Genomic DNA, 40,837 nt, shown 5'->3' with positions numbered 1-40,837 from the left:
CTCCACCCCCCGCCCCCCCCCGCCCGGGGGGGCCCCAACCCCCCACTTCTCCCACACGGCTTTCCCGCCGGGGGCCCCGCGCCCGGGCGCGGCGCCCCCCGACAGCCCTGTAAGGACATACGAGATGCGGACTTCAGCAATGCCCTCTCATGACTTCGACCCGATGACCGACCCGGCGTTCCAGGGATGGGCGCTCAGGGTCGCCGACGAACTGTGGCTCGAACTCGGTGAGCCCGGCCCCACCAACACGGTGCTCAACTGGCTGTGGACCATGTTCACCAACAACGGAGAGATGCCCCCTCACCGGCTGGCGGAAGACGTCCAGCGCAGACGGGCCACCCTCACGAAGCACAGGATGCGCAGCCTCCTCGACCAGGCACGCCAGGAAACCGGCTTGGACATCGCAGAGTCCTTCCTCGTCACAGCACCCGACGCACACGAGCCCACCGGGCAGGTGTATGTCGGCAACACCGTGATCCGCAGCTTCCGCGAATCATGGATCGCGAAAGAGACAGCCGACGCGGTCCAGGACCATCTGATGTCCCGCTACCGAACCGTGTGGCCTGTATGCCCTCGACACCATCTCGGCGTACACGTCATCCGGACCTCAACCGGCCCGGCCTGGGAGTGCTCAACAGGCCCCCACCGCTTCCCCATCTACGACAACCCTCCACAGGCCAAAGACTGAATCCCAACACGCCGACATCCACCACAGCTGACGCCGTAAGTATGGGTACTCATGCGCGAGTTGTGGGCGCCACCTATCTTCGCGAGATGCCCACAAATCCCGCACAGCCGTCATCCGCTTCCAGCAGGAATGGCTGGGGTTGCTGTCTGCTGTTCGCTGGCCTGCCCCTCGTCTGGGCCATCGCCACGCCCTTCCTTCCGGAGCAGGTGTTCTGGTTCCCCTTCTGGGTGGGGGCCGTGATCTGGAACGGAGCGGACGGTCAAGGCGGCATCAGCCACTTGTTCGACTGACAGCAGGTAGGGATCAGAGCGATCCGACGCAACTCACGCCGCCTTGGCGGTATGACCGGCTGGCGTCGCACCATGGGCAGTGATCAGGCGGGACCCCGGGTGAGACGGGGGTCGAGCGCGTACACCGGTGCCGGGCCGGGGCGTGGAGGCAGGTGTTCGTTGACCCAGGTGCCGCGGACCCAGGTGCGGCGCCGGGTGAAGGTCACGCCCTCGATCGCCTCAGGACCGTAGACGGGGCCGGATGGCAAGCCGTGGTCGTCGAGCAGGTGCACACGGGTGTTGCGGGTGAAGTGCGCTCGGCGCCATTCCCGATACTGGGCGGTCGGCGTGCCCGGTTCACTGGCGGGTGCGGGTGCCGACTGGGCGGGCAGTGCGGGCTGGTGGGGAGGGGCGCTGAGGGACCTGACGCGCAGGAGCGCGCCGGCGAGGGCCTGGGGAGTGCGGGCGCGTCGGCGGCGCTCTGCGGGAGACATGCCGCGGCCCTTCTTGCCCTTGCCTTTGCCACTGGAGCGGGCCCGGCCCGGCAGCGGCGGGGGTACGTCCCAGCCCTGCAGGCTGAGCAGGGCCGCGTAGTTGCTCAGGACGCGGGCGGCCGGACTGGAACGTTCGAGATGGGTGACCGGCAGTAGCGTGAACTCGTTCTGTCCGTCGTCCGCACGTACCGTGATGATCAGCCAGCCCTGATCTTGGTCGAGAAGGTACGTGTCGTCGGTGTCGTCGTCGGGGTGCCCCAGCAGGAGACCGCCGACGATCAGAGGATTCCGGTCGAAGAAGGTGACCCTCTCAGCATCGGAGGCCATGGCGGCGATGTGGGCGTGGAGGGTCGCGTCGTCTGCGGTCACGGCCGGCAAGGGGATACCGTCATGGAAGACAAGGGCGGCCTCGGCGGGAAGCCGCAGCTCCGCGTCCGGCCCGGGCGGCAGGCCGGTGGCGGCGTCGAACGCGGCGGCCGCCGGGATGAAGTGCGGCCATGCGGTGTAGGCGGCCATCAGCGCTAGCATCTGGTGGACCCTGGTCACCGCCTCGTCCTTGGAGTCACCACGCAGGGGCCGGCCGCTCATGGCCTCGGGGCTCACGCTCCAGGACCGAAGGAGTGCCGCGTCACCCGGTGCAAGGTTCCGCGCGCGGCCGACCAAGTTGCCGCGGCCGGTGTCGGCCTCGTACGCACGGTCGTCGGCAAAGTCGTGGCGAAGGAGCCACGGGATCAGTTCCAGCACGTCACAGTCCCGACCATCGGCCAGGCGGACGATCCCCTCCAACTGGCCGTCTGCCATCAGGACCTGGCCAGGGGCGAGCAGTCGTGTCACGCCCACCCTGTCCAGTAGCTGCTGCCACACGACCTCGATGCTCCCGGAGTTCACCTCGCCGGACTCCTCAAGGCGGTTCACCTCGGTCGCGTCGGCACCGTAGAGGAGCCGGGCGACAGCCTCGGCCATCGGATCACCAGGCGGCAGGAAGCCAGGCTCCAAGGACATGATCGGGAACTTCCCATCTCGTTGAGACATGCGCGGCGACGCCGACCCTCGTGCGCGCACCCTACGGGCCGACACCGGCTGCTGACGGCCAACCCGGCCGGTCGACGGCTGCTAGATCCGGGCCAGGGACCAGGCGAGCACCACCGAAACCGTCGTGTTCAGGAGACCAGCCCGCCCGAGCAACGCGCGGGGGTGAGCCGTGTGCTTCGGCGGTGCGAGTGTTGTGGCCGTCGCCTGCCTAGTCCCAGAGCCTGAGTTCTTGGGCTGCCAGGTGTAGATGGCGGGTCTCCGGCGGATAGTCGGTCGGGGCCCGGAGTCCGAGCGCCCAGACGGTGACGGCGTACTCGTACCCATGCCGGTGGCGGTGGTAGTCGCCCGCAGCACCAGTGAGGAAACGGCGGACAGCGGGACTGTAAGGCGATCGGCTGTCCTCGGTCGACGTTACGCGGGTGCTGGTCTCGGGGTCGTCGTAGTTCACGTTCCTTAGCCGCGGGTCGGCCAGGAGCTTGGTGAGGGCCTGGTACCAGCAGTTCAGTTCCTCGGCCCGGTTACGGAAGACACCGGTGATGTCGTCGGTGTCTTCTAGCAGGGTCTCCACATCGAAGTGCCCGAGGAGGGGAACCTGGAAGTCGTACTCCTCAATGGCGTCGATCTCGGGCTGGGTGAAGGCCCTCACGTTGTACTGGCACAGACCCATGACGTTCTGCATGGACTCGCGGAAGTAGCGCATCAGCGGCTCCTGTCAGCTCTGGTCAGGGGAGGGGGAGTACGTGCTCTGCGCGGGAACCGCGTAGGAGGTGCCGTTGGCCTTCGTCACGGTGACGTCGGAGGCCGGCGGCACATCGTACGAACGCGTGGTGGGCGTGGCGGTTGGCGGTGTGGTCTGGCCCTTGCGGCCGCCCCGGCCGATACGTCGCGTCATGACCTGGGCGTAGATCGTGGCAGTTCCTTCGGCGAACGCCGGATGTCCTTCGCGAACCCCTCGACCGGCGAACCTGCCTTCCGCACACGCTCACCCGCGCGGACCGAACACAGGACCGACCGCGCACCTGCCCGCGAGCGCGCGCCTGAACACCGGGGCCCTCAGCGACCCACGGAATGATCAGTCCAGCCAGCCGGTGGCCACGTAGTCCCAGTCGCTTCTCCCGAGCAGCCAGGCCTCCAGTACGCTGCGCGCTTCGGCCGGCACGAACACCCTGCTGTGGGCCGTGAAGGGGCCGGTGCGCGAGGCTCTGATCGGCGAACCCACCAACGCACTCGCCGCGAACTCGTCGCACGTGAACGTGATCGGATCACCCGGCAGCTCCAGCGCGTCCTTGGCCGCCCGAATGGCGCTTCTGAGATACCCCATGGGGTCCTGAACGCGCTTCGGGAGCAGCAGGGGATCCGAACTTGGCCGGGGACGGGAAAGTCGGTGTTCCTCGTTGCCCGTCCGGTACTCGTCCGTGGCATCCGCGTGCGCTTGCTCCCATGCCGTGCGGGGTAGCGTCACGTCGATCGTGTTGCCGTACGGGTTTGGCCGTTTGGCCTCCTCCACACTGCGGGGCAAAGCGAAGTCCATGCATCCTCCACGAGTGTCCGACGGGAACCCGGAGGGCTGATGATGAGGGGCACCGCGCCACATGCGAGGTACCCAACTCTAGCGTCGCACCGAGCCCTTGTGTGAGCTGCATCTGCGGCACCGGCACCGAGGTAGGCCGCTGTCCGCGTTCCGCCGTCTGCCCGGTCGCACGCGCGTTCGTGTGGTGGTGACCACGGGCTGGGACGCGGGCAGGTCACGGCAGCGGCATCCGCCATCGCGCCCTGACAGGGCGGGGCCTACCGGGTCCCCGGGAACCCGATAGGCGTCAGCTCCGGTTCTTGCTTGTGCGGGTCCGGTGGCGGATGACGATGGTGGACCAGGTCCTGCGGGCCGCCTCGCGCAGGGACCAGCGGTAGCGGGCGGGTTCGTGGGCCAGTGAAGTCAGGCTGTTGTCGGGGCGGGGGATCTCGCCGAAGTCGCCGTCGTCGCTCTCCACACTCAGGGCGTGGACGATGGCCTCCACCGCGGGGGGCAGTACCGGCCTGTCGCCCTGGTGGCAGCGGGCGACGAGGTCGTGCCGGATGTCGTCGGGAAGGATCCTCGGGGCCCTGCCGCGAAGCAGGGCACGGACGGCGCGGCGGCGCGGCCCGCGGTCGCGCCGCTCGCCGCGGCCGAGGGCGAGATTCTCGCGGCGCCAGTGCCGGGCGGTGCGGAACTCGGCCCGAGCCTCGTGGAAGAGGCTGAGGCAGAACGCCGCGGTCGCGTCCCCCCCTCCGGCGGCGAACTCCCACCAAAACCGTGCGCCGTCCGTGTAGCCGACGAGGTAGAGCAGGGCGGCGAACGGGAGCGCGCTGGAGGGGTCGATGCGCTGCTGGTCCAGCAGGAGTCGCATGGAGGCGGCGGCGGACGGCGCGTTCACGACCATGGTCGCGGCCAGATTCAGGTCCCGCCCGGCCTGCTCGGTGCGCGACAGCCGGGGCGCCGGCCACGCGGCGGCCGTTGTGCGTGGTTCCGGGGCCAGCTCGCGTTCCACGCGCTCCAGAGCCGCGGCGGTGTCGTAGGAGGTGTAGGCGTCGGGCAGAGCACCGGCGTCCTGGAGCGCGGCGTCGACCGTGCGGGGGTGGGTGCGCACGTCAGTCGGTGTCCTTGCTGTCGAGGGGGATGTTGAGCTTGCGGGCGAGGCTGTTCTTCGCGTGACGGATGTTGGAGCGGACCGTCGCGCACTCGATACCGAGGAAGTCCGCGGTCTCCTCGTCGGTGCGTGTCAGCACGTACCGCAGCACGATCACGTCCTGCTGGCGCTCCGGCAGGACCGCTATCGCGCTGTACAGACCGATCTCCTCACTGAGGACGGCGAACTCGTCGCACAACTCGTCGAACAACATCCGCCGGACCGCGCGCTCGAAGCCGGCGCTCTCCGCCAGAAGAGGCTTCAGCCCCCGCACCTCAAGCCAGGCGTCCACCTCGTCCTTCAGCAACGTCCACCCGTACTGCGGCACCGACTCCTGCACCAGCGCGTGCTCCCAGTCACGGCGCAGACTACGAAACGCCCGATCCGCGACGCCCTCGGCGGCGTCGCGACCGACATGGACCCGCGCGTACCGCATCCACAAGGTGCGGTGAAACGCATGGAACGCCTCGAAGGTCACGGTCCGAGACCGGTGCCTACGGGCGGAAGAGCCGGGCTGCTCGGTCACCTGCCCGCTCCCATCACGGCAGCTCCGCCTCGCACCGGCCGCCGCACGGGCCAGGGAGGGCGGTCGACTGCGGCGCCGGGCCCGCAGGCGCGGCAGGGAACGTGGCACAGATTGTCCGTCGACACGAAGGGTCCTTACGAGGGTGAAGAGAAGGCGATACCGAACCGCTCCTGAGTGGACGCGGGCCCGGTCGGGAACTGCTCCCACCTGTAGCAAACCCAATCAACGACCGCTCCGTGCAACACGGTTGACGATTTCCGAACAGATCCGGAAAGTATGACTAATGCCGCCGCGCGGGGAACGCGATGCCGGATGTCCTCCAGGCGTAGCAGGCGCTCTTGCCGGCTCCCGCCCGCGCGGGGTGGACTAGAGGCTTGCGCGGTGCCGCACCGGGCCGCACCACACACACGAAGGGGGAATCGGCGTGAGCGACACCGACGACGGCAGGGTCGACCTGGCGATGGACCAGCCGCACTCGGCCCGCATGTACGACTACTACCTCGGCGGCATCACCAACTTCCCCGCCGACCGGGAGACCGCCGTCAAGACACTCAACGCGTTCCCCGCCGCCCCCATCGCCGCCCGCGTCAACCGCCGCTTCATGCACCGCGCCACCCGCCACGCAGCCGCCGCCCACGGCATCAGCCAGTTCCTCGACATCGGCACCGGCATCCCCACCTCACCCAACCTCCACGAGATAGCCCAGACCACCGCCCCGCACGCCCGCGTCGTCTACACCGACAACGACCCCATCGTCCTCACCCACGCCCAAGCCCTCCTGCGCAGCCATCCCGACGGCGTCACCGCCTACATGCAGGCCGACGCCCGCGACCCCGACGAGATCCTCGGCCACCGCACCCTGACCACCACCCTCGACTTCACCCGACCCATCGCCCTCAGCCTCGTGGCCCTCCTCCACTTCCTCACCAACGACGAAGCCCACACCCTCGTCGAACAGCTCAAGGCCGCCCTCCCGGCGGGCAGCACCCTGGCCATCAGCCACGGCACCCCGGACTTCGACCCCGACGGCGTCGCCCGCGTCGCCCGCATCTACGCCGACGCCGGCAGCCCGATCCACCTCCGCACCCGCGAGGAGATCACCACCTTCTTCACCGGCTGGGAACTCCTCCCCCCCGGCGTCGTCCCCACCCGCACCTGGCACCCCGACCCCGACGACCCCACCAACACCGTCACCGACGCCGACGCCTCCACCTACGCCGCCCTCGCCCACAAACCCGCCTGACACCCCCCACCACAGCACGGAGACGCCGCGTCCGCCGCGCGGAACACCACCGTCCAGGGGAGAGGTGGCCGACCCGCCCGAGCCCAGCACGGAACGGGCCACGCAACCCGTGGGGCAGCAGCAGGTCCCAGGGAACGAACTGGCGGGGAAGAGCCCGCGCGCGTGCCCGCTGGACCGCACGTCAGAGCGTGGCTGCAACAGCTGTGGCGGGCGTTCGTGAGAAGTCGCGGATCTCTGGCCTGGCGGCGGCTGTGTCGGTTCCGCGATCCCACGAGCACTCGCGCTCTCCTGGCCGGCGGCGTCCCCGATGTTGCCGAGGCCGGGGCTACGCAGCCGCCGCACAGCCATCCCCTTCCGGAGACACCCATCGGGTCGGCGCGCCTGTGACCTGGCGCAGCCGCTACTCGGCCGCGACCGCGTAGTGAATCGCGTCCGCCGCGCCGCGCCGGTCAGCCGCAGCTACCTCGCCGCCCACTCCCGCCAGGGGAAGGAGACCCAGCTCGGCCAGGTGTGGCACGACCCTGGCCGCAACGGCAGGCAGCGGGTGTTCCGGATCATCGAAGCCGATCAGCCAGGGTGCTGCACCGGCACCCCCGGCACCACGCCCTGCCCCCCATCCCGGCCGCAGCGCCGGTCCGTCGCTCCCGCAAGAGCAGCCGGCGAGGGCTGTCGCGTGCCGGGTGACCCCCGCCGTGCAGCTCGGAACCGCGTCACGGAGGAGTCGGCGCCCTTGGCCATCGGCGCGGCGCAGCCGCAGTGGAGTACCGCGGTCACGTATCCAAATCGACCCGTGATGTCGGCCTCTTCACAGGAGGGCGCCGTGGCGGGCGGCGAAGGCACGGATACCGGGCAGCGTCTGGGACTGCTGGGTGTAGAGGAGATCGGTGGTGACGGTGCGAAGGGAGGGGCGCCGGAGTTCTTCCGGTGCGACGTGCTCGATGGCGCGGAGGTGGGTGTAGACGCGGTCGGGTCGGCCGATTCGGTGCCACATGCGGGCTGAGTCGGTGTGGAATCGGGCTTTTCGTTCGGCGGTGGGGAGCCGGGCGGGGTCGACGCGCTGGGCGTAGGTGATGCCGTCGTCGGGGGTGCCGAGCTGGGTGTGGACGCCGATGCGGTAGAGGTCGACCTGGGCGGGGCTGGCGGTGATGGTGAACAGGCCGCCGGGCTGGTCGTGGGGGATGCGGTGGGCGCTCTCGTCGGCCTCTGTGACGAGGTCGAGGGCGTTGGCGCGGTGTCCGCCGCAGGCGGCGGTGTATCCGGCGGTGAGGAGCAGGCACGTCCTGGCGGCGAGCGCCGCTGGGGGCGGGTCGCCGCGGTAGCCGGCGAAGCCGAGTGCGGTGCGGGTGAGGAACCCGACGGCTTCGGTGCCCTGTCCGGCGCGGCGCATGGCGATGGCGACCATCCGGGCGGCTTCGCTGACGACCTGGGGGTCGCCGCCGGCCCGGGCGGCGGCCAGGGCGCGGTCGGCGGTCACCCAGACGGCGTCGGAGGCTTCCTTGACGGCGAGTTCGGCGGCGAGGACGTAGGCGCGGGCGACGTGGGCGTGGGCCCGGTCGCGGGCGTGCCCGGGGCGGGCGTGGTCGCGGGTGGCCTCGGCGGTGGCGATCAGCGCCGGGAGGGCGCGGCCGAGGGCCTGGTAGCGGGCGGAGCTGAACGCGGCCCGGGCCCGGGCGAGCCCCTCGCCGAGGTCGGTATGCGGGACGGCTTGGGCGGCGGGTGGTTCGAAGAGGGCCCGTTCCAGGGGCGCGATGGGTGGCCCTGTGGGTGCGGCGTGGGCGGGTGTGGGGGTGAGGAGCGCGGCGCTGATGCCGAGGGCTCCGTTGACGAGGTCGCGTCGCTTCACAGGGTCCTCCGCGTCGGCCGGGCCTGATGCCGGGCCCACCCTAGCCCCGTCCGGGGGGCCGGCGGGGGCGAAGCGCCCGGTTCCACCCGGCCGCGTCCCGGCGGCTGCGGTGACCGGGGCGGTGAGGCCATTCGGTATGTGGAGTCCGGCGGTGATGCGGTCCAGGACGTCGGCGCTGGTCACCGTCCGGGCGCCGCGTTCGATCGCGCTGACGTCGGACTGGGCGAGGCCAGTCACGGCGCCGAGGCGGCTCTGGCTGGCGCCGGTGTACTGGCGTACGAGCCGGAAGACGGTGGCCATGTCGCGGTCGGCGAGCGCGCGGCGCATGGCGGGGCGGTCCCACAGCTCGTGCGGGACGGTGAGGTCAGGATGCACGAGTCCTCTCCCAGAACGAGGGTGCCGGACAAGGGGAACCCGATCGAGCGTAGGCGTGCCAGAACGGGCTGTCAGGGGCGCGAAGGGAGCGCGCAGGGCGCGGTCCTATAGGGCCTTCCTCTGGGCTCACGCCGGGCCGGGGAGCACTGTCGGTGGTGTTCGGCCAACCCGCCGGGGACGTCCCCCCGGGCACGGGTCCGGCTGCTCTGGAAGGAGAAGCCCATGGCGCCTCAACCGCCTCCGCCCCCGGGGCCTCTGCCGACGCCGCCGCCGCCGGGCGGCTGACGCGAGGCGCATCAGGACGGGCTCGCCGTGGCGCCGTTCGGCGGCGGGCCCGGTGCCCGGGGGACCGCTGGGTTCCGGCCAGCTCCGATCGTTGATCGGGCAAGGCGGCGGCCGGGCCGGTAGGACAGACCGGGCCGCCGCCCAGACGGAAAAGACCCCGGGATACCAGGGCACCGTTCCGGGCGACGAGACGAAGTTGAGGAGGGGATGACCGTGTCCCGACCAGGCGCGGAACCGGGCCCGGAGGGCAGGGCGCTGGCCCTGGAGGGCTTCCGGCTGCTCGTACGATCTGGTGTGATCGGCGCGGTGGACGCGGTGGCGGCGATGCTCACACCGCCGTGCGCCGACGAGACCCGCGCGAAGGCCGGACCGGACTGGACTCTGGAGATCCAGCACGGCCCGGCCGCAGCCCCGTACGACGACACCGGGGACCTCGTCGTGTGCCTGCCGTACTCCGGGCGCCGCCTCGCCGTCCGGGACACCGAAGGCGGGGTACTGCGGCTTGCGGCCCGCTACCGGCCCGGCGCCCCCTCCGCCGGGATCGAAGTCGACGCCCGCGCCCGCACCACCCGGCTGCTGGTGGCCGAGGAGGACAAACTGGGGGTGCGGTGGGCGGACTGGCTGGCCCGGATCTTCTTCGCCTCCCGGCTGCTCGCCGCAGGGTGGCGGATGCTACACGCCTCCGCCGTCGAACTCGACAACCGCGCCCTTGTGTTCCTTGCCGCAAGCGGCGGGGGGAAGTCGACGCTGGCACATAGGGCGGTGCACGAACTGGGGGCCCGCTTCCTCGCCGACGACCTCCTGCTCGTCCGGCCCGGGCGGCCGGTGATCGGCTGGCCCACCCGCATCGCACTCCCCGCCGATCTGAACGGCGCCGCCCCGGAGGCCGGACGGCGCGAGCACCGCACCATGAACGGCTGGACCAGGGACCGGGTGCTGTTCACCCCGGCCGAGCACCGCCAAGTTCTCGGCATCCACAGCGCGGGACCAACTCCCCGCGGAGCCCTGATCGTGGTGGAGAACCCCGGCGACGACGCACCCGTGACCGCCGCCCCGGCAGCGCCGGAGACGGTGACAGAAGCGCTGCGCTCCGCTGCGGCGGTGACCCGCCAGCAGGCGTACGTGAGCGACCCGCTCGGACTGATGGGCGGTCCACGCCTCACCGACCCCACCCCCACCACGTCGTCGGAGGAGCACCTGGCCGAAGCTCAACTGGCCATCCGGCTGGTCGTGCCCGCCCGCGGCCTGCCGACCGCCGGCGTCTGGGACGCGCTGGCCCCGTTCCTCCCGGCGATCGGAGGCCGGCGGTGATCCGGCACCGACCGGCCGCCGGGCCGCCTGGGATCACGGCCGAGCGGTGGGAGCTGGTGAGCGCCGGCCGCCGACTGATCGTGCGCACCGGACCGATGCCCGCCGGGGTGTGGGACCGGGTGGTTCCGCACCTTCCCGGCGTCACCGAACCCCCGCAGCCCCACTCGGAGCCAGACGGTTCGGACATGGTGGTACGTGTGCCCGGGGGTGCGGGGGCGGGTGATGCGCGGCGGCTGGTGAACGCCCGTCTCCATCTTCTTCACCTGGCCGCCGGGTGTCTGGCCCTGCACGCGGTTGCCGTTGAACGGGACGGGACTGCGGTGCTGCTGCTGGGCGGGCATGGGGCGGGCAAGTCGCTGACCGCGCTCGCCCTCGCCGAGCGCGGCTGGCGAGTCCTCGCCGGCGACGTCGCCCTTCTCGACACCCCGTCCTCCGGCAGTACCACCGGGTACCGGGTGGTGGGCGGGACGAGCGCGTTCATCGTCCGCCCCGGCGCCGTACGCCGCTGGCTCCCCACCGTTCCGCTCCCCGTCCACCACGGCGGGCGGGCCGACCTGGCCGGCCACCCCGGCCTCCGTACCCGGCCGCCGACCGGGCCGGTGCCGCTCGGCGGCGCCGTGATCGTGGACGTCGACGGGGACCCCCGCACGGGCGACGGCCCGGAGCTGGTGGACGCGCACACCGCGGTGTCGGTGTGGTGGCGGGCCGGCTCCCACCTCCTCGACCGGGTCCTGGACCATGGCGACCTCGTCCTGCGGACCCTGGAAACCGAACCCCTCGCCCACCACCGGCTCCTCCTGGTCCGCGCGCTCGCCGACCAAGTGCCGCTCCACACCATCCGCGGCACACCTCAGCACTTGGCCGACCGGATCGAACACCTCACCCGAACCCACGCCGGAGGAACACCATGACGACCGAGCCGTCCGACTCCGGGCCCCGGCACACCGGCGCCCGCGTCCACCTGGCGCACGGCCGCGCCCACCTCCGGCCACCGTCCCCGGAGCGGCTCCCGGAGGGCTGGGTGCGGGGGGAGTTCAGCGTGCTGAGCCCGGGGACCGAGCGCCGTCACCTCGCCGGGCCCGGCCGGGACGCCGGCTACATGAACGTAGGCCGCGCCCCGGGGGACGGCGGCGGGCCGGATGGGTGGGTGCTGGCGCCGGTCCCGCACGGCGCCGTCTTCGATCCGGCCGCCCCCGGCGTGCTCACCGTGCCCGACACGGTGCCGGTCACCGTGCTCGCCGCCGCGCGGTTCCAGCACATCGCCCGTCTCGGCCTCGACCGCCTCCCCCCGGCCACGGACCTCGACCAGCCGGTCGTGGTGGGGTCCGGGCCGGTCGCGCTCGGCTGCGTCCTGGAGCTCCACCGCCGCGGCGCCGACCGGATCACCGTCGTCACCGGCCGCCGCTACCCGCCGCTCGGCCGCGCCCCGTACGTCACCCTCACCGCACCGGATCCGGCACGGCCTGCCGGACTGGTGGTCGACACCACCGGGGAACCTGGCCGGGCCCTCGCCCTGACCAGGCCCGGCGGGGTCCTCGGCCTGCTCGGCACCCCCGGCCCCGAAGCGGCCCTGCCCGCGCGGGACGTGCACCGGCGCGGGGTGACGGTGGTGGGGATGCACGAACTCGCCCCGGCCCAGCCGGGGGCGTACGGGGAGGCGTTCACCGGCTGCGCGGACTGGATCACCCGCGCGGTGGCCCCGCAACTGCTGGCCGCCTGGTGCCGGATCGTGCCCGGGGAGAAGGCCCCCGACGTCTACGCCCTGCTGAACGCGCCCGGCCGGCCCGCCGATCCGGTGATCCTCTTCGACTGGAAGACCCGATGATCACGGTGCCGCCGGTCGGGCTCTACAGCATCGGCGTCCGCGGCCTGCCCGTACCCGCCCTCCTCGACTTCGCGCGGGAGTCCGGGGCCGGGTTCGTGCATCTGCGCGGCGGCCCGCGCGGGTACGACCTCGCCCGCCGGCCGGGTTCGGTGCTGGATGCCTGGGCGCGGGCCGCTGCCGAGATGTCAGTGCCGGTGACCGGGGTGACCGCGGATCTCGACCTCGCCGACCTCCTCCACCCCGACCCCTCCGTACGGAACCCCGCTCGCGGAGAGCTGGAGCGGCTCGCCGACGCGACAGTCCGCCTCGGCGCCCGGTGGGTACGGCTCCTCGCCGCCCGCCCGCCGACCACCCCCGAGGCGTGGGCGGGCCGGACGCTGCCCAGGATCACGGTGCCGCTGCTCGCGGAGCTCCATCACCCGGCCTGGCTCACCCCCACTTCGTTGACCGCCCTCGGGCCGCTGCTCAACGGCGGGCTCGGTCTGCTGGCCGACACCGCCCAGCTCGCCCCCGCCCTCCCGCGCCCAGCAGAGGATGCCGTGCTGGCGCGGGTGTTCGGCGCGGTGCGGGTGCTGCACCTGTCCAACCCCGGCACCGGTCTCGACGGGCCCGGGCAGCGGGCCGTCGCGGCCCGCGCCCTCGCGCGGATCCGGTCCGGGCGGGCGGTCGAGACCGCTTTCGAGTGGACCGGGCATCCTCGTACCCCGGCCGAATGCCTGGCCCGGTACCGGCAGGCCGTCGCCTGGTGGACCCGCCTCGCCACGACCACCCCGTCTGCGGGCCTAGGGTGTTCGCCCTCCAGTCCCCAACCGTGAAGGAGCCATTCCGTGCCCACCCCGACTCCGACCCCGCCCGCCCAGACTGCCGTCCCGGATCCGGCCCAGGGACTCGGCGCGCTGCTGGAGCACGCCTACGGCCTCGGCGGTGTCCGCCTGACCCGCCTTCCGGCCGGGCAGAACACCATCAACTACCGCGCCACCCGAGGCGGCGAGACCCTGTTCGTGAAGCACTACCTGCCCGCTACGGACCTGGCGGCGGAGCGGGCGGCGATCGGCCAGAGCCGACTCGCGGGGGAGCACGGCGTCCCCGTCGCCGTCCCGCGACCCACTCGGACGGGCGACATGATCGCCACCAGCGGGGACCTGGCCGCATCGGTCTGGGAGTGGGTGCCCGGCCGCAGCGTCGACGGGGGGCTCGCCCCCGGGCAGCAGGATGCCGCTGGCCGCGCCCTGGGTCTTGTCCACTCCGCCTTCGCCGAGCACCCGGCCGCAGCGGCCGGGGAGTCACGGCGGCTGGCGAAGTGGCGGACGACCGACCCGGCGGCGAAGCTCACCGCGACCGTCGACCAACTCCTCGACCTCATCGCCGACCGCCCCGCCCATGACGCGTTTGACGAAGAGGCGGTCCGGACCCTGACCGAGCGCCGCGCCGCCCTCACTCACTTGCCCGGACTGATCGCGGACCTTCCCGACGGGCTGACCACCCAGGTCCTCCACGGCGACTACTCCGCCGTCAACCTCCTGTTCGAGGACGACGTCCTCACGGGAGTTCTCGACTTCCTTCCTCCCGCGCCGGAGCTGGTCAGCTACGAGCTGGGGAGGATCGCGTTCGACCCGCGGACGGTCGTCCACGACCCCGACTGGTCCCGCGCCGGCGTCCGCCTCGTCCACGCTTACCAGACCACCAACCCTCACCACACAGCCGCGGACGTCACCGGCTGCGCGCGGGTCGCGCTGATCCAGCTCGTCACCAGCCTGTACGGGGTGAAGGACCACTACCTCAAGCCCGGCCTCCTCCAGGACGACCTGGACCGGTTCTGGCTGCTGCGGCACGCGGCGGCCACCCGGCTCCTGGACGCTCTGCCCGCTGTCGAGCGCGCCCTCGCCGAAGCCGCCGGGACCCGGTAGCCGCACGGCGCCCGCCCCGGGGGGCGGGCGCCCCTTTCCTTCCCTTCTGCGTCTGGAGTGATCCCGATGGGTTTGACCAGCAAGGCGGCCGTGAGCGAGCAGCCCGACGACCGGTGGAGCACCGTACGCGTCCCCCTGTCCTGGGAGGAGACGCGCGCTGCGGTGGCCGCGTTCGCCCGCGCGCACGGGTTCACCACCGCCCCGGCCGGAACGCGCGCTCTGCTGTTGCGGACGGCGGCGGGGGAGGCCGTGGTGAGCGTCCGCTGGAAACCCGCCGTCTCCGCTTGGCGGTCCACCACCAGGCAGTCCCCGCAGTCCGATGCCGGGGCGGAGGTCTTGATCGAGCCTCGCCCGGGCGGCCGGTTACCGGCCGAGGCCCTGCACCAGTACCTCACCGACCACCACGCCCTGCCCTACACCCCGGCCGAACTCGACGCGATCCGGGCCGGGATGCCGCTCCTCGACCACTACAGCACCCCGACCCAGCCGTTCGACGGCTGGGCGATGATCTTCCGCGACCACTACCTGGAGCACTCCGTCGGCTTCGTGACGGCGATGGAACGCGCCGGCACCCCGGCCCGCTGGATCCTCGCCCTCGACAAGGGCGACCGCACCCTCGGCCGTACCCGCGTGCACGCCACCTTCCGAGCGCGCGGCTACACCTCCGCCCTCCTCGACAACGCCCACGTCAACGACCCGGCCGCCCACACCCGGGAACTCGCCTCAGCGGGAGAGGCGGTCGACAGGTTCATCGAAGCCGCGCACCAGGCGGGACGCCGGGTCCTCGTCGTCGACGACGGCGGGCTGCTGGCCCGCGGCTACGGCACCCGCACCGCACGCCACCGAGTGGACGCCGCGCTGGAGCTCACGGTCAGCGGCCTCAAACGCATCACCGCCGCGCCGCCGCTCGCCGTCCCCGTCCTCAACCTCGCCCGCTCCCAGGTGAAGACCAGGCTCGGGTACCGGGAGATCGCCGACTCCTGCCTGCGCCGTCTACGGACGATCCTCCCGGACCGCAAGCTCATCGGCCGCCCCATCGTCCTCCTCGGATACGGCACGCTCGGCTCCCGCCTCGCCGCCCAACTACGCTCCCTGGGGTGCCGGGTCACGGTCGTCGACACCGACCTGCCCACCCTGATCGGCGCCGCCGAGGACGGCTTCTCCACCTGCCGCACCCTCACCGACGCGCTCCTGGCCACCACCCCCACCATGGTCATCGGAACCACTGGCGAACAGGCCCTCACTCCGGACGACGTTCCCCTCCTGCCCGGTGGTGTCCTCCTCGCGCCGTTCGCCACCGCCGACTTCTCCCACCTCACCCAACACCCGGAGTACGACCGCACGGTCGTCCCCGGGACCGGGGTCCGCTTCACCCTTCCCGGCGCCCGCACTGTCACGCTCCTCGGTGACGGGCGCTCCCTGAACCTCTTCGAGGCCGACTCCATCCCCAATGGCGGCTACGACGCCTACCGCGCCGCCACCCTCATCGCCGCCCATGCCCTGTGCACCACGAAGACGCCCCCGCCGCCGGGCGTCCACACCGCCTGGACCGACACCGCCATCACCAACGCCGGTCTGTGGGAGGCGTACTACCGCCTCCACTGCACCAGCCACCCCACGCCCTTCTCCGTACCGGCGACCCGTTCCGGTCCCCGGGCCATGCCCGGTCCGCGGCCCGGGCGGGCGGCGGTCGTCGGCTACGGCACCGCCGGACGCCTCCACACCCGCGTCCTCGCCCAGCTCGGCGCCACCCTCGCCGTCGTCGACCCCAAGCACCAGGACCTCCCCGCCGCAGGGCGCGCCTTCCCCACCGAGGTCGCCGCCCTCCCGCCCGGCCTCGCGGCCGGGATCGACCTGTGGACAGTGTGCTGCCCCACCGCCGACCACCTCCCCGTCCTGCGCGCGATCCTCGCCCACCAGCCAGCCGCTCGCGTGCTGCTGGAGAAACCGGCCTGCCAGGGCCACGAGATCGACGACTTCGTCCAGCTCCTCGCCGAACACCCCGACGCCCGGGTCGTGGTCAACGACCAGTACCGCCACACCACCACCCTCCCCGCCCTCCGCCACGCCCTCGACCCGACCGCACCGATCACGAGCATCGAGATCGTCTTCACCAAAAACCGCCAACCCGACCACGCCCGCGGACGCTTCACCGACCCCCACTACGGCGTCCTCGGCTACGAGTGGCTGCACATGCTCGCCGTCCTGCGCGAAACCCTCCCCGAACCCCTCTGGAACACCTACCTCGCCACCGACCCGATCACCGACAGCCGACTTGAACCCGTCTACCACCCCGGCCTGTTCGTCGCCGCCCTCACCGAACACACCACCCTCACCCCACCCGGTGCACCCTCGCTCCAGCTCACCCTCACCTCCTCCATCCTCGGCCCCACCCCCCAGCTCACCGGCCCCGAACCCGATCCAGCCCCCGGCGGGCCGTGGACCCGGGGGCTGCGCCCGGGCGACGACCGGCACCGCCACCTCACCGTCCACACCACCACCGGCCGCGCCGCGCTCCACCTCGACCCCGTCACCACCCCCGGCGGACGGCAGCTGGAACGCAACCACCACCGCCTCACCGCCTTCGCCCCCGACAACCGCCTCCTCGACGACCAGGTCCTCTACGACTCCCCGATGGAGACCTCCCTCCACCACGGCGTCACCACCCTGCTCGACACCGGCCCGCTCACGCCACCCGACCTCGCACCCCTCAAGCGCATCGCCCGGATCGCCGACCACCTCCGCACCCGCACCCCCCACCGGCCCCCCGACCAGCCAGAGGGAGACCGCCCGTGAACACCCTCACCCTCACCCTCACCACCGGCGGACACCACACGACCATCCGCACCGACACCCCCCACATCACCGACTGGGCCCGCGCCTACTTCACCCCCCACTGGCCCGAAGCACCCGCCACCGCGGCCAGGTCGCGGGTCACCGCCCTCCACGACGGCCCGCCCCTCGACCACAACAAACCCCACACCCACCGCACCATCTACGCCCGCGACCGCATCGGCTACACCCCACACCCCGACGGAAGCATCACCGCCCGCAACCTCACCCACCCCACGCTCACCTACCGCTACACCCCCACCCACCAGCACCTGGAGATCACCGACTCCGGCCACTCCCCTCATCAGCAGCAGCCCTGCACCCTCGCGGTCGCCAATCAGTACCAGCACCCCGACCTGGGCTACTACACGTGGGACGTCGTCGAAGAGGTCCGGCTCCGCCGATCACGCCGGTGAAGCCGATACGTTCCCTTCGGCCAGTTGCCGTCTGCGACCGGTGCTCCGGCCCAGCGGCTATGCTCGCCACCGCCGGACAGGGCCCACCGGCCCGGCCCGGCCAGTGAGATGGTCCCGACAGGGGGGAGAGGCGTGTGCTCAGCTGGAGAGCTGCGAAGGGCTCGCGGGCGGTTCGGGACTGCGCGTGGCGGGCTCATCTGGTGATGGAGACCCGGGCGCCGTTCGCTGCCTCCGCGGGTCTGCGGCAGGACCCTGATTCCGTGATCGGCGAGGCGGTCGCGGACAGCGAGGCCGTTCACGCCGCGCTCACAACCGTGGTGGAGGTCCTGGACCCGGGCATGGCGGTTGCCGAGCGCGCCCACGAGGCACTGCTCGCCGTGACGGGGCTGGTGGAGCTGCGGCCGGAGTGGATCGCGTACTGCGACGAGACGTTCGCCCTCGATTCCGTGGCTGCGGATCCGGCGAGCGAGATGAGCCGCCTGTGGGTCTCGGGCGACCTGGTGCGCGCGTGGCCGCGGTTCACCGTGGGAAAGGCCGCCCTCGTCGCGGCGACCGGCCCGCTCCATCATGTCCGCAGGGAACTGGCCGCGTTCTGCGGCACCGAACCCGTGCGGCGCCGGGCCGCCGCTTAGGGCAGGCGGGACGAAGGCACGGTTGGCCGGGTCATGGGGGCGTGACGGGGGCGGCCAGCAGCAGCGCGGTCACGCTGCCCGCCTCGGTGATCCGGCCAGCCCGAACAGCCCCGACAGCGTCCGTGAACTCCCACCACTGCACAGTCATGCCGATCTCGGTGTCGTCACGATGCACGGGACCGCTCCGGAGCCCCGTGGCGAGGAACAGGTGGGTGCGCGCGGCCGTCGTCGACGGCAGCGGGTCGATCACGCCGAGGGGCCGCAGTTCACCGACGTAGCCCGTCTCCTCCCGAAGCTCCCGGGCAGCCGCGTCCCGCGGGTCCTGACCGCCGGCGCCGCCTCCGGGCAGATGCAGAACACGACGCTGCTGGAGGTAGAAGTCGTCCTCGACGAGCAGCACCCGCCCTTGATCGTCGAGCGCCACCACGCGCACGCCGTCGTCCACGGTGACATGGTCGTAGGTTCCCCCGCTGCCGTCCGGCCGGAGCACCGAGTCCCGGCGCAGAGAGAGGAACGGCCCCTCGTGGAGCACCTCGGTCGCCGTCCGTGTCCATCCCACCGCCGCACGCCCCCTGTTCAGCCTGTGACCCGGCCCGCCATGGTGACGGACACCGTACCGGGCACACGCCCCGAAGGGGGTGCCCTCACCGGCCAGATGACGAGACGATGGGGCGGTGGGGTCGATGGCGTGGACGAGAGCGTCGGCCTGGGAAAGGGACGCGGGCGTCACACCGGTGGTCTCCGCTTCCCGGACCACCAACGCCCCGAACGCCCCTGCGGAGGCGGGGAGGATGCGATGACCCAGTACGGAGCGGGAGCCGAGCATCCACCGTGCGAACTCATCCGCGCACCGCAGCAGCGCTTCCGGGGCCCTGAGGGCGGAGTCGACGAGTGCTGTGGCGTGCCGGATGATGCCCCGCCGTACGGCGCGCACCCGCTTCACGGCCGGGTACCAAGACGCTCAAGAGGTTTTGGGGAGTGGCAGGGGCGATGCGGTTCTCGCCTGGTCTGCGAGGATCTGCTTCACCCGGCTGCGCGGAACTCCGGTTGCTCTCGCGATGTCGCCCAGCGTCGCCCGCCGCAGATCCAGGGTGACCATGGCCTCGATCTCCGCGGCGCGGCGGGTGTTCTCGGCTTCCCGTAGCGCCGCTAGTTCCGGTGTCGTGGGGACGATGGTGACTTCTGCGGTCACGCCGACGAGCGCGAGACCCTTCGCCGTGTTCTCGCCCACCGCCTTCAGCGTCCGCCCCTGCCCGTATACGTGGTGCCCGGGAACGCGGGCCACCCAGTACCGGCCCCGTCGGGTGGCCGGGCATTCGATCGTCGTGGTCATATCGCTTCCATGTCGTCGATGACCTGCTGGGCGACCAGGTCGGGTATGGGGGTGGGTAGCACGATCCGCTGGGCGCCGATCTGGTAGAGCGTGTGGCTGTCGTTCGCTTCGAGCAGGCTGATGGTGAGCCCGAGTCGGCGGGCGGCTGCGGCGATCCGCCGCAGCGGCCCGCCGCCGTCCTCCGCGCGCTTCCGCATGCCCGCGGTGACTACCTGGGCTTCCTTCCACTCCTCGACGGTGACGACCGCCTCGTGCGCGGGCGCGGGCGACCAGACCCACATCGAGACCGGGTTGATCCGGGAGAAGCCCGGCCGTCCGGTCCGTGTGGCCTTCCTGTTGTACACCTGGTGCCCGGTGAGCTTCGGATTGGCGATAAGTCCTTCGACCAGACCGTGGGTCCACTTTCCCGGGTACCGGTCGGGCTCAGTGGACAGGATGGCGATGATGTCGGCACCGGGGAGGTGTTCCTCGCGCCGGAGGCGGCACAGTTCCCGGGCCGCGTCGAACCGCCGCGGGTCGGGATGCGGCACGAGTTTCCGCTTGGGGCGCGCGTTGCCGAACCGCCCCGGCTGGACGGTGGCCTTCTCGTCGACCTGCGTGGTGTACGGATACGGCGGCACACCGTGGTTCCAGCCGTTGAGCGCGTGCTGGATCTGACCGCCCCGGGACATCTCCATCAGGGTCGCTTTGTAGATTTCTGCCTCCACCTGACCGTACCGGCGGGTGCGCAACTGTCCGCTCTCGGTTCCGCCGTGCGGCTCATTGGCATAGATGACCGTGACTCCGGCGCGTTCGAGCCGGTGCTCCACGGTCAGGGCGGTCAGCATCGCGCGCGCCACACGGTCCGACCGCTCGGCCAGGCAGTGGGTGAAGCCCAGGTACTCGGCCCGCTCCATGAGGTCCTGGAGTCCGCCGTCCCGGCGCACCGGCACACCCAGCGCTTCGTACATGGCCAGCGTTCCGTGGCCCCGCTCGTCCGGGGGAAGCATGCCGGACTCCACGTCCCAGTAGAACGCGGTGAACTCCTCACCCGGTTCGAGGCGTTCGCCCGCGAGGGCCACCTGCCGGGGTATGGACGAGGCGGGGTTCTGCCGGTCTTTGGTGGAGACACGGCCGAGGAACACGGGGCGCCGGGGCCGCTCGCTGCGCGGGCCGAACCCGGGCAGGTCGGTGAGGTCGCTGAGGTCGATGGGGGGTCCTAAAGCCATGGCTGTTCCTGGAATTGAAGATAGAGACGGGTGTGCATCTACGGTCGAGGGGCCGCTGCCCGGCCGGAACAGCGAGCGAAAGACAAGGCCGCGAAGACGTTGGATGGATGCGGCCGCTGGTCAGTGGTAGCCAGGCAGCCATCCGAGAGCGGAGGCGAGTGGGTTGCCGAAGGCCCCGCGGCGTTTCGGCCCGCGGGTGCCGGGCGATGCCGTTCCGTCCAGTGTGTCGCAGCCTCGGAGGCGACTGCTCCTGCCGATTCCCGCCCGCCAGCGTGGCATGGTGGGACACCCCCTCCCCTGAGTGGTGCATATAAGTACCACACTCGGGTGTTGCGAGAGCGCCTTCGCCGTCGGGTTCACGGCCGGACTCGGGCTCGGGGTGAACACCGGCTGCGGCCCTCACGGGCCTGGGCATAGAAGCGCACGTCCAGCCCCGTGTGCGCTCGGAAGATCACCGCACTGCGACGGCCCGTCCTGGCGGCCTGGGCCGCGACCCGGCTGTCCCGCGCCGACCGGCCCGGGACGGAGCGATTCCTCCGGCCCGGAGAGGAGCTCTGGACCGCGCAACGGACACTGGACGGAACGCGGCTGCGCGAGCTCGGGCACCAGCGGCACCAGGTGGTGCCGCGCTGGCCCGCCGCGCGGCCGACCTCGCACGCCAGGCAGGCCATCCGGTCACCGAATCCGTCCGGCACCAGGTGGAGCAGATTCTGTACGCGTTCCTCGCCGACCCGGAGGTCGGCGCTCTCGGGGGCGGCTCGCCGCAGTCCCGCCTGTCCGGATTCAGCGGCATCGCATCGGTCAGCTTGCCGGACGGACCGGAGTAGAGGCGCATCGAAGAGGCGTGCTGCCGGGCAGTTGAGGCCAAGACGCAGGCGGCCCTCCGGGAGACCGCACGTGCTTAGGCCGGACAGGAACGGGAGCGCGCGGCGGTGGCCGAGACTGCGGCCGAGGAGCACGTGCGCGATCTGGAAAGGCGGCTGCACCGGGTTGACGCGGACCGGGCCCTTCGCGCGGTGGCTGAGGAGGGGAACGGTCTGGAGTGTCTGGCCCGGCAGCGGGACAGCTCCTCTTGACGGTCGGCCCCGGTTTCCGGGGGTCGGATCGCCGACCGTCGTCACCGGACGGGTCCGTGCGGGACTCGACCGGTGGGGTGAATGAATGAGGGGCCGGGGATCACCTTCGGGTGATCCCCGGCCCCGGGCACGGGCCGGTTCTCCCCGCACGGGGCCTGCCTGTTCACGGCGCACGGGGGGCGTGCATCGTGCTGGGGTCACCCCCGCGTTGGCGGGGAGTAGTGAGATGCGGTTGTGCAGTGCCGCGTTCTCGTTCGGGCCATCCCCGCCTTTGCGGGGACCGCCCCACTGTTGGTGGGGCGACAACCGGTACCTGTGCCGGTGCAGGACGGGCGGTGCCCTGGCTGCGGACCGTGGCAGCCACCCGCCCTGCGGTACTCAAAAGTACCACCACAAGGGATCTGCTTCTACGTGATCGCCACCACACCGCCTCCGCGGGCGGCCACCCTGGAACCGCCGGGAGCGTCACGACTGGTCTCACCATCCGCATCAGATGCGCCGCACGGCCCGACATCCGGCAGCGTGCCGACGGCCGCCGGCACGCGGGGCCGACTCCGTTTCGCAGATTCCCAGAAGTGCCACCGAGGGGGCGATGTCCCCCTTCGGGTCCGTCATGGCGACAATGAACGGGCTCTTGTCAACTGCGGACCTTGACGGGATGAACAACCGTGCCCAAAAAGAGAGATTCTGCCCCCGCCGACTTTCTGGCGAGCGGGCACCAGTGGCCATCGGGGCAACTTGTCGCCGACGCTCCCCCTACGGCCAGGCTCGGCAAAGAACTCGCCGTCCGTCTCAAGCAGGCCCTGCAGGAGCAGGGCCTCAGCGCCCGGCAGGTCGCCGACGCCGCGCAACTGCGCCACCCGACCGTTCTCAGGGTCCTCAACGGCACCGTGGTCCCCGACGGCAGAACGATCATTCATCTGGAGACCGCCCTCAAGACCCCGCTCTGGCCAGCCGGTCTCCACGAGCACCTCACCCTCCCACCCGCGGAATCCGGAGCAGCCCCTTCCTGACCCGTGACGCAGCCGAGTGCGCGACGGGAAGCCGGCTTCTCCTGGCGGCGGCTTGCCGCCGCCAGGAGGTCCGATGACCGCCTGAAGGTTCCGTGGCCCCTGGTTGCCTCATCAGCGTCAGGGGGCTGGCCGGTCCGCGTCGGCCGCCGTCTTCGGTGAGGACTGCTGCCACGCCCGGACGAGCACGAGAGATCCGAAGAGCAACTGCCGTTGTTGGCGCCACATCGGCCGCAGCAGTTCGCGGCGCACGTCCTTGGGCAGGGCCCGGAACTCGGGAGTATCCACGCTCATGTCGCCGGTGAGCCGAACGCCCCTGCCCGGGGTCGATAGAATCGACAGGACCGACAACCGGGCTCAACCGGCGACGCTCGGTGAGTTCCACGCCCAATAGCCGCCGTTGAGGCGATCTGCCGAGGTCTTTCCCTGGGGAACCGCACCGACCGTGTCGGAGATCGCCTCCGTTCGCAGGTACTCGGCAGGCTCGGCGGCAGGTTACCCGACAGGCCACAACCTCGGAGCAGTAGATGACCGGTCAGCCTCCACCACCTGCCTCAGGCACCGCCGCGGACCAGAGCACCATTTCCCCCGCCGGTATCGCGCGTCTCGCGGGTGTGGGCCGGGCCGCTGTCAGCAACTGGCGACGCAGGTTCCCCGACTTCCCCGCACGCGTGGACGGAACCGACGCCCATCCCCTCTTCCCGCTGGACGCGGTCGAGATCTGGCTGAAGAGCCATGAGAAGGGGGACGGGCAGAGTGCGGCCGGGGAGCTGGAACGGCTGTGGATCGAGTACGCCGCGAGCGGCGACCGGGAGGCCACGGCGCTCCTGGTTGCCGAGGCCGGCAGACGGATGGCCGGGACAGGAAGGGTTCCCCCGGCACGGACCCACTCCGCCGCTTTCTCGGACACGGACCTCGGCGGAGTGCTGGAGCGGACGCTCCACGCCGCTGAGCAGACCGGAACGCAGGAGGTCTTCGACTTCCTGCTCGGCAGGTGGATCAGTGCCCACCTGCGCACCGTCATCACGACACCCAGAGCTGTGGCCGATCTGATGGTCGCCGTCGCCGCCGCTGCCCACCCCGGGCCGGTGACCACGGTGGCGGACCCGGCCTGCGGCACCGGAACCCTGCTGCTGGCAGCGGCCGGACGGTGGAGCCCGGCCCGGCTGGTAGGGCAGGACAACGATCCCGGGCTCACCGCCCTCACGACCGCCCGCCTCGCCCTGTCCCGTCCTGCGGAAGCCGCCCGCGTCGCGACGGCCGACACCCTGCGCACCGGAACCGGCACGGAGAAGGCCGACCTGGTGCTGTGCAACCCGCCGGCGAACCAGCGGGACTGGGGATACGCAGAACTGGCCACCGACCCCCGATGGATCCACGGCCAGCCCCCCGGCACCGAACCCGAACTCGCCTGGATCCAGCACATCACCTCCCAACTCGCCCCCGGCGGAACCGCCGTCGTGCTGGTACCACCCGCCGTCGCCAAGCGCCGGGCGGGACGGCGCATCCGGTCAGGACTGATCCGCTCCGGCACCCTGCGCGCGGTCATCGCGCTCCCGCCCGGAATCGCCATCCCCTACCACACGGGCCTCCACCTCTGGGTCCTGCGCGGCGCGGTCCAGCCAGCGGAGCACGTCACGATGGTGGACACCTTGATCGCCGCGACCACCACAGCGTCTGCAGACGGCGGACCGCGGTGGGAGGCGGTGACCGGCCAGATCCTCGCGGCGATGAGCGGCCGCGAGACCGGGGGAAGCCGGCAGGTCCCGGTGCTGGACCTGCTGACCGCGGACAGCGATCTGACACCCGCCCGGCACGTACCGCAGCACACTCCCGCGACCGCGGACCTCCCCGCGGCCTGGAGCGCCTTCGAAACCGCCCGCGACCGTCTGGCACACGCTGCCGCCCCACTGGGGGCCCTGACCACGGCAGCGACGCCCGGACCACCCCCACCCGCGGCGACGCTCGACGAACTCACGCGCGCCGGCGCCGTCCAGATCCTCACCGGTCAGCCTGTGCCCGAACCCGAGCACGGACTCCCGCCCCACGACGGCACCCCGCTGCTGACCGACCCCCCGGCACCCGGCCTCGCTCCCTGGCTCACGACACAGACCGTCCACCAGGGACTGAACACCGGAACACTGACCCTCGCCCAGCCGGGGGAAGTCATCGTCGCCACCCGCGACTTCATGGTCCGCGTCGCCGATACCCCCGTGGCCCTCGGCCCCGGCCTCCACGCCCTCCGACCGGACCCGGACCTCCTCGACCCCTGGTTCACAACAGCCTGCCTTGCCGCCCCGGACGGAGCCCGCCGCGCGGCCAGCCACACCACCACAACCCCCCGGGTCGACGTCCGCCGGCTCCGGGTGCCCCGGATGCCACTGGCCCACCAACAGCGGATCGGGGCGGCCTACCGCGACCTGCTGGCAGCACGGCGGGAACTCGCCGCCCTGAACACGGCCGGGGAGACGGCACTGACCGCGATCAGCCACCTCCTTGCCGACGGCCGCTTCACTCCGAACTGACGATCCGCCGCGCCCGGCACTCGCAGCCGGGCCCGGACTCCTCTTCAAACACGGTGGACTCGGCGTTGCCCAGGCGGGGGTGAACGCGACAGGCTCGGCGTCCTGAGCTCGTTTGTGTGTGATCAGATCCAGGGTGTGGGGGCTGTTTCGGATATGCCGCCAGAAGCCGCCTCGGGCCCTGCCGGGGCGGATCGGAGTCCACGGACCGCAGAGGCCAGAGGCGCAGGAGCACCTACACCTTCGGCCCGTTGTCCGGACGATCCCCCTGATGGCCGGGTCGGCAGCCGCAGACCCTGGCCACCCACCCGCGCCGTCCCCGACACGAACCCGACCCAGACCCACCCTTATGCTCCCAAAACGACAGCCTTGGAAGTCGTCAGCACCGCCCTGGACCGTGTCTCGCCGCCAGCTGCGCACCGACCGTCTCCTTCTCCGGCCAGGCATCCGACAAGACGGGCTGGGCGCTCCCCGGGGAGGTGAGCCCGCGCGTGCCGCGTCCTGTTCCGTTCAGCTGGAAACTTGGTCAGTGTCGGGTTGGGGCAGGGGCCAGTAGAAGCGGGCGCGCCCGCCGCCGAGGCAGGCCAGCAAGGTGTCCTCGGGCATCTGCAGGACGGGCGCGCATCGCACGAGCTGGCCTGGGGAGATCGCGGTGGTGCCGTCGAGCCATCCCTTCATGAGTGCTTCGGGCAGGATCGCACCGGCGGCCAGATCAGCGGCCGTCATACCGTGCGCGGTGAGCTGGTGGAGCAAGGTGCCGCAGGCGGTGTCCGGGCGGCTGAGAACGGTAAGGCGTGCGGCGAGTCGGTCCTTGATCCCCGGGGCCGGGCGGGCCGGCTCCGGTCGGTGTGCCTCGTAGGGGGAGCGGGGGCCGGCGAAGTGGTCAAGGGCCAGGGCGGCGCAGTCGTCGAGGAGTTTCAGGGTCCAGGTGCGGGCGTGCTGTTCGCCCTGGTCGGCGCGAAGCCGCCAGTCGTGGTGGCGGCCGCGGATGCTGAAGTCCCGGTCGACGAGCAGGCTTCCCGCGTGGGCGGCGGTGGCCCGGTCGTGCTGGGGCCAGACGGTGCGCAGGGAGTCGGCGGGGATCTCCAGCAGGGTTCCGAGAAGACGTTCGATGCCGACCGCCATGGCCACGGCGGTGGACTCGTCCAGGAACCGGCGCTGGGTGTAGCCGACGAGGGTCTCGAACTCGTCCCGCAGCGCGGGGTCGCCGGCCGGCTCGCCGGGCAGGCTTGTGAGGGCGGGCGTGCTGGCGAAGAACGCGTCCGCGTCCGCTGAGGTGAGGAGGGTGATGATGTGCGGCGGATAGCCGCGGGCCGGGTCCCGGGGGCGGAGGTTGCCGAAGCAGACGAACCAGGCGTTCGGACGGAGGTCTCCGGTGCCGAGCTGCCGGCTGGCCGGATGTCCGGGATCGGCCGCCACGTGGGCGAGGTCCTGATCGAAATGGAAAAGGATGTCCTCGTCCTGGAGGAAGGCCTCCCGCCACAGGTCGACCGGGCAGTGCCGGGCGGTGAACGCGTCCGCGGGCGGCAGGCCGTAGTCGTCGGCAAGGTCGGGATCGTCCCCGAGCAGTTCGAGCAGCAGCTCGGCCTCGCACCGGACGAAGTAGAACGCCATCTCCTCCGCAGGACACCTGGGCAGCGGGGCACGGCCCGCCCGCAGGTCGCCGGCGAGGTCGTCGACGGCGCGGACCATCGCGAGGCGCCATGCCGCGCTCGCTCCGTCGCAGATCGCCGGCAACTGCATAAGAAAGGAGTCGTGGTAGCGCCACGCGTCCTTGTCGGACGGGCGGTCGAAGACCCGGTCGCCGTAGTGGAGGAGTTCGTGGTAGCCGCGCTCGGCGACCCTGTCCGCCGCCGCAGCCAGAAGCCGGGCACCGAGCGGGGTGAGTACCTCCGCCAGGTCCTCGTACTCGGCCCGCCCCTCGTACGCCTCGAACCCGGTGGCCGAGGTGCCCAGCCGCATGATGGCGGCGATCCGTTCGACGGAGGGCAGCTCGTCGGGAGCCATGGAGGCCCCGTCCAGATGCGCCAGGGCCCATTGCGGATGCCCGCGCTCAGGGTCCCGCGCGGCGATGAACCCGTACGGGGAGAACCAGAACTCCGCACTGTCCCAGCCCTGCTCGGGCTCGGGAATCTCTTCGGGCTCTTCCCCATCGTCGTTGTCGGCGGTGTGATCGCCGCGGGCCTCCGGAATGGAGTGCTGCGCGCTCTCGACCCGCAGCTGCCACGCGTCCTCCCAGTACGCCGGCCGGTACTCCTCACCGTGCCCGGGCACCCCGACACCCAGCAGCTCCAGCTCCGCGTCCGTGGCCGCGCACACCCGCGACGCCAGCATCAGCATCTGCTCCAGCGCCCATGCCTCAGCACCACAACGCGGCACCGGCGCGCGGCCACGGGCCAGATCCTCCGCCAGATCCCCGAACGCCCGCGCCACACCCATACGGAACGCCCGGTCCCTGCCGTCGCACCCCTCCGGAAGAAGGAACAGCACCGTCTCCCGGACACCGGACGCCGCGCGGTCCACCGGCACGTCCCCATAGCGGGCGGCGTCCCGGTACGCCAGCACCGCCAGCATCCGCCCCGCCGCCCCCAGCAGCCCACCGGCGAACGGCGACAGGAACTCCTCCAGCTCCCCGTAGGGAACCTCGTAGAACTCGGCCTCCGCCGTGTACGCCCCGAACGCGTCAGCCACCTGAACCGCGCCCACCCTGCCGCTCATGACGTCCCTGTCCATCCGCCCGGTACATTCCCGGCAGTCTCCCACGGCCCACGAGCGGCCGAAGCCGCCCCGGTACGCCCGGCACGCCGCCACCCCCGACCACATTGATTCCTCAGGGCTCGCCAGAGTGGAAGCCCCGGTCCTGACAGCACACCGGCACTCGGTCGGGTAAATTTCTGCGTGGACGCAAGGCGATCTTGGCTGGGGCGCTCAGGTGCGGTGGGCGGCGGTCCAGGGGTGGTCGCCGCCGTTGTCCTCCTCCGTTCCGATCGGGGTGCCGTCCGTGGTCTCGACCCACGAGCGGAACGCGGACGGGCAACGTGCGGGCACGTGGACGAGACGGCAGTACCGGTCGGCGAGGGCGGTGGCGAATACGGTAGGCGCCGCCCGGTCCTTGCAGTCCAGTTACCCCCGACCTCGCTGCAGTCGGCAGGCGGCCACAGCTCCGTGCAGTGCCCGCATCCGCGCCGGTCAGCGGCGTGAGCGTGGTCGGGAACGAGAGCCCGCACGGAGTCATGGCGGGATGGTCCGGTCACGGCGTGACCAGGGCAGGCGTGGCGGGCCGGTCGCCTTCCTGAAGGGAGAGGAGCTCGTGGAAGAGAGACCCCTCCAGGTCGGCGAGTTCGGAGAATGTGCCCTGTTCGGCCACTTTTCCGTGGTGGAGGACGATGATGCGGTCGGCGTGGCGGGTGCTGATGACCCGGTGGGTGACCAGGACCGTGGCCCGGTCGGCGGCCATCTGACGCATGGTGGCGAACAGGGCGGACTCGGCGCGGGAGTCGAGAGCAGAGGTCGGCTCGTCCAAGACCAGGAGGGCCACGTCGCGGTGGAATCCTCGGGCCAGCGCGATGCGCTGCCACTGACCGCCGGACAGGTCGTGCCCGTCGGCCCAGGAGGGGGCAAGGGATGTGTCGACGCCGTGCGGGAGGGCCGCGATGACGCTGTCGGCGCGGGCGGTGGCCGCCGCGGTGTGGACGGCGTGGTCGCCGCCGGGTCGCGGAGTGCCGAGCTGGATGCTCTCCCGGACGCTCAGCGGCCACTCGGTGAACCTCTGCGGGACGAGCGCGACGTGGTCCCACAGCGTGCCGGGGTCCGCCTCGGCCAGGTCGAGCCCGTCCCACCGGACGGTGCCGCTGTCGGGAAGCGTGAGGCCGGTGAGGAGCTGGACCAGGGTGGACTTGCCCGCGCCGTTCTCCCCGACCAGGGCGACGACCTCGCCCCGCCGGAGCGTCACGCTGACGCCGTCCAGCGCTGGACGCGCGGCACCGGGGTAGGTGTAGGTGACCTCGTCGGCCTGAATCACCGCGGGTCCGGCGGCCGGGACGGCCCGGGTGCCGCGCCGTGCGGTGTGCTGTTCGGCCAGGGTGGTCCACCGACCCCAGTCGCCCACGTACAGGGCGCTGCGGAACAGCCGCCCGGCGGTGCTCGCGGCGTCCGCGAGCGTGGCGTTGACGGTGCGGACGGCCAGGACCGCGGCACCTGCGGCCGCGAGGTCGAGACGGCCGGTCGCGGCCAGCAGACCAAGCGTCGTCCAGGTGACCAGCTGCCCCGCCCCGGAACCGAGATCCCCTGCGATGCGCGCGCGTTCGGCCCGGTGGACCCCGGAGAGCACCGCCTTGTCCAGACGCCGGGACACCTCGCGAAACCGCCCCTGAAGGAAAGGGGCCATCTTCGCCGCGCGGATCTCGGCGGCCGGCCCGCGCTTGGTGGTGTCCCGGTACAGGTAGTGCCGCATCCGCCGGTCCGGATGGGTCTCGTGCCGGACCATGTGCTCGATCCGCGCCGCGCGCACGGTCGCGCCTGCCTTCGGCACTGCGGTGAGGATCACCAGGGGCAGCAGCACCGGGTGCAGTGTCACCAGACGGAGGTGGCGGCCGCCATCTGTGCCAGGGAGGCGATCACCCCCTGGGCCTCGGCCACCAAGTCGGCCATCGCCTGCGCACCGTCGTCGGCGGCCTCCATCGCGTCCACCACCCCCGGATGCTCATACGCCGCCAGTTCCAGCCGGTTGGCGCCAGCGACCACGGCGTAGCTCGCCTCGGTGACGCACCGCGGGCCGATTCTCGCCGCCGCCATCCGCGCGCCGCTCACGGCCGTGTAGCGCACGGCGACGGCGATCAGCAGAGTGAGAACGGCGGGCCAGGCCGCGTCCGCCGACGCTCGCCACGGGCGTTCGTCGAGCAGATGGGTGAGGACGGAGGTGGTGGCGAGCAGCGCGACGGCGGTGGCGACCGCCGCGACCGCTTGGCCGGCGGCCACCGCGAGCACCGCGCGCCGGTCGGTCCGCCATGCCAATCGGGTCGCTTGTGAGAGCAGGCCGGGCAGTCGGCGGCTGGCCTTGCAGTTAACGGAGGTGAGGACCAGGACCGATGACTGGCCGGGGCCCGGGGCCTATCGACGCGACCGGGACGGCATCCTGGTGGGAACCTGGCCCTCCGAATTGTCGGCCTCGTCGAGGAAGGCGACGTCCTCGCTGTAGAGCGGCTCCTGGAAGAGAGCCCTTGGTAGACGGGGCGTGGATGCGCGGGCCGCTCCGTAAGCCTGGAGGCAGGCCGCTGTGGCGGTCCCTGAAGGGGAATCGTGCTCATGGGTATTCTCCTCGCACTCTCGTGTCCTGCGGTCGCCCCGCCGCGACTGTCCTTGGACCCAGTAGAAGGATGGTTCGGGCACCGAGATCATATGTTCGGTGTGCGTCGGGTTGCCTCCCGGAATCCGGAGACTCAGGCAAAGACAGAAACATGCAGGTCAGGCGCAGCCCGTAGACACGGACAGTCGCGGCTATCGGGTTTGACGAGGATGCTGTGAGGGCCCACCTTGCTGATGTGCACGCTGGCTGTCGGCCGAGGCTGGCCGTGCCGGCGGCGCCGTAGGCACTGATGCGGGGTAGCGATCAGTGAGTTCCGCTCGTGCCTCTGGTTCAGCCATCCGAGCTGGCAATGCTGCTCTCTGCGCGGACGAAAGCGACCTGAGTCGGTCGAGCGCGGCTTCGGCGCCACCCGGTTCAGGGCGCGGTCGGGGAACACTGGCGAGGACTTGCTCGGCCATGGCCCGGATCGCCGTCCGGATCGGCTCGATATGCCCTTCGTCGACCTTCAAATTCTCGAACTGGAAATTGGGGACATGCCGGATATACAAGAGAGACCGGTGAAGCCGCATATACGGGTCAAGCGGGCTCAGGAGCGGCGACTGCTCTTGCACGGCCCGCCGCAGGGCCTGGTCGGTCAACTTGGCGAAGGCCCGCTGCCCCCAGTGCTGCTGCTGCGCCGTCAAGTCGATGAAGTCGCGGGGGTCCAGTCGCGACTGGACCGCCTGCAGAGTCTGAACGGACAGTGTCGTCATGGAGCTGATCCGTAGACCGTTCCGAACGACGGGAGCGTTGTACTGGGGCTGCACTGAGATGGTGAGACGAAGGGCGAGCGCATCGGCGGCGTCTGGAGTGCCCTCGGGGGGCAGGTAGGTCATGGCCCGGAAGGAGCCTTGCCGGCCGCGACCTTGCTCAGCCTGGACCCGGTACCCCAGATGCTCGAGGGCCCCTTGCACAACATCTCTGGACCGATCCGTGTTGTGAGTTACCGGGGTGGTCAGCGAGATCTCGCGGGCCTCGCGCTGGAGGGCCAGGTGCCGGGCCAGAGCTACGTCACCGCCGACCTGAAACGGGACACCGGTTTGTTCAAGTGCGGCAAGGGCGATGTCAGCATCGCGTGCCGCGCGCTCGAGATCCCAGATCACGCATTCTCACCACCGTATCGGGTCGAGTTCAGGGAAGCGCTGCTGCCACACGTGCGCGAGTGGTGCCGGTATGCCAGAGCGAACTGCCTCCCACTGGGCAATCAGCTGTCCAGCTGCGAGTACCGCTCGCTGGTCGTCCGTCGAGCCGTGCATCAGGACCTGCCGGTACACGTCGGCCAGATCCTCATGCGTCTTGTCATCGTCGCGGGCGGGCGTACGCCAGCGAAGGGGCAGGCTTTCACCGGAGCCCTCGTCCGGGCCTTGGAGCTCTTCCAGTCGCTCGATGACCTGAAACGGCTGGGCGAGCAGCCAGTCCGGCGTGCCCGGCTGCTGTAGGGCCAGGAGGACGTCATCATCAACCTGACCTCGCAGGGCCTGGAGGATCTCGGCGCGAGTAGCCGCGGCCCCGTCGAAGTCGATGTGGATCTCCGCGTCGTGCTGTGTCACGGCAGTTGGTCCCCTCTGAGTTAACGGCCGGCGCGCCGCTGTCCAAGCGTGTCTTGTGCCGACCCTACGAGGTCCGATCTCAACCACCGACGCCTGCTGACGATCCAGACCCGCACAGAGACTCATCGCTGCCGTCCAGTCGATCTGTGATCCTGCTGATGCGAAGCCGTTTGGTCAGGTCCGTGATGCTGCGGAAGCGCGCGTCGTGTCGAAGGCGCGGTCGGCTGAGCCTCACCGAGCATGATCTTCTCCGCTTCGGAGTACAGCTGCTGGTGGCTAAGGCGGAAGGTTGGGACAGTGGCCGGCGAGATCTCATCCAGCCGCTCGGACGCCTCAATCAGCGACCGCAACTCAAGTGCCATGTGACGCAACTGGCGTCCGGCGTGAAGCTGCGCGCTGAGGCCCTGGCTCGTCCCCCCGCCACCGTTCAGTGACCGCGAAGCCTGGGCGAGATTGTCCACGCTCTGGGTGATCTGCAGATGCAGCGTGGCAATCATGCCCTCCACATGGAGGTGGGCCGAGGACAAGGTAGGGAAGGCGGCGAGGACGGCAGCACGATCGAGCATCTGCTCCACCTCTGCGGAACGCGTCGCGGTACTCCGAGGCTCAGCCCAGGACCCGCGCGCTACAGGACCGGCCCGATGGGCCTGCAGCCGACCCAACATCGCGTGCAACGCTTCAAGGCGGCTGGTCCGCGCTCGCGCGTAGACCCCACTGGCGGGAGCCCGCCCAGCAGGAACGCTGATTGATGCACGTGCCGCGTCCATGGACCGACTCGTCAACGCTGTCGCACTGCGTGGGTGCTCGGACCGCCACCGCACACCATAGCGGTCCTGGCGGAGCCCGCGCGGCCCGGCGCCGTCCACCACGCGTCCCGAGCTGGCAGCGGCCAGCGCATTCAACACCTCATCAGGGGAGCGCAGCATGGTCTGCGCCATCAACACGGCCTCCGCCGCGATCGGCCGGTCGGAGGTGAGCGCATAATGCTCGGCGGCCAGCAGCCGAGCCAGCTTGTCCGCCTCGTCACGCATGTGCTGCCGGTCAGGGTCGAGCATGGCAGGCGCGATGTACGGGTTGTCGGCGAGCACCTCGACATCACTCTCTTCGGGCCCCAGCAGAATCCGCAACTGCTGAGCCAGTGGGAGCCGCCACGTCAGCTCGGACAGGACCTCGTCAGCAACCCGGCTGGCACCCTGGTCAGGGTGCGATCGCATCGGCTCCAGGACCGCGAAGGCGGCGGCTAGTTCAGACGTCTCCTCATCGAAGGGAGCCTCGCCCACGGCAAGTGCCTCCAACGTCCGCGCGGACCACTTTTCGGTGAGTGGGCACCAGTCCTCCGGCACTGGCTGCCTGATCGCCCTGGAGGCCGGCAACTCATCTGCGCGAACCGGATGATGTTCATTGACTACCTGGCCTGCCGGGCCGGTCTGAGGGCTGACCTCCTGTTCCAGGGCAGCCAGCACGACCTCTTCCGGCAAAGAGGCCCCGAACGTCAGCGCCCAGTCAACCGCCGCCGCGGCCCAGAGGTCGCGGACCGAACTTCCCTCGCCGTAATGAGGCGCAGCCGACCATCCGGCGAGTCGGTGCTGAAGCCAACTCAGTTGGTAGCTGTCGATGAGCTTTCGGGCGGCTGGCGTGGACGACCGAAGGACTCGATGCCACAGGTCGGCCGCGGGCAGGGGCTGGGCGGGTCTCCCGGGCGTGTGCAGTTGTACCTGCACACGGTGGCCAGGGCGATCCCGGCGCAGAAACTCCAGGACCGCAGTCGCGGAGTCGACATACACCTCAGCGCGTGCCGGCTCATCGGAGTCGCCACTACGACTCACTGAGATCAGTGCGCGCTCTTCGTCCGGCGGATCGGGCAGTGCCTGCCACTCGCTGATTTCGCTCCGGTAGCGGTCGATAACCGAGTCCAGAAAGGCAACCGGATCGGGAACGGCGCCGGGAGCGTTGATGCTCAGGAGCGCCAGTCCGCCCTGCAGGCGCTCCGTCAAGGAACGCCCACCAGTCGCCTCCCCCGGAACATGATCGGCCCAATGCCGCAGCCCCGCCATCAGCTCCTCCAAGAGGGGCACCAGGACATCCCCCTGCCCTCCCCAATCGGCAAGAGAGCGGCTCTCCCGCTCCTCCCAGAGCCCCGGCGGATACCCCTGCTCGGCGGCGAACCGGCGGACCAAAGCGTCCAGGTAGACCAGGTCGAAGCTGAACGTGTCGGGAAGGGCTACAGCGTCCATGGCGGCCTGGACACGTAGGACACGCTCCAGAGCGACTCGGTGATGCATCACGTCTCCCGCTCAGCCTCGCGCCCGGCCTTCGCACCGGGCGTGCTGCACGCAAGGGTGCTCATCGCCGACGCCGGCCGATGCTCAGCTCCCGCGCCACGGGCTACCACTCACAGCGATCCGGCCTGACGGGAGAACGACAGCCAGCAACAGCCCGCCCACCGGGCTCGCCCGTACCTCTCGGGCATTCTCGCCGCGCCTGTACACAACCACCGCAGTGCCGTCGGGGCCCGCGCTGCGGGAGCGGTGGCAGAGGAACTGACCGCCCCACGGGCTAGTTCGGCTCAGCCGTCCCGCCACAAGAGCCACCGTCCCCATCCAGGGCTGACGCTCCACAGACTGGCACTGCGCACAGAACCCCGATGCCAGCAGCACCAAGAATCCGAGGAAACCTTGTCCATGCATGTCCTCCCGGAGGAGTTCATCCGGGCAGACCACGCCGAACGCCTGCGCCGTGCTCAGCGCGAAGGGCTGGCAATTCGTGCATCCGCCGCTGCTCGCCACAGGCGCCGTGCCGACCGGACCCGGCGATCCGCAGGTCGAGCTTGGACGCGCCTGCTTCGCTCTCCGATGCGAGGTCCGCGATGACAACCCTCGCCCAAGCTCTTGACCTTCCTGATGCGCTCTTTCGTCGGTACGCCGCCATCCGCGAGGTCGGCCAGGCTCTCGCGGCTGTGGCCACGGGGCAGGCACGCGTCATCGAGTGTGCCCTTGAGCCGGGTACGGCTCCCGACGGGAGCCGCTTCGACGCCTTCACGGAGGTGCGCTGGCAAACGTCTCACGCCTATCTCGCCATGCTCCAGGCAGGGGCGATGGCACAGGAGCGGTGGCTTCGAGAGCAGGGACTGTGGACCCCACGACGCGAGCTCGTCACCCAGGTCGCGGCACGCCACAGCAGGGCCGCCGCCGAAGCAACCATCGCCAGCGCGGACCAGATCGAGCAGGCCGCGGTCTGGACCCGGGAACTCCTTGACCGGCATTGGGCACTGCTGCTGCGCTTCGCAGATCTCCTTGACCGGCGCGGCCACCTCTACGGCTCTCGTCTGCGCAGAGCGCTCCGTGAAGGGGCACAGAGGCCTGTCTCATCCACGTAGAGGCCCCGTGCCCCGGGCATGAGGACGCCCAGGCCCCTCGACCGACTCCGGGCCCCGGGCGCCGCTGAAACCGAGGCGAGCTACCGCATCGGGCGAAGGCAGACCTGTACCTGGTCTGCCTCGTTCCGGCGGACAATCAACCCGCTGTCTCCGGCGTAAGAGATCGGGACCTCGGTGCCTGCCTTGAGTACAGAGGAGGCACCGGTCTTCAGGGCAACTTCGGCGACGACGGGTGCAGATGAACCCGCGGCATCCGGAGCCTCGACGGCCCCATATGCGACGCCGGCGTCGCTGATCGAGGCGATGTTGATCGTTCTGCGGTTGCCGTCGCCTTGCAGGCACAGACCCTTCTTCCTCTCCAGGTCGAAGACGACGGGACCGGCCGCGAGATATCGCCCGTTGGGAGAGGACATCACCGCATAGCTTCCAGAGGAGCCCGACGGCTCCTTCGCGGCGCAGGACATCTGAGGCTTGATCCGTCCGCTTGCCGTGTCGTGTACGGCCCAAACCGGGGTCGCGTCCCCATACTCGCCGGTGCGCCACGAGGCGAGGATGCTCGTGCCAGTCGCACCGTAAGCCCGGCCGTCAAGAGGCGCCAGGAAACCCGACTTGGCGGAGACGCCATCCGGCTTCACACTGCTGCTCAGCCAACCGTCAGGCACCCTGAAGCCGCCGCTGCCCATCGCAACCACGGGCCCCTGCGAGGTCGCCGACATGACCACACTGCCGGAGCAGCCAACGGTGTCGGCGCACTGGGGGAGCAGCCCGTCCGCTTTCCCGAAAGCAGTGACCGTTCCCGTCGCGACATCCACTTTGGCGGCCGAAGTGCCGTAGAGGCCGTCGCCACCCCAAGAGACGAGCAGTGCCCCATCCGCCCCGGTCACATGTACCTGCCCGGGGCGGGCGCTGACGGGAACGGAGATCGTGCGCGTGGGGGCGAGGCCTTGGTCCTTGCCGTCCGCCGGATACACCAGCAGGTCGACCACCTCGCGGCCGCTGTGTAGTTGGTCCTTGCCCTGCATGCCGTGCGCCCACGCCACGACGTACTCCCGGCCGCTGACGGCTACCGCGGTCAGATCCGGGATCTCCGCAGCCGCACTGCCGTCCCCCTCAGCCCCGTCGACCTCGGCAGGCGGCGTCCAGGACCTGCCCGACCAGCGGATGGCGCCGCTGGGAGCCTCGTGCACACTGACCGAATATCCGCCGGAGGCCGCCTGAAGAAGCCCCACTCCTCCGGCGTCGCGGGCTGGCTCCTTCCCCCGGGAGGCCGCCGAACGGGATGCGACGGAGCGCGTGGCCCGTCACGTGGGCGCGCTGGTGTCGAGGACGCGAACGGACCGCGAACCTGACACGACGTGGGTCCTCGTTACCTGTTCACACCGTCTGGAGATTGCTTGTGCCCCACCTCCAGATCCTGCCATCTGGCTCCGACAACGCCGTGTGCGGCACCCGGGACAGGCAGGCAGCGTGAGGCAAGAGGCGTGCAGACGTAGAGCCTGCGCCAACACGGCTCACCAGGTGGATTACCGGTCAGGCGGCACGCCAGGTGGGTCGGCGCCTGCGACGTCTGGTCGGGGGTCTTCCCGGAGAGGCTCTCAGATAGGAGAGCCGAGGGAGGGGCGAAGACGTCGCATCGGCGCGGGAGAGCCAGAAGAGCTCCAACCCCACGCCAGGATGCAGGCGTTGATGATCTCGTGTGGGTTGGATTGGTGCAGTACGCAGTGCTCTGGTGAATGCGGTGAGTAGCATCCGGGATCAACACTACTCGCACGAACGGAGACAACAGGTGTCTGACCCCGCGCAGAGCGCCACCCTTTACACCCAGTACACGTCCAAGGTCGATGATGACCTTGCGGCTCTCGAGAATGAGCACGCGGGATTGGTCGCGCGCCTCGCGCAGGTGGAGAGGGATCTCGATCTGCTGAGGAAGATGAAGGCCTTGTTCGCCTCGGATGGGGACGCTGGGCAGGAGCCTGCCGCCACGGCCGGCGAGGACCGGGGCCTTGAAGCGCCCTCCCATGAGCCTTCGACGACGAAGACTGTGAAGAAGGCTGCCGCCAAGAAGGCTGTGGAGACCACGGCCAAGACGCCGCCGACCGATACCAGGAAGGCCACGACCAAGAAGGCCACGGCCAAGAAGACCGCAGCGAGTACGACCACGGCCAGGGCGACCAAGGAGGCCGAGTCGGCCGCGGCCGGGCTGAGCAACCGCCAACTGATCCTGGAGTATCTGACAGAGATTGGCGAGCCCCGATCAAGCTCCGAAGTGGCAAAGGAACTCAGCTCGCGTCACAAAGAGTTCAACTCGAGCATCGCGGCGACCCGTGAAGCGCTCGAGGCACTTGTTGCGCGGCACAAGGTTGAGCGGACGACGCAGGGGCGAAGCGTCTTCTACGGCCTTGCCAACCCGGCAACCGGGGAAGGTACTGAGGTGGTCGAGCAGACGCAAGAAGGAGCCTCGTGATCTCAGCGACTGACCCCGCAGGCGCAATGATCTACCTCCTGCGTGGGCCTTCGTCGCGTGAGGAAAGGCCCACGGACTCCCCGAAGAGTCAGTCGTGGAGTAGGCCTTGAGCCACTGAAGGTGCTGGTGCGACACGACGGGGGGCGTGTCGCACCAGCACCTTAACGGTACCGAGCCTGACGCAGGCATGAGGGGGAAAACGAAAACCAGCGGCAGCTTGATCCGTTACGGCTCCGCTACCCGGCCGGGACGGGTACTTTGCGGACTTCCGGCGCAGCGGCTGTGCACCGTCGGAGATCATGACCTAAGCGCCGACGAGGCCGACGAGGCCGACGAGGCCGACGTGGGAGACGAAGGTGTACGCCGCCCAGTCGGAGTCGATGTCCCGAATGAATGCCTCCTCCCAGCGCGCCTCAAGCTCCCTCTCCCTTCCGGCCTGGAAGGCATCGATGAAGGCCAGCCATTCTCGGCGGGCCTTCTTGTTGCGGACCTTGAGATCGCGGCGGTACATGCCGCGCACCATGGCCTGGTCGACTGGGTAGATCTCCAGGGTGATTCCTCGCCCATTGTTGTCCAGGTGCCTCTTCAGCCAGCCGAGGATTCGCAGCATGTTGTGGGCGCGCAGGGTCCAATAGGCGGTGTCGAGGAGCTCTCGGTTCGCTGCTCCGGGACGCTGCACGCGGCTGAACCAACGGCGAATGGTGCCGTCCGTGACGGTCACGCCAGCCTGACGCAACGCTGCCACGCCACCCTCGTGTGTTGACAAGTAGTTCAGACGGCCGTTGAGTCAGCGAACCTGGATGCAGCTACGAGCACCCGGGGCCTTGGCGAAAGAAAAATGCCTTCGCTATGAGCAGCACATACTGTCGGAGCATGGACGGGGGGACTGGATCTGAACTGGGTGCACGAGTGGCGCGCACCTTGCAGATGGACCCGAACTGGGCACGGTGTGCTGAATGTCGGGCGTTGCTACATATCGACGTGAATGAAGATGCTGCCTCGGGTCGTCCCCACCGGCTTCCCAGCCTCATTGTTCGGGTTTGGTGCCTTTGTTGCAGCGCTGGTGCCATTCCACCGGTGGCGGCGTTGTCCCCCAGTTCCCGGCCGAGCCATCCATGTCCGGTTCGGAACGCGGCAACGGCTGGGTAGATGCAGATCCGAACGTGGCGCGATCGTCGGTGAGTCCGGCTGCCTGCTGCCGACATACGGCCGAGAGGCGCCCTCGTGCTTCCCGGACAGACCGTCGCAGGTTGGCAACTGCCCTTTCCGGGTAGCCCTCTTCGACGCAAATCGACAGCAGTGCCGCGCTCTGGGCAAGGGCCTCGGCAGCCTGAAAGGCTCGGTCGGCTTCCTGCGGCGACCGCTTCTGGACTTCAATGGCCCGGCCCAGCATCCGGGAGGGCATCGCAGACAGTTCTGTCAGGTCAGTGGCGCCCTGCCCGGACCGGGCAGCGGCTCGGTAGGCGGCTCCCAAGGCCGGCGCGCCCGAGTGATATGCGATGAACCCGATGCGCCGTGCGGCGATCAAGAGGCTGTCAGGCTGGTCGGAGTCGTCAGCTCCCAGCGCGACCCCATCCTCCGGAAGGAGTCTGTCCAGGTAGTCTCGGGAGGGGTCCACCGCCTCTTCCCAGGTGGCCGCAGCCGCTGCCAGGAGAACCCAGCCGTTGCGGCTCTCAGCAGCTGAGGGATCATTCTGCAACTGCGCGACTGTAGTGACGATCGTCCGCGCTGCCTCCTGGACCTTTGCGCCCGGGAGCCCGCGATCGACGAGTTCAGCGACCACGGTCTCAGGCAGCGGTGTGCCGAACACGAGGCCCCACGCCCACCCAGCCCTCATCCAGGCGACCGAGTCGATCCCGTCGAGCAGCGCAGTCGACCTTGCCTGGCGCTGGACCCAGGACGCCAACGCCGCCGCCACCTGCGAGCCGGAGACACCGCCCACCTGCGGGTCCGGGCCGATGAGATCAGCGACCGGGACATCCGCAAGACGCAAGATACGGCGGCCAGGAACGGCAATCTCTCCCGTCACAATGACAAAGCGTTCGTCAGGGAGGTCACGCTCGGCCCAAGCACCAAGTGCATCAGCAACGTTGAGGTGCACTTCCCCCGGACCGGAGAGATCCGCGGACGAGCCGACTTCGTACCAACGGTTCAGGTCACCACGTCCACGCCCGTCGGGGTGCGGCAGCCGCAGATTCAACTGGATCAACTGGCTCCATGCCTGCTCGGCCGCCTCGGTGTACTGAGCCAGAGTGACCTGGCTATTCACGTACTCCTCCTCGACGTCACGCAGGTACGCCACCCACGGGGCCTGCTCATCCTGACCGGTCCGTGACGCGAAAGCTGCGGTCTCGTCTGCCACGACCTGGCGCTCCGTCGCGGCCGGCCGAGCCTCGGGACCTCGGAGCACCTCCCTGACCACCGCAGTGAAGAGACGGGAGGTGTCCACAGTCCTGCTGTCCGCGAGAACCATGCCCTCACCGGTGGGGCGGATCGCGCCGACAACGGTTCGACCGCTCTCAGAAAGTGTTGGGTAACCGGGTGATCACTCGTTCTTGAGATCGTCGGCGAGGCGGCGGGCTGCTTCGGTCTCGATGGGGCCGCGTGGTTCGA

The 40,837-nt window shown here is 70.6% G+C and carries 36 protein-coding genes; 16 read left to right on the top strand and 20 right to left on the bottom strand.

Translation table 11 applies throughout. The features are described 5' to 3' along the window. Positions 1-139 precede the first annotated feature (139 nt). Positions 140-688 (top strand): hypothetical protein, encoded by a 549-nt coding sequence (locus ACFV88_RS33770; protein ID WP_385495963.1) that lies wholly within the window; start codon positions 140-142, stop codon positions 686-688. An 86-nt stretch (positions 689-774) separates the two neighbouring features. After that, the gene (locus ACFV88_RS33765) at positions 775-978 is read left to right on the top strand and encodes a hypothetical protein (protein ID WP_385495962.1); all 204 of its coding nucleotides are present in this window, start codon (positions 775-777) and stop codon (positions 976-978) included. Between the two features lie 83 nt (positions 979-1,061). On the opposite strand, the gene ACFV88_RS33760 is transcribed toward ACFV88_RS33765, so the two are convergent. The 6 genes from ACFV88_RS33760 to ACFV88_RS33735 all read right to left on the bottom strand — a co-directional run bounded on the left by ACFV88_RS33760 (position 1,062) and on the right by ACFV88_RS33735 (position 5,672). Then, entirely contained in the window at positions 1,062-2,453 is a 1,392-nt protein-coding gene (locus tag ACFV88_RS33760) for a hypothetical protein (protein WP_385495961.1), read from the bottom strand. A gap of 238 nt (positions 2,454-2,691) precedes the next feature. Then, the gene (locus ACFV88_RS33755) at positions 2,692-3,162 is read right to left on the bottom strand and encodes a hypothetical protein (protein WP_385495960.1); all 471 of its coding nucleotides are present in this window, start codon (positions 3,160-3,162) and stop codon (positions 2,692-2,694) included. A 33-nt stretch (positions 3,163-3,195) separates the two neighbouring features. After that, positions 3,196-3,375 (bottom strand): hypothetical protein, encoded by a 180-nt coding sequence (locus ACFV88_RS33750; RefSeq protein WP_385495959.1) that lies wholly within the window; start codon positions 3,373-3,375, stop codon positions 3,196-3,198. A gap of 180 nt (positions 3,376-3,555) precedes the next feature. Beyond that, positions 3,556-4,014: a hypothetical protein gene (locus tag ACFV88_RS33745; RefSeq protein WP_385495958.1), complete on the bottom strand. Its 459-nt coding sequence runs from the start codon at positions 4,012-4,014 to the stop codon at positions 3,556-3,558. Between the two features lie 286 nt (positions 4,015-4,300). Further along, on the bottom strand, positions 4,301-5,107 hold the full coding sequence (locus ACFV88_RS33740; RefSeq protein ID WP_385495957.1) for a glycoprotein: 807 nt from the start codon (positions 5,105-5,107) through the stop codon (positions 4,301-4,303). A 1-nt stretch (position 5,108) separates the two neighbouring features. Further along, positions 5,109-5,672: a sigma factor-like helix-turn-helix DNA-binding protein gene (locus ACFV88_RS33735; RefSeq protein ID WP_385495956.1), complete on the bottom strand. Its 564-nt coding sequence runs from the start codon at positions 5,670-5,672 to the stop codon at positions 5,109-5,111. Positions 5,673-6,132: 460 nt separating this feature from the next. Here ACFV88_RS33735 and ACFV88_RS33730 point away from each other — a divergent pair, with 460 nt between their 5' ends. Then, positions 6,133-6,915: an SAM-dependent methyltransferase gene (locus ACFV88_RS33730; RefSeq protein WP_385495967.1), complete on the top strand. Its 783-nt coding sequence runs from the start codon at positions 6,133-6,135 to the stop codon at positions 6,913-6,915. An 805-nt stretch (positions 6,916-7,720) separates the two neighbouring features. On the opposite strand, the gene ACFV88_RS33725 is transcribed toward ACFV88_RS33730, so the two are convergent. Beyond that, positions 7,721-9,133: a helix-turn-helix domain-containing protein gene (locus ACFV88_RS33725; RefSeq protein WP_385495955.1), complete on the bottom strand. Its 1,413-nt coding sequence runs from the start codon at positions 9,131-9,133 to the stop codon at positions 7,721-7,723. A gap of 498 nt (positions 9,134-9,631) precedes the next feature. Between ACFV88_RS33725 and ACFV88_RS33720 the strand changes: the two genes are divergently transcribed. From ACFV88_RS33720 to ACFV88_RS33685, 8 genes are all read left to right on the top strand, one after another. After that, positions 9,632-10,729 carry a hypothetical protein gene (locus tag ACFV88_RS33720; RefSeq protein WP_385495954.1) on the top strand — a complete coding sequence of 366 codons (1,098 nt, stop codon included), beginning with the start codon at positions 9,632-9,634 and terminating at the stop codon, positions 10,727-10,729. Between the two features lie 185 nt (positions 10,730-10,914). Then, positions 10,915-11,640, top strand: a complete 726-nt coding sequence (locus ACFV88_RS33715; RefSeq protein WP_385495953.1) for a hypothetical protein — start codon at positions 10,915-10,917, stop codon at positions 11,638-11,640. Beyond that, positions 11,637-12,554 (top strand): hypothetical protein, encoded by a 918-nt coding sequence (locus ACFV88_RS33710; protein ID WP_385495952.1) that lies wholly within the window; start codon positions 11,637-11,639, stop codon positions 12,552-12,554. The genes ACFV88_RS33715 and ACFV88_RS33710 overlap by 4 nt, the downstream gene beginning before the upstream one ends. Beyond that, positions 12,551-13,369, top strand: a complete 819-nt coding sequence (locus tag ACFV88_RS33705; protein ID WP_385495951.1) for an AP endonuclease — start codon at positions 12,551-12,553, stop codon at positions 13,367-13,369. The genes ACFV88_RS33710 and ACFV88_RS33705 overlap by 4 nt, the downstream gene beginning before the upstream one ends. Before the next feature lie 12 nt (positions 13,370-13,381). Next, a complete protein-coding gene (locus tag ACFV88_RS33700) occupies positions 13,382-14,461 on the top strand; it encodes a phosphotransferase enzyme family protein (RefSeq protein WP_385495950.1) in 1,080 nt (359 codons plus the stop codon). A gap of 66 nt (positions 14,462-14,527) precedes the next feature. After that, a complete protein-coding gene (locus ACFV88_RS33695; protein WP_385495949.1) occupies positions 14,528-17,257 on the top strand; it encodes a Gfo/Idh/MocA family oxidoreductase in 2,730 nt (909 codons plus the stop codon). Continuing rightward, positions 17,254-17,709: a hypothetical protein gene (locus ACFV88_RS33690; protein WP_385495948.1), complete on the top strand. Its 456-nt coding sequence runs from the start codon at positions 17,254-17,256 to the stop codon at positions 17,707-17,709. The genes ACFV88_RS33695 and ACFV88_RS33690 overlap by 4 nt, the downstream gene beginning before the upstream one ends. 260 nt (positions 17,710-17,969) lie before the next feature. Further along, the gene (locus ACFV88_RS33685) at positions 17,970-18,341 is read left to right on the top strand and encodes a hypothetical protein (RefSeq protein ID WP_385495946.1); all 372 of its coding nucleotides are present in this window, start codon (positions 17,970-17,972) and stop codon (positions 18,339-18,341) included. Positions 18,342-18,372: 31 nt separating this feature from the next. Here the strand turns inward: ACFV88_RS33685 and ACFV88_RS33680 are convergent, their stop codons facing one another. The 3 genes from ACFV88_RS33680 to ACFV88_RS33670 form a co-directional block, all read right to left on the bottom strand. Further along, entirely contained in the window at positions 18,373-18,900 is a 528-nt protein-coding gene (locus ACFV88_RS33680) for an NUDIX domain-containing protein (protein ID WP_385495945.1), read from the bottom strand. Between the two features lie 402 nt (positions 18,901-19,302). Beyond that, positions 19,303-19,674 (bottom strand): hypothetical protein, encoded by a 372-nt coding sequence (locus tag ACFV88_RS33675; RefSeq protein ID WP_385495943.1) that lies wholly within the window; start codon positions 19,672-19,674, stop codon positions 19,303-19,305. Beyond that, positions 19,671-20,882: a recombinase family protein gene (locus ACFV88_RS33670; RefSeq protein ID WP_385495942.1), complete on the bottom strand. Its 1,212-nt coding sequence runs from the start codon at positions 20,880-20,882 to the stop codon at positions 19,671-19,673. The genes ACFV88_RS33675 and ACFV88_RS33670 overlap by 4 nt, the downstream gene beginning before the upstream one ends. A 698-nt stretch (positions 20,883-21,580) precedes the next feature. Between ACFV88_RS33670 and ACFV88_RS33665 the strand changes: the two genes are divergently transcribed. Together ACFV88_RS33665 and ACFV88_RS33660 are read left to right on the top strand one after the other, a co-directional pair. After that, complete coding sequence (locus ACFV88_RS33665) at positions 21,581-21,709, top strand: hypothetical protein (RefSeq protein WP_385495941.1); 129 nt, start codon at positions 21,581-21,583, stop codon at positions 21,707-21,709. 917 nt (positions 21,710-22,626) lie between these two features. Further along, positions 22,627-22,971 (top strand): helix-turn-helix domain-containing protein, encoded by a 345-nt coding sequence (locus ACFV88_RS33660; protein WP_385495940.1) that lies wholly within the window; start codon positions 22,627-22,629, stop codon positions 22,969-22,971. A 117-nt stretch (positions 22,972-23,088) separates the two neighbouring features. Here the strand turns inward: ACFV88_RS33660 and ACFV88_RS33655 are convergent, their stop codons facing one another. Further along, entirely contained in the window at positions 23,089-23,262 is a 174-nt protein-coding gene (locus tag ACFV88_RS33655; protein ID WP_385495939.1) for a hypothetical protein, read from the bottom strand. A 377-nt stretch (positions 23,263-23,639) separates the two neighbouring features. Between ACFV88_RS33655 and ACFV88_RS33650 the strand changes: the two genes are divergently transcribed. Further along, positions 23,640-25,493: an N-6 DNA methylase gene (locus ACFV88_RS33650; protein ID WP_385495938.1), complete on the top strand. Its 1,854-nt coding sequence runs from the start codon at positions 23,640-23,642 to the stop codon at positions 25,491-25,493. 507 nt (positions 25,494-26,000) lie between these two features. Here the strand turns inward: ACFV88_RS33650 and ACFV88_RS33645 are convergent. The 6 genes from ACFV88_RS33645 to ACFV88_RS33620 form a co-directional block, all read right to left on the bottom strand. Further along, a complete protein-coding gene (locus ACFV88_RS33645; protein ID WP_385495937.1) occupies positions 26,001-28,208 on the bottom strand; it encodes a hypothetical protein in 2,208 nt (735 codons plus the stop codon). A 532-nt stretch (positions 28,209-28,740) separates the two neighbouring features. Continuing rightward, on the bottom strand, positions 28,741-30,066 hold the full coding sequence (locus ACFV88_RS33640) for an ATP-binding cassette domain-containing protein (RefSeq protein WP_385495936.1): 1,326 nt from the start codon (positions 30,064-30,066) through the stop codon (positions 28,741-28,743). Next, positions 30,063-30,503, bottom strand: coding sequence for a hypothetical protein (locus ACFV88_RS33635; protein ID WP_385495935.1), 441 nt, complete (start codon positions 30,501-30,503; stop codon positions 30,063-30,065). The genes ACFV88_RS33640 and ACFV88_RS33635 overlap by 4 nt, the downstream gene beginning before the upstream one ends. 483 nt (positions 30,504-30,986) lie before the next feature. After that, on the bottom strand, positions 30,987-31,937 hold the full coding sequence (locus ACFV88_RS33630; RefSeq protein ID WP_385495934.1) for a hypothetical protein: 951 nt from the start codon (positions 31,935-31,937) through the stop codon (positions 30,987-30,989). A gap of 6 nt (positions 31,938-31,943) precedes the next feature. Then, complete coding sequence (locus ACFV88_RS33625) at positions 31,944-32,384, bottom strand: hypothetical protein (RefSeq protein ID WP_385495933.1); 441 nt, start codon at positions 32,382-32,384, stop codon at positions 31,944-31,946. A gap of 122 nt (positions 32,385-32,506) precedes the next feature. Beyond that, complete coding sequence (locus tag ACFV88_RS33620; RefSeq protein WP_385495932.1) at positions 32,507-34,618, bottom strand: hypothetical protein; 2,112 nt, start codon at positions 34,616-34,618, stop codon at positions 32,507-32,509. Between the two features lie 632 nt (positions 34,619-35,250). Between ACFV88_RS33620 and ACFV88_RS33615 the strand changes: the two genes are divergently transcribed. Then, positions 35,251-35,760, top strand: coding sequence for a hypothetical protein (locus ACFV88_RS33615; protein WP_385495931.1), 510 nt, complete (start codon positions 35,251-35,253; stop codon positions 35,758-35,760). Positions 35,761-35,840: 80 nt separating this feature from the next. On the opposite strand, the gene ACFV88_RS33610 is transcribed toward ACFV88_RS33615, so the two are convergent. Then, complete coding sequence (locus tag ACFV88_RS33610; protein ID WP_385495930.1) at positions 35,841-36,947, bottom strand: hypothetical protein; 1,107 nt, start codon at positions 36,945-36,947, stop codon at positions 35,841-35,843. A 599-nt stretch (positions 36,948-37,546) separates the two neighbouring features. Between ACFV88_RS33610 and ACFV88_RS33605 the strand changes: the two genes are divergently transcribed. Beyond that, entirely contained in the window at positions 37,547-38,224 is a 678-nt protein-coding gene (locus ACFV88_RS33605; RefSeq protein ID WP_385495929.1) for a hypothetical protein, read from the top strand. Between the two features lie 304 nt (positions 38,225-38,528). On the opposite strand, the gene ACFV88_RS33600 is transcribed toward ACFV88_RS33605, so the two are convergent. Next, complete coding sequence (locus ACFV88_RS33600) at positions 38,529-38,969, bottom strand: hypothetical protein (protein ID WP_385495928.1); 441 nt, start codon at positions 38,967-38,969, stop codon at positions 38,529-38,531. 282 nt (positions 38,970-39,251) lie between these two features. Further along, on the bottom strand, positions 39,252-40,586 hold the full coding sequence (locus tag ACFV88_RS33595) for a hypothetical protein (RefSeq protein ID WP_385495927.1): 1,335 nt from the start codon (positions 40,584-40,586) through the stop codon (positions 39,252-39,254). Positions 40,587-40,837: the final 251 nt, after the last annotated feature.

The sequence above is a fragment of the Streptomyces sp. NPDC059816 genome (genome assembly GCF_042732055.1).
Classification (GTDB): domain Bacteria; phylum Actinomycetota; class Actinomycetes; order Streptomycetales; family Streptomycetaceae; genus Streptomyces.
This window is presented reverse-complemented; position numbering and strand designations above follow the sequence as displayed.

Bases quoted from the DNA above. Each gene is read 5' to 3' on its own strand.
- ACFV88_RS33760 (WP_385495961.1), bottom strand. From the start codon at position 2,453: ATGTCCTTGGAGCCTGGCTTCCTGCCGCCTGGTGATCCGATGGCCGAG.
- ACFV88_RS33755 (WP_385495960.1), bottom strand. From the start codon at position 3,162: ATGCAGAACGTCATGGGTCTGTGCCAGTACAACGTGAGGGCCTTCACC.
- ACFV88_RS33770 (WP_385495963.1), top strand. From the start codon at position 140: ATGCCCTCTCATGACTTCGACCCGATGACCGACCCGGCGTTCCAGGGA.
- ACFV88_RS33675 (WP_385495943.1), bottom strand. From the start codon at position 19,674: ATGACCACGACGATCGAATGCCCGGCCACCCGACGGGGCCGGTACTGG.
- ACFV88_RS33715 (WP_385495953.1), top strand. From the start codon at position 10,915: ATGGTGGTACGTGTGCCCGGGGGTGCGGGGGCGGGTGATGCGCGGCGG.
- ACFV88_RS33745 (WP_385495958.1), bottom strand. From the start codon at position 4,014: ATGGACTTCGCTTTGCCCCGCAGTGTGGAGGAGGCCAAACGGCCAAAC.
- ACFV88_RS33695 (WP_385495949.1), top strand. From the start codon at position 14,528: ATGGGTTTGACCAGCAAGGCGGCCGTGAGCGAGCAGCCCGACGACCGG.
- ACFV88_RS33655 (WP_385495939.1), bottom strand. From the start codon at position 23,262: ATGAGCGTGGATACTCCCGAGTTCCGGGCCCTGCCCAAGGACGTGCGC.
- ACFV88_RS33645 (WP_385495937.1), bottom strand. From the start codon at position 28,208: ATGAGCGGCAGGGTGGGCGCGGTTCAGGTGGCTGACGCGTTCGGGGCG.
- ACFV88_RS33765 (WP_385495962.1), top strand. From the start codon at position 775: ATGCCCACAAATCCCGCACAGCCGTCATCCGCTTCCAGCAGGAATGGC.
- ACFV88_RS33705 (WP_385495951.1), top strand. From the start codon at position 12,551: ATGATCACGGTGCCGCCGGTCGGGCTCTACAGCATCGGCGTCCGCGGC.
- ACFV88_RS33620 (WP_385495932.1), bottom strand. From the start codon at position 34,618: ATGGACGCTGTAGCCCTTCCCGACACGTTCAGCTTCGACCTGGTCTAC.
- ACFV88_RS33730 (WP_385495967.1), top strand. From the start codon at position 6,133: ATGGACCAGCCGCACTCGGCCCGCATGTACGACTACTACCTCGGCGGC.
- ACFV88_RS33670 (WP_385495942.1), bottom strand. From the start codon at position 20,882: ATGGCTTTAGGACCCCCCATCGACCTCAGCGACCTCACCGACCTGCCC.
- ACFV88_RS33750 (WP_385495959.1), bottom strand. From the start codon at position 3,375: ATGACGCGACGTATCGGCCGGGGCGGCCGCAAGGGCCAGACCACACCG.
- ACFV88_RS33710 (WP_385495952.1), top strand. From the start codon at position 11,637: ATGACGACCGAGCCGTCCGACTCCGGGCCCCGGCACACCGGCGCCCGC.
- ACFV88_RS33615 (WP_385495931.1), top strand. From the start codon at position 35,251: ATGACAACCCTCGCCCAAGCTCTTGACCTTCCTGATGCGCTCTTTCGT.